The sequence below is a fragment of the Streptomyces sp. NPDC048566 genome (assembly GCF_043199735.1).
Classification (GTDB): domain Bacteria; phylum Actinomycetota; class Actinomycetes; order Streptomycetales; family Streptomycetaceae; genus Streptomyces.
The window spans coordinates 1-55,955 of sequence record NZ_JBICWL010000034.1 but is presented as its reverse complement, the minus strand read 5'-3'; the positions used below and the strand labels follow the sequence as shown (position 1 = coordinate 55,955).

Genomic DNA, 55,955 nt, shown 5'->3' with positions numbered 1-55,955 from the left:
GGCACCACCCACATTCCCTCCGCAACCATCGGCACTCTCCTGCTCGGCCCCGGCACCCGCATCACACACCAGGCCATGACCGTGCTCGGCCAGACCGGTGCAGCAGTCTGCTGGGTCGGCGAGCGCGGCATCCGCTACTACGCCTCCGGCCGCGCACTCAGCCGCTCCTCCGCCCTCATGGAAGCCCAAGCCCGGCAATGGGCCAACCCACGCCACCGCCTCACCGTCGCCCGCGACATGTACCGCCTGCGCTTTCCCGACGAAGACCCCTCCAGCCTCACCCGGCACCAACTCCTGGGCTGCGAGGGACGCCGCCTCAAAGACTGCTACCGCGCCGAAGCTGCGCGAACCGGCGTGTCCTGGCGAGGCCGTCGCTACACGCCCGGAAAGTACGCCGACGGCGACCCCGTCAACCAGGCCATCACCGCCGCAGCCCAGTGCATGTACGGAATCGCCCACGCCGTGATCACCTCACTGGGCTGCAGCCCGGCACTCGGCTTCGTGCATTCCGGTCACGAACTCTCCTTCGTCCTCGACATCGCCGACCTCTACAAGACCGAGATCGGCATCCCGGTAGCGTTCGACACAGCAGCAGAAGGAGCAGAGGACATCGGCTCCCGCACCCGCCGCGCCCTCCGCAACCGCGTTAACGAGACGTCCCTGCTCAATCGCTGCGTCGATGACATCAAGAGCCTTCTGCTCGCGGAAGCGCCCAACCCCGCAGCCGCCATCGACCCCGACCGGGACATCGTCACCCTGCACAGCGACGGCAGCAGGAAAGTCGCTTCAGGAGTCAACTACGACGGCCCAGACGACTACCAGGACGTCAGCTGGTGACCGTCATCGTTCTCACCAACTGCCCCGCCGGCCTCCGCGGCTTCCTCACCCGCTGGCTACTGGAAGTCTCCGCAGGCGTATTCGTCGGCAACCCCTCGGCCCGGATTCGCGACACGCTCTGGGACGAAGTCAAGCAGTACGCGGGCGAGGGCCGCGCCCTCCTGGCCCACACCGACCATTCTGAGCAAGGCTTCACCTTCCGCACCTACGACCACGCCTGGCACCCCATAGACCACGAGGGCGTCACGCTTATCCGCCGGCCCAACGCCATCGCCCAAGCAGCGGGTTCACCCAGCACAAGCGGATCACCGCCGACCGGTTGGAGCAATGCCTCAAAACGTCGCCGCTTTGGACGAAAGTGAGATCAAGATGAACAACTTGGGCTGTATGTCGGAATTCGCGAAACTGCTCAAAAATCGCACCTCACCCGAGTGAAGGTGCAGGTCACGCAGTCTGCTCCCCGCACGCGCGGGGATGGTCCCCGGGATCTCCGACGCGCTGCGCCAGTTCGTCTCTGCTCCCCGCACGCGCGGGGATGGTCCCCAGGAGATCGACACGCCGGACATGGCGGACACCTGCTCCCCGCACGCGCGGGGATGGTCCATCGCCGGCTACATCGGCGGCGACAACGTCCACCTGCTCCCCGCACGCGCGGGGATGGTCCCGACATCGGTGATCCCTCCAGCGGGCTCGGACACTGCTCCCCGCACGCGCGGGGATGGTCCCTCGCCGGGCGGCGCGGGTGTCCACCCCTCTCACTGCTCCCCGCACGCGCGGGGATGGTCCCCGGGCCGCCGCCCGGTTCGACGGCGACACCCACTGCTCCCCGCACGCGCGGGGATGGTCCCGGTTTGGCCGAGGAGTTGGGCTCGGGGGCGATCTGCTCCCCGCACGCGCGGGGATGGTCCCTCCAGGACTTCGTCGCCGGCACAACCGCGGGCCTGCTCCCCGCACGCGCGGGGATGGTCCTGAACGCGGCTGCGCTGGCGAGCCAGAGCAGCCCTGCTCCCCGCACGCGCGGGGATGGTCCCGAGGAGTAGGCAGATGATCAAGGGCATAGACGCTGCTCCCCGCACGCGCGGGGATGGTCCCACGAGGGTCCTACTCCTGACTCAAATCGTTCTCTGCTCCCCGCACGCGCGGGGATGGTCCTCGGGACGAGAAAGCGATGTGCATTGTGAGTGCCTGCTCCCCGCACGCGCGGGGATGGTCCCGCGCCGAGCAGGCCGAGACCGCGATCGCCCGGCTGCTCCCCGCACGCGCGGGGATGGTCCCAGTCGACAGGTGCACCCCGCCCCGCCACCCGACTGCTCCCCGCACGCGCGGGGATGGTCCCTCCACGCCATGATCGAAGGAATGCGGGCCGCCCTGCTCCCCGTACGCGCGGGGATGGTTGCAAGGGTGGTGGTGGGGGGCGAGGCGTTGCGGTGCCTGCTGGTCCGCCGCGGGATCACCTTCCAGGGCGCCAAGGGCGTGGAAGGTTTTCCCGGCCTGGAGTGTGGCGCGAAGGTCGACCGGATCGAGCGGGTGCTGGAGTATTTCGTGGACCGTGTTGTCGCGTTCGACGGGTTCGGTCCGTTCGGCATCAGGCCTACTGCCGGGTCGTGGTGGGTCGGACAGGGTCGGCCCGAGGGGCATCCCGTGGCCTGTCACTGTATTCACGGGGTGCGTTATTTTCACGGTTGCTACCTGGTCGGCGACACGCTGTGGGGCGTCAAGCGGTCGTGAGGAGGGGGCTGCGGACACGCTGAGGGCGCTGGGGTCGATCCGGGGGCACGCCTGGATGGCGCTCCGATCTATGTCTTCCTGGACAATCTGTCCGCCCACAAGGGCGATGCCGTCCGGCGCTGGGCAAGGAAGAACCGGGTTCAGCTGTGTTCACCCCGACCGACGCGTGGGTCAACCCCGATCGGGGCCCACTTCGGACCGCTGCGGCAGGTCGCCGTCGCCAACTCCCACCACCGTATCCACACCGCGCGGACCTGAGCCGTCCACGCCTTCCTCCGCTGGCGCGACGCGAAGGCCCGCCATCCTGACGTGCCGGGCGCCCAACGTCGCGAACGCGCCCGTATCCGCGGGGGAGAAGGCATCAGTCGGGGCGGTCGACGTCGGGCAGTCGCTGCCTGAATCTGCCCGTACTTTCCGGTGGCCACGTACTACGGTGGGATACATGTCCGGGACCTCCGTGCGGGATTTCTACGACGATTTGGCCCACGATTACCACTTGATGTTCCGGGACTGGGACGCAAGCATGGCCTGCCAGGCCGAGGTGTTGGGTGGGCTCGTCCGCCGGTCTCTCGGCGCGGGCCCGCATACCGTCCTGGACTGCTCGTGTGGGATCGGCACCCAGGCCATCGGGCTGGCCCTGGCCGGGCACCGGGTCGTCGGCAGCGACCTGAGCCCGGTCGCCGCCGCGCGCGCCGCCGCCGAGGCGGCGGCCCGAGGCAGCCGGCTTCCGGCCGCTGCGGCTGACATGCGCCAACTGCCGTTCAAGGAGAGGTCATTCGACGCTGTCCTCTGCGCGGACAATTCACTCCCGCACCTGCTCTCCGGGCAAGATCTCCGGGCGGCACTTCGCGGCATGAGACGGGTGCTCCGAGACGACGGACTGTTGATGGTCACTGTCCGGGCCTATGCCGAGACGCGTCAGACCAGACCCACTGCGACACCTCCCCAGGTCTCACAGACACGCGACGGTCAAGTGATCACCTTCCAGCTGTGGCACTGGCATGAAGACGGCGAGCGCTACGACCTGGAGCATTTCCAGTTGATCCCCGCGGACAACACCTGGCATGTCCGAGTCCGCCGGAGCACCTATTGGGCGCTGACGCCCCGGCAGTTGACAGAGTTTGTGACTGAAGCCGGCTTCACCAACATCGCCTGGCACAGTCCGACCTCCAGCGGGTACTACCAGCCCGTGCTCACCGCACAGCGCGCTCTCTCAGCGCCGTAGTCCGGACATGGGTGTGCCCGGGTTGGGGTTGGTGAGGAGTTCGTTGATGAGCTGGGTAGTCTCCATCTCCGGTGAGCAGTCGAGTGTCTGGTTGACCTTTTGGAGGCGGGAGATGGCTGTGTGGAGTCCTTGTCGGTTCCCGGCCGCATACTCGATCCTGAGCCAGTCTCGGTAGAGGAGTTCGGCGGTGTTGTCTACGTCGAGTCCGGTGGTGATGGCTTGGCGGGCCGCGCTGAGGTCGTGGTGCGGGCCCGCAGACGTGCGGTATGTGGCCACCGTGTGGGCCACGTCGGTGATGCGCGTGACTATTTCCTGCTGGTAGGGCTCGGCCCAGGGCAGGGGTTTGCCGCCGAAGGGCCGGCCGCGCACCAACGTGAGCGCCTTCTCCAGATCGGTCAGGCCGGAGGGGCCCATGGGGAGGGCGTGTTCGACGAGTTGGAGGAAGCGGCTCCAGTCGCAGCGTACGGCGGGGGCGAGCTGGTATGGGTCCTGGCGGGAACTGCGGCGTGGTACGTAGGGGTTGCCGGCGGGGTCGTTGCCCAGGGAGCGGCGCAGGCCCTGCAAGCGGGCGTTGAGGGTGCTCGAGGACCAGGGATTGGCGGGGTCCATGTCGGTGCACAGCGCGTCTGCACTTCGGCCGGGCCGGAAGAAGAGCAGTGCGGCGAGCTGTGCCATGCGCGGACCGTGGCCGGTGCTGTCCACGCCGGTCACCTCAACGGGGCCCAGCACCCTTATCTCGGGCGTGTGCAGGTCATGCGCCTCGCGCTCCTCCGCCGCCGGCGCTTCGCGCTCCTCGAGCGAGGTCTCGGCGGTGTCGGTCTCCGGGGCCTCGTCGCCGGCTGTGGTCTCGGCGGCGGCTCGGGGTGCGGGCGCTGGGGGTGAAGGCATTGCCTCGGGGCCCGGGCCGGGATTGTTGCCTGCCGCGGTCGCGGGCGCGGTCGCGGGTGTGGGGGTGGGTGGGAGTCGCAGTGCGGTCGGATCGGCGGTGGCGGCCAGCAGTGCCGGGAACACGCTGCTGCCCGGGTCGGATGCGGCGGCCGGTGACATGCTCGGGACGGCGGCGTCCGGGGCCGTGGCCGGCGCGGTGTGGTCGGGCTGCTGCAGGTGGTCGGGTTCGTCCGGGATGTCCTTCCAGGGCCCTTCGGCGGGGTGGGGCGTTTGCCCGGACACCTTCAGTGCCGTGGTGATCTGCAGGTAGGCGGGGTGTTCCAGGCGCTGCAGTGTGATGGCGACGCCGGCGTGGTCGAGGTTTTGGGGTGTGTGGAGGGAGGCGTTGAGGATTTCTGCCTCGGGGAAGTGCGCGGCTGCCGTATTCGTGGGGGCGATCAGGGTGACGGGGACCGTGCCCGCCTTGTCGATGGCATCGGCGAACTGCCAGGCGGTGTCCGCGTCCAGAGACGACGCGCACAGCAGCAGATACGGCTGATGGTCGGTTTCGGGCATCTGGTGCGCTTCCAGGAGTCGTTCGCTCAGGTCGCGCAGGGCGTGCGCGGCTTGGCGCATGTGGGCGATCCGCGCGGTGGGCAGCAGTTGCGGCAGGTCCTCGCCGAACCCGACGGTGACGACTTCGACTTCGCTGGCCCACGGGCTCATGCCGAGTTCCAGCGCGAGTGAGGTGCACACCTCGGTGATGTGGACGCAGTTGCCGTCCAGCAGCAGCGCGGGCAGCTGCGCGAGGTTGAGGAGCAGGAGATCGCCCGTCTGGGTGTGGCCGATGGTGACCAGCCCCGGATACGGTGCCGGCACCTCGCGGGCGGCGTCCTCGTCCAGGAGGACGGCGTCGGAGGGCAGGGCCCACCATCCGCCCTGCCCGGAGGCGAAGGGCGCGGCGGGGTCCGCGGTGAGGTCCTCGGGCAGTACCTCCAGCGTGCGGGTACCGATCCGGGCCGCCCGCAGGCGCGGCAGGACCGCGTCGTGCTCGCGGGCCGCCTGGTGGGCCAGCGTCCGCAAGCCCAGGTCCAGGCGGGTAGCCCTGCCCGGCTCGGCGGCCGCCGCCAACCGGGCCTCTGCCGCGGACGTCTCCGAGGCGATGGCGATCGTCTCGCCGGGCTTGCGGCGGCGGCGCTGCAGCGTACGCCGCAGGGCGAGAGCACCGGTGATGGCGGCCGCCAGCAGCGCGCCGGCACCGAGAACGGTGCGCAGGTCCAGCGGGCTGCCGGCCGGCGCCGTCGCCGGGGTCTGGGACGCCGGGGCGGCGGGGGAGGAGCCGGCAGCGGTGGACGCTTCAGCCGACGCCGAAGGGGAGGCGGCAGAGGGCGACGCGCTGACGCTGGGCTGCGGGCTCGCAGCGGCCGTTGCCGACGGCGATGCCTGATCCTGTCCGGGCTGCTCGGCAGGGCGGCTGGCCGGTGCGCTGGGGGCCGGCGACAGGGGCGCGGGCGGGGTGGTCTGGCTCGGCGCGGGCGGCTGGCCGGTGCCCGCGCCCGGCTTCTGGCCGGCCGGGTCGGTGGTCTCCTGGCTGCCCGCCTCATCACCCTGGTCACGGTCCCGGGACGGCCGGCCGGGCTGGGCGCCGGGCACGGTGACCTGCTGCCCCGCATAGATGACGTTCGGATCGGTGATCGCGGGCAGACCATGCGGCTGCTCCCGGCCCCGGCTGGCCTTGAACAGCTCGGGCCATTCGTCGCCGTCACCGAGCTCCCGTTCCGCGATCTTCGACAGGTAGTCGCCCGAGTGGACCGTGACGACATGCTCGCCCTTCTCGCCGACAGCCGGCGCGCCCTGACCCGACCGCGCACGAAGGCCTCCCCCTCCCGACGTGTCGGGCATCTTCAACTGCCAGCCGGGCTGCAGAAAGCTGTCCGTACGGAAGGTCGTACCGCCGGCCATGGTGTGGCCTGCGTTGAGAGCAGCGATCTCCCGCCACCGTTCCCCGTCTCCCAACTCCCGCTCGGCGATGCTCCACAGGCTCTCCGCGGGCCGCACCTCGCGCACCGTGTACACCCGGCCTTCATCCAGGGAAGTGGCCTGCGCCCTGTTCTGTGGTGCTGCGTCCCGGGTAGCTGTGGCGGGGTGGCCCGTGCTGTGGCCCGGGCTGCGGGTGGCGGTGGTGGTTGTCGCGGCGTGGGCGTCGGAGGCGAGAGCGGAGTTGGCGGGCAGCAGGACCAGGATGCTGCCGACCAGGAGGGCTGCGGCGCGCTGGGAGGCGCCCAGGCCGCGCGGGGCGTGCCAGTGGCGGCCGCGCAGCTGCGCGGCGAGCTCGCGCAGGCAGCAGAACGTGAATTGTGCCCAGCCGATCCAGCCGACGGTGACCAGGATGAGCAGGAAAGCGGATCCGGTGTCCTGCCGGTCCAGCAGGTGCGCCAGGTCGTCGTGGGTCGTCGCCCAGATCACGGGGGTGGCCCAGGCGAGGAGCAGCGGCAGGCCTGCGATCGCGGCTGCCAGGACGAGCAGGCTCACGCAGGCCTTGAACAGGCGGGCCGGGGTGCTGGTTGGCATCGTTACGTCAGGGTCCTTCGGGTGCGGTGACGCCGTGCAGGAGGGTGGCGGTGGCGTGGCCGGTCACCGGCAGCGAGCCGATGCCGACGGCCGACAGGAACGTGGTGTTGCTGGAGCCGTGCACGGTGACGGTGACGGTTTTGCCGTCGCCGGAGACGCTGACCGTTCCGCTGGCGCCGGCGGAGCGCAGGTAGGCCTGGGCGGCCGCCGCCGCGTCCTGCGGGTCGGTGACGATAGCCTTGCCGGTGACGGCTTTCGCGGGGTCGATGGCCTGTCCGCCGGCCCGCGCCGCCTCACCGGCGACGTAGTCGGCGCGTTCGGTGGCGGCCATCTTCGCTCCGCCGTCGACGGCCACACCGATGATGCCGATCAGCCCCAGGACACAGATGGCGACGAACACCGTTACCCCGCCCCGGTCGGTCCCCTCTGGTCCTGCCTTCGGCCAGGTCATCACGCCCCCCGCTGCCGGTAGAGGTCGACGACGGACGTGGCCGTGGAGGTCAAGGTGCGGGCTCCGGGGGCACCGGGCAGCAGCAGGTCGGACAGCTGGACGGTGCAGTCCACCGTGACGGTGATGGTGCCGAGGTGGCCGACGGGAACGCTGACGCCGCCGGCGTCGACGTGCACGTTCGTCGACGAGCAGGCGATGCCCTGGTCGGTGAGGGACTCGGCTGCCGCGGCGTGGGCGGCCAACTGCGCGGCGGCCGCGGTGCGGTGGATGGACGCCTCCCGTGCCGCGTCCTCGGCGGCCGCGTCGATCTTCGCTTCGGAGGTGACGATGCGCCCGCCGGCCAGCGCCAGGCACAGGAACATGATCAGCGATGGGAGGACGATGGCAGCCTCGATCGCGACACTGCCCTCATCGGGTCCGCGCCGTGCGGACCATCGGCCTCTGTGCATCCTGTTCACTCTCCCGAGGTCGTGAAGCGCTCCACCGCACCGGACGCGCTCTGGTGGACCTGCAGCCCCGCGACGCCGGGGATCATCGACATGGCCGTGCCGCTGACCTGCACCCGCACCCGCTGTCCGTCGCTGCCCGCGGTCACGGTGTATCCGGCGAGGCTGTCGCCCGCGGTGCGGGCCAAAACGTCGCGGGCGCGGGCCGCCCCGTCCCTCGGGCCGGCCTGGTAGGCGCGAGCGGCGGCGGCTCCTTCGCGGGCAGCGGTCAGCGCGATCTGCCGGGCGAAGTACCACATGGACGCCTGGATGACCGCGATGGTGGCGAGCAGTATGAACGGAAAGACGATCGCCATCTGGATGGACGCGTCCCCCCGGTCGTCTCCCCACCGCCTCCCCTGCCACCACTCCTGCAACCGTTCGGCGCGCATTACAGGCCGGACAGCTTGCCGTTGTACTTGGAGATCACCACGGCGATCGTTCCGGCGATGAGGACGGCGCCGGTGACGGCGGCCACCCAGATGATGACGGTCGTGGTGCTGATGTCGCCGCGGTCCGGCCGGCGCCTGGCCTCGGTGAGGCCGTCCTGCACCCGCGTGGTCAGCCAGTACAGAGCCCGGTAGGTGTGGGCGGCGGTGTTCCTCATGATCTGTTCCTCATTCCTCTCTGCGACGTGGGTGGGAGTGGTGCGGGTTCAGACGGTGAGCATGCGGATCACGGCGGGGAAGGCCATCAGCAGCATCACCAGCACGGCGAGCAGGGCACCGGGGGCGGTCATCTTCTCGCTGGCCGCGTTCGCCTCCGCCGCCTGATCGGCGAGGAGTTCGGCGTTCAGCGCCGCGGTGCGGGCCCGCAAGGCTTTGTAGACGGCGGCGCCGTCGGTGGCGGAGCCGCGCATGATGTCGGCGACATCGCTCAAGCCCGGTAGGTCGTATTCGGCGGCGAGCTCTGCGAGCGCCTGGTACGGGGGGATCTTCTCCAGCCGGGCCCGGCGCAGCGCGCCCTGCAGGAACAGAAACGGCCAGCCCCGCCCGACCTCGGCGGCCTTCTCCAGCGCCTCCGCAGGGCCGGCGTCGGCGGCCCGCTTCAGTGCCACCAGGTCCAGGTAAGCGGACAGGGCGTGCGCGAACTCCTCACGTGCCCGCTTGGCCTGGTCGCGTACGGCGAGGTCGGGGGTGACGAACAGCAGTCCCGCGATGAGCAGGCCGGCCACGGCCGGGACGTAGAACGGCACGCCGATGCCCGCGATGATCCACGGAGCAGTGGCGATGACCGGGCACAGCAGCCCCGCTGCGGCCAGCGCCGTCTTCTTCAGCATGAACTGGCCCCGCCCCTGACCGAGCAGCGCCAGATCGACGGCAGGCACGCGGACGCCCGGCAGCCGTTCGAGGCGGGCGAGCAGCCACCGCCCCCACACTTCGTCCCGGCTCACATCCGGTTCGGGCATGGTCAGCGTGGCCGGTGCACTGCGCGCGAGGGCGGCCGCCAGGGCGGGCTGGGGGCGCAGCAGTTCACGGATCATCAAGGCGAGTCCGGCGCCGACCGTGCCGCCGGATGCCACCACGGGAAGCAGGTTCACGAAACAGCTCCTTCGGGCAGCCGGCCGGGCGCCGCCGGGTCGGAATCGGGGCAGGGAGCGGGGGCGGGCAGGTGGACGGTGCTGGACGGGTCGGTGACCAGGAAGCGCGGGATGCGGCGGAAGTTGCCCAGCTGCCGCATCAGCGCCAGCACACCGACGAAACCGGCGGTCAGGAACGCGAGCACGAGCTGCCCGAGCAGCGTGGAGTAGGGGCGGGTGTAGGAGGGGACGAAGAACCCGGCGACCACGACACCGACGGTGATGATCGTCATCCAGCGCACCGTGGTCCGCGGCTTCGCCCGGTCGGCCTCAATCGCCCGCTTCTTGGCGACCTCCTCACGCACCGCCCCCGCCAGGTCCTCCAGCGCCTGCGCGAGCCCCGGGCCCCGGTCGTTGACAGAGAGGATCAGCGCTGCGACCACCTTGTCCGCGGTGACGTCGCCCAGTTCGTCGGCGAACGCGCGCAGCGCTTCCTTCGGGCGCCAGCCCAGCCGCAGCCGGTCGGAGAGGTTGACGATCTGCCCGGTGAGCTCCTCGGGGGCTCCCTGCCGGCTGGTGATCATCGCCTGCTCCAGGCCCATCCCCAGCCGCAGCAGACCTGCGAGGCGCTGCGTCCACTCGGACAAGCCCTCCAACTGGCCGATGCGGTCCTGCGCGAGCTGCGCCGGGCTGATCAGCCACGGAACACCGACCACGCCCGCACCGAGCAGCAGCCCGCCCACGAAGTTTCCCGAGACCAGCCACACCACGACGAACACGACGACGGCCGAGGCCCACAGGGTGCGGCGGCGCAGCCGGACATCCTCGCCGGGCGCGGCACCGGCCCGCCGGGCCTGCAGGCGTTGGCGCAGCGGCGCGCGCAGTGGGGCGGTCGTACCCACGACACCGGCGACGACACCGATCAGACCGGCGACCAGGGTCATCCCGCACAGCAGTGCCAACAGCAGCGTCATCGCCCTGCCACCACCTTGAGCGGCAGCGGCGCCGCCCACGCCCCGTACGGCTGTTGCAGCAGGGCGGAGTCGAAGCCGACCCGGCGCAGGTCGTCGACGCAGCCCGGATCCATCCGCGGCACGGCGCGCAGCTCTGCGAACTCGCGGCCGGGGGAGAAGACCTCGTTGGTGGCCAGGCGCCCGTTCTCCCCGATCCCGGTCAGCTCCAGGACGTGGGAGACGTAGCGGTGACGGCGGCCGCCGATCTGCGTCTCATCGGTCATGTCGACGTAGACGATGAAGTCCAGACCGTTCGCGGTCTGCCGGTAGGCGAGCTGCTCGGACAGGTTGTCCTGGGCGAGCGCGTACAGTTCCGCGATGCGGTCGAAGACGATGTCCGGCCGTCGGGCGTGGATCGTGCACAGGTTGCCGCCCGACCCGTTGGTGAGCGCCTGCATCATGGCGACGACCTCGGGGCCGCGGACCTCGCCGACCACGATCCGCTCCAGCGACATCCGCAGCGCCGGATGCATCAGATCCAGGAGTGTCACCTCGCCGGCGCTGCGCCCCGTCACGTCGCGTTCCCCGTTGGACTCGCGCCCGACCAGGGAGACGACCTGGCGGTGGTAGCCGTTGGCGTGGGCGAACAGCTCGTCCTCGGTCTGGATCGTCGCGAACCGGGTCTCGGCGTCGAACTCCTTCAGCATCGCCCGCAGGAGCGTAGTTTTGCCCGCCTTCTGCTTGCCCGCGATCATGATGTTCTTTTCAGCGCGCACGCACGCGCCGAGGAACTCACGCAGCACGGGATCGATCGTCCCGAGATGCACCAGGTCGTCCAGTCCGGCGTGGGAGACCCGGTGCCGGCGGATGACGGCATACGTCATCGGCCCCAGGCCGGTGATCGCCTGCAGACGGGAACCGTCCTGCAGCGACAGCGCCAACGTCGGGTTCGCCGTGGAGATCGTCCGCTCGTTGTGACCGGACCCACGGGCCAACTCCCGCAGCAGTTCCAGGAGCTCGTCCTCAGAGTCGGCGATCGGGCCGACCATGCGGCGCTCGCCGTCGCCGTAGTCGAGCCACACCTCGCCCGGGCCCTGGATGATGATGTCCTCGACCCGGTCGTCGTCCAGGTATGGCTGGAGCCGGCCCGCCCGGAACAGCAGGTCGTAGACGGCACGCCGCAGCGCCTCGTCCTGATGCGGCGACATCGCCTGCGCGTCCGACCACAAGGCCACGGCCTCGTTGATCCAGTCCAGGCAGCGCTGCTCCTCACCGGCCCGGTCCATGTCCGGCGTGGTCTTCAGCAATTCCTCGCGCTGCTTGGCGACCTGGGCGGCGATATGCCGGGCCACCCGGTAGTCGACCGTCACCTGCGGCACGTCCGGCCCGAGGGCGCGCGTGCCAGATGCGGCGCCCCGCCGCGGATTGGCGGGCCGGGGCCCGGGCGGCGGGGCCACCGTGGGGTCATTGTGCAGGGGTCTACCGCGCACTGGGCACCCCCGATGCGAGGGCGGCGCGCGGATCGAGCCGGGAGCGACGGACCGCCGCCCGCTGCACCACCAACGCCCCGGCCGTGCGGAAGGCCTTCATTAGCTTCGTGCGGGTGTAGTGGCGGGGCTGCGCATCGCCGTCGGACAGCACCCGGGCGTCATCCGGCGCATAAGGGAGGGTCGCCACGACAGGCGCCCGGAGCACGCGCTGCACCTCGCCCGCCGGGTAGGGGCCCTGGTCGATGACGAGCAGACCGACGTCCCCGACGCGTTCCTCGAGCTGACGCACCCGGCTTTGGGCGGACTGCAGGCAGCGCAGCGTGTTGCGGACGACGACGATGACGGTGTCGGCCTGGTCGGCGAGGACAGCGGAGGGGCCGAACGCGCCGCGTCGTCCGAGGTCGATCAGGACGTCGTGTCCGTGGTCGGCCTCGATGCCGCGGAACATCTGCGCCATGCCCTTCCACACCGATCCGAGGCTGGCGGCCTGGCCGGTGTCGGTGATGCCGGGCAGCAGCAGCCGGTCGGCCGGCGAGTCGGCGCCCTTGTCCTCGCCGCTCAGGTCGATCAGCTGACGCCAGAACGCCTCGCCGAACTCGCCCTTGCGTGCGGCGACCGAGAGGTTGGGCAGCCCATACCGGTCACCGAGCGCACCCTGCAGCAGGCCGTGGAGCACGGCCCCGCCGTCGGGGTCGCACTCGGCGAGGATCATCTTGCGGCCCGGCTCCAGCGGCCAGGTCAGCAACAGGGCAAGCGCGCTGGTGGTCACGCCGGGCGCGCCACTGCAGCCGGCCAGGGCTATGACAGCCATCAGCGGCCGTCCGGGGCCGCGAGGACCAGGCGCAGGGTGCCGGACGACACCCACGCCGCGGCGATCGGCCCGTCGGTGGCCGACGTGGCGACGTCGACGACCACCACTCCGGTGCCCGGCGCTGCGGCGGAAGCCTTCACCACCCGCCCGGCAAGCGTCCTCGGCCCGTCGCCGGACGGCTTGTCGGTCTCCGTCTCACCCTGCGCCGGAACGTGGACCAGCTCGACCTTCTGCCCGGGCACCAGCGCGGTCGCCGGGATCTGCTCCGGCTTCAGGCCGATCGGCACCAGCTGCTCGCCTGCCTTTACCAGGCTGTCCTTTGTCACCTGCGAGGGGGCCAGCAGGGAGCCGGGCCGCAGCTCCACGGCCGCGCGCTTGCCGACGACCTGGTCCAAGTGCGCGGCGGTGACCACCCTGACCGCAGGATCGAGGGAGATGGAGGCCTTGCCCAGGTCCTGCTCGGTGAGGACCTGGCCGACCTGGACATCGCGGACCACGGTGACAACGTCGGTGCGGTGCCCGACCTGCAACAGCAGAACGGCGACACCGGCCCCGCCCGCTGCGATCAGTCCCAGCGACAGGGCGATCACGCCCGGACGGCGACGGCGCGCGGACACCCGGGGCGGGCTCACGGGGCCGGCCACCCCCGTCTGCTGCGGCAGCCCGCGCTCGGCGACCGCTATTGCTTCCTTCGTCTTGCTCAATGTCTTGATCCCTCCAGCGGCGCTATCGGACGACCTGCAGCTCGCCGATCCCCACCTGGATTTGTGACTGTCTGGTCTCGGTGAACCGGCCGTTCGTGCCCCCTCCTTCGACCTGCCAGTTGATCGACCAGGTAGCGGTCGCCGCGACGGCGTACTTTCCGCCGTTCTGCGCGGCAGATGTGCGGTGGTAGGTGTGGCCACAGGTCGGGGACTCCTGCTTGCCGTACGCGGCTGTGTAGGTCGTGCCGGGCCCCTTGCAGGTCACCGTCGCGCCATCACCCATCCGCCACACGATTTTCGTGACCTCGGCGATCGCGGTCACGGTCACGCCCCGGGCGGTGACAGAGGTGCTGTTCGGCCCGTACGTGGTAGGACCCTTGTGCACCCACATCCACATCGGCACGCCCACGATGTAGGAGCCGGCCGCGCGTGGGCTGGCGATCGCGGGACCGGCGAGCTTCATCTTGGCGACGGCCTGAGCCGCGACCACAGCGGGATCGACGGGCGCGGCGCCGGGCGGCGTGTCGGCGACGAAAGTGTCGCTGATGGGGGCGCCGTCCGGACCGTTCTGGCAGGTCCGCTGATACACCGCGCCGTCCTTGGACGACTTGCCCTCCCAGAACATGCTGTCCGGCGGGGGCGGGGGCTCCATCTTCTTCACGGTGCACACCGGTTTGTTGGTGTGGCCGCTTCCGGAGCTGGTGTGGTGAGAGCCTGACCCTGGGGCGGCTGTGTCGTCCTCGGCCTTGCACACCACCCACTTGCCTGCGCTCCCGCAACTGCCGCCATCCCATGGGCTGGCGGAGGCCTGCGTCGGAGCTGTCAGCGAGAAGGCGACCGCGGCGGCCAGCGGGAGGCCGGTCTGGGTTAGCAGGCGTGCTGCTGCGGAGTGACGTCCACGATCTTCCACTGCTTCCCCCATTTCTCGGCTTCGACCTTGGTCACGTACCGGACGAGGCGGTCTTTCGGCATCTCCACGCGCTTCCCGGACTTGCGGTAGACGAACTTCCAGCCGGTGCTGTCCAGACAGTCGGTGAGCTTCGCGTGCGGGACCTTCTTGTCCATATCCAGCAGGGTCACCGTCGCCTTGTGCGTGGGCGCCCCGGTGGTCACGATGTCCTTCGAGCGCAGGTCCTTCAGATCGTCCTCGGTGCCGGACAGGGCTAGCGCCGCGGCGTACGTGCTGAGCTTGGTGCCCTTAACGTCGCCCTTCGCATACGCCTTGGTCTGCTCGGCCCACATACGGCTGTACGTCTCAAGGACGGCGGCTTGGTCTACGGATGCCGAGGAAGTCGGCGACGGCGAGGCCGAGGCGGACGGCGCGGCAGAAGGTGGCGGCGCTGAGGGCCTAGGGTTGTCGCTGGGGCCTTCGTCGCTGCTGCACGCGGACAGCGTGAGCAGTGCGCCGGTGGCCAGCAGTGCTGCTGTCGACTTCCAGTTGCGAACAGTGGTGCGCCCTTGCGGGCTGGATGCTCGTGTCACGTTGTCTCCCCGTGTGACGCGGTGCGAGATGGCCGCCGCTCGAAGCCCGGGGCAGGGCGGCGGTGCACCCTCCGCGGCTTGGTCGAGCTGCGGTGATGCTTTTCCGTGATCGCAAGATTACGCATATGCCAGTCAACTTCTCAGCCGGATATGCGAGTTCACTTGCGCATCTCAGTACGTTTCTGGTCACATCCGGTCCGGTAAGTCGATATGTGGTTCTAAGGCTTTACGGTTTTTGTTTGCGTACACGTTGCCCGTCGATGACCAGAGCGTGTTGGTAACAGTGGCGGACAGGGCCGTTGCTCCGGTTGCGCAAAGTCGTCTCGCTCGTGACGGTCAGAGCCAGCAGGATGCGCGGGGAGACCGGATAGCGGTGCGGCCTGGTAGCTCGCCGCGCCCCATGCTCAGGCCGTCGACTTCGACGAACACCCCAAGTGCAATGGAGTTGACGATGCTCGCCGTTGGCGGCGGTGTGGTCGTCGCGGTGGGCGGCCTTCTCGACAGACTCCGAGTCTGCCGGAACGCGGTGAGGGTGTGCAGGGCCTTCAGCGACGCTGCGGCGCCCGAGACGATCGGGTGGGACGGCTGGTCATGCAGCGCTGACCAGCCCCGGGTTGGCTGGGCTGTCGTCGGAGTGACGCACCTTACGCGGGAGCGGTGGGGCGAGGGCGGAACGGCGAGGTTCTCTCGGCGCAGAGTGTCGAGCTGCCGTGACATCGACTGCCGGCTGCGGTGGGTGCGCAGCACTTCATACAGCTGGGCGGTCGGCGCCATGCCGCGCCGAGCAACGTATTCGACAGGACTCGGCGCGGACCGGTCGTCGTGTGGTGTCTGGGCGATGGTCACTGGTACCCCTTCTCCTTGGAGAGCGGGAATTGGGCAGGGGCGTACTCCGTGATGAAGGCGCCGACCCGTCCAAACTGTGCAGCCGCGTGTTCGGTCAGTTTCGTGAGTGAGCAGACAGCGGCTGTGGCGAGGGCAGCCTTCTCCAGATCGGGCACCTGCCGGGGACGGGCGTAGGCCGCGAAGACAGTGTCGAGGTGGGGCCCACGCAGCCGTACCGGTCCTACACGGTGACCGTGCACGCTCAGAGAGACGTAGTGGTGGAAGCGCTCCATGGTGGCAACCCGCTCCGCGCTGGGAGTGCCGCCCCACTCCGCGGTGATCGGTGCGATCGCGGAGGTTGATCCCGCGGTGGTGGCCAATGTGGATGCGTTCTGCATGAGCGATAGGCGGACTGCCGAGGGCAGGCGGGTGAGGAGCTGTGTCATGCCGTGGACCTGGCAGCGGTACTTGCGGAAGTCCTCGAACATGGCGGCGATGGTCTCGGGTGCGGCTCCCGTCAGCGTGATCAGCTCGTCGAAGTACGTTCGGAATGGCACCCGTTGGACGTCCGGGGTGTCCCGGCGTGAACGCACCGCGCGTAACAGATCCCGTGCGAGCAGGGCAGTGATCAGCCGGTCGGTGGGACCGCTGCCGCCTGGGCACACCCACACGATCATGCGTGAGTCCATCGCGGCACGAATGTTGTACGCGCCGACCGGCTGGCCGAGGAACGCCCTGGTGACGGGGTTCGACGACAGGCGGGCGATGGGGTTGAGGACCACGGCGAAGGCATCCGGAGGCAGGGTTGGGAAGACTACGTCCCACCAAGAGCGCGTCTCCTCATCCAGCTGGCCGGCCACAGCCAGAAGCGCCGCTCGGCGGAACGTGGCATCGGTCAGCAAGGCCCGCACCTGGAAAATCGTCGCTTGGTCCTGGACGCGGCCAGCCTGGCAGGCGGTCTCGTTGACGGCGACCAGGACGGCCAGCGCGCAGGTCAGGATGGTGATGGCGCGGGGAGCGCTCTCGTCGTCCCAGCCCAGCGCGGACGCATACGCGTCGGTGATCGCCTCGACGACCTCGTGCGCCGCCTGTCCGTTGTGCATGCCGAGCGGATTCCACGAACTTACCCGGGGAGTCGGCCCCAGTCCGTTGAGATCGATCAGCGCGATGCGCTCCATCAGCGCCTCGTGCGCGAGGAAGGGCACGGCCCGCGGCCAGGAGTCCCGGTGCGGGTCGAGGAACAGGAGGCCGCCACCGGCGTGGGCCCAGCCGATAGCCTGCGCGAGAGCACGCTCAGTCTTGCCGCCGCCCGCCTTGCCCACTCCGACCTCGAACAGCGTCTCCTCAGCGTAGGTGGCCACCACCCGGTGTCGCCCGTCGGGGCCTTGGTAGATGCCCTGCAGGAGCAGGTCCGGGTTGCCGAACTCGAACGTCGGCAGATCACTGGCCAGCACGGGGAGACGGCAGTGCACGGTTGGCGGCTTGAGCAGGCCGGTCAGTTCCTCCAGCCGCACCCAGTTCGCCCGCGGCGGCTGGCAGTGCCCGAGGTCCCAGCGGCGCTCGAAGCCCTTGCGGGTGGGCCAGTGGTCGGCCCCCACACGCCACGGCCCGAGCCGCCATCCGCGCATCGCCCACCGGGAGCGGCCGCCGAACACGTCGAACGCGGCCTGAAGCTGGGAGAGACGCGCCTGGGCCCGCCCTTCGATGTTCGAGGCGCACATCACGAGGAGCTGCACGCGGACGAGGTGGTCGTCGTCGGCGAGTTTCCCCAGCGCCTGGGCCGGCTCGACGCGGCGGGGGACCGGCGGCATGACCAGGCGGCGACCGGAGCCGCTCCCGCGGGGCTTGCTGCTGAGGAGTTCTTGCAGGTGCCAACTGAGCGAGTCGTCGATACCGGCAGCGTCCTGCCGCAGCCAGCGAGCCGCCCGCCGTGCTTCCCTGTGCTCGGAGCGGCGGGCGGCGCTCATCAGATGCAGCCGCCGGGCCTTCAAAGCCCACTTGGGGGCGCGCTGGATGTCCAGCCTGATCTCGGCGAGATCGCCGAGATCGCCCCGTAGGTCCGCCACGGCGTCGATGAGGGGCTGGAGCGGGTCGGGGATCAGGGGCACCTCGCGCAGGGGCGCGGTGGGCTTCCCGCGGAGGATGAACTCGGCCCGCACCGTGTGTTGGCGCGGCTTGTCGGTGGTCGGCAGGCCTCTGGTAACGGTGACGTCCGGCCCGAACGGGTCGATCGACAGCAGACGTTGACCGCCCGCGGGTCCCTCGATGCGATAGCGCAGCGGGCTGGAGCCGTCCGCTCGCATCCGGATCTGCACCGTCTTGGAACGGCGGGGGGCCCACCAGGGCATGGCCGTGGACGCACGGGACAGTTGCACGCCGCGGCGGAAGATCTCCTCCAGACTCGGCTCGAAGTGCCGATTGGGCACCAGTTCCAGCGCCATCCGTTCCTCCGATGCCTTGGCGGCCAGGCGCCGCACCACGTGCTGGCTGGCCGCCCACCCGGCACCGATGACGACGGCCAGCAGGTACCAGTGGTCATAGAGCCATGCCACGGCGTCGACTAGATCGGTGACCATGCCGAGCACCTGCGCGGCCGCCGTGGTGTCGGCTGCGGTCAGGTACGGGGTCGTGGGATCCACGTGGGACCTCCTTCTCTCGTCGTGCGGGTGAAGTACCAGTCGCTGATGCGGCCGTCGGTGTAGGTGCCGCCGCGGTCGAGGCCCGCCCACACCAGGTGCAGCACCGCCTGGTCGGCCGGCCCGTCTCGGCGTGCGATGACGGCCTGGACACGGAACCGGGCCGTCGCGAACGCCGGGGCGATCGCCTGCTCTGCGCTGTCGAAGAGACGGGGCCATCTCGCCCGGCCGACACCGGTGGCATCCGCGCGCAGCAAGGAGATGCCCAGCACACGTAGCTGCTGCTCGTCGACGGGGGAGAGGTCGGCGGGCCATGCCGTCTCCAGTGCTTGCTGAACGGCCTGGTCACCGGTGGGGCCCTCGCCGTGGGGAGGCACCGCCGCCGTGGTGGCCGGCTCCCGCGGTTGTGTGGCGGATGAGGAGCTCGCGCGGGAAGAATGCCGGCTCACACTGGCCGAACTAGGCTGTCGGGACAGGGATGGGGTCGCGACGGCCATGGTCCGGGTCGGCGAGGCCGCGAGCGGCGTCGGGCCGCTCCCGGAGGGCATCGACAGGACGACTACGCCGACTAGCGCCAGGAGCAGAGCGGTGATGAGCAGCAGACGCGGTGAGCGCGGCGGGGAAGATGTCATCGCGGCTGCCCACCTGGCTGGATGAGTGTTCCGGGTGAAACGGGCATCTGGCCGCTTGCGCACGCGGCGCACCGAGGGTGTGCGGCCCTGTACTCGCTGGGACTTGGAGTGTCGGTAGCCGGTGATATGACAGGACGATGACCAACACGGCCTCGGCCACAACCCTCCTGAACGCGGCCTTTCCTGCCGAGGTTCGGCGTCAGCCTCTGGGCTGGAGGGCGCTTCAGTCCTGGGAAGACCGGCATGGCGTCGTGCTCCCCGAGCCGTACCGCACCTTCGTCGCGGAGATCGCGAACGGCGTCGATGTCGGTCCCTCCGAAGAGCACGGTCTGCTCACGCTGGGGGAGACACCGGCCAGCTGGGTCGGATAGAAGCCGCAGGACTGGCTCAGCCCCGAACCGTTCGACGGCACCGCCGCCCGCAGCCCCGCTCTCCCGTTTCCCCTCAAGGACGACACGCAGTGGGAGTACGACTACGACGCTCGCCAGTCCCCGCTGCAGCACCAGACCTACCAGTGGGGTTCGGTGCTGCTGGGCCGTGACGAGCCTGGACCCAACTGCACCGCAGCGTTCTGGACGCTTGTGGTGGCTGGCCCCCAGCGCGGTCAGATCTGGACTCTGAGCGACGCCGGGGCGGCCCCCTACGTCACGAATCGCCACTACGTCTGGGTTCCGGGCGGCGAACCCGTCCTTTCGCCGCCCGGCGGCTTCTTGGAGTGGGTGCAGGACTGGCACACGGGCCAGGGCTGGTGGCGCGCCGACTGACTGTTGCGCGACGAACCCGACCGCGCTGCCGGTCGGCTGCTCGCTAGGTGAGGTCACGTAGTCGCTGTCCGCGAGGGTCTTCATAGGAGACGGGTCCCTCCTGCGTAGCCGGACATGGCGTCGACGGCGTCCAGGCGCACCACCGCACCAGGGCGGGGAGCGTTGATCATCTGGCCGCTGCCGACGTACATGCCGACGTGGTAGATCGTCGCATCGCGGCCGGGAGAGTAGGCGTAGAAAACGAGGTCACCGGCCTTGAGTGCGCCGGTGCCCAGACTGGCGGGGATCCGCCGTCCGACGCCCGCCTGGGCGGCTGCTGTGCGGGGGAGGCGGATGCCGACGTGGGCGTAGGCGTAGATGGTCAGTCCGGAGCAGTCAAAGCCCTTGATGGAGGCGCCGCTCTTGCCACTCGGTGAGCAGCAGATCCCGTACGACGCGCCGCTGGCGTTGCCGCCGCCCCACGAGTAGGGGACACCGCGCTGGGAGAGCGCCGCGGCCAGGACGTCCTTGGCCTTCCCCGTCACGTGGCCGAGGTCCGGCCCCGTGGCGGCCGCGGTGTACTGGTCGATCCAGCTCAGCACGTTGTCCACGTAGGTGCCTGAGTGGTTGTACTGCAGGATCGCTGCCCTCAGCTGGGAGCGCTGTGTGAGATCGCGGCCGTTTCCGCACAGGTAGATGGCCGCTCCGAGGGCGGCGTCGTCGGCGTTGTGCGGGTCGGCCCTGCCGTCGCCGTTCGCGTCCTTGCCGACGTGCTCCCACGTTGAGGGCAGGAACTGGAAGGGACCGACGGCCCGTTCGCCGTTCGCGGTGCCGTCCCACTTCCCGCCGTCGGTGTCCGGCACGGTCGTGGTGTTGCCGCCGGCGCCGGAGCCGTTGAGGAGAACGCCGTAGATCCGGGGGCGGATGTCACCGCCTGCGGAGATGCTGTGTCCGACGGCGTGGTTGGACTCCGCCTTGGCGATCCCGGCGAGGACCGGCCAGGCCATGCCCCGGCACTTCGGCACATGCTTCCCCACCAGCGAGGCCGCGTCCTTGTAGGCGGTGAGCATGCGCGGCGGGATGTCGGACGCGCTGCCGCCCTCGGCGATTCCGCCGTCGTCGGCGGCGATCTGCAGGGCGGTGACGGCGCCGATGGCGCCCGATATCGGTGCTGCACAGCACACGGCCGCGAACATCAGCAGGCCGACCACACATCCCCACCTGCGAAGCCGCCGCCCTCGCCGCCTCATTCGTCGTCATCCCTGCGCTGCCGGCGGGCCCGCTCCATCTCCCGCCGTTGGCGAATCCGCTCGGCCTCGGGCGCGGTGCGCCGCATCAACTCCTGCATCCGTACCTTCGCCTCCTCCCGCGTGGCACTGCGGGCGCTACCCATCCCGGGAAGCACCGGTCCCTGGCGCCGGCTGCTCACCGGCGGCCGCACCGCGCTCCCGACTCCCAACGACTGCGGAGCCGCAGCTGCCGCACCCGAACCGCTCGCCGTCGAGGAGCTGCCGCTGCCAGAGGAGGCGGCCGCAGCGGTACGCCTCACCGACCGGATGGCGCCGGCGCCGGCTGTCGCGGTCGGCAGGCGGCGGCTGGCGAAGGGGCCGGGGCCGCCGCTGTCGTCGGTGCGTGTGCGCAGGACCTGGGAGACGTGCCGCCCGGTGTCGCCCCAGGCGCGGACGTCCTCGCGGACGGTGTTGCCCCACACCTCCCGCTGCTGGCGAGCGTCTTGCTTCAGCTGAGAACCCTCCGACCCGGCCCGGCGCACACTGGCCGGCAGACCGACCGTCGACCCGTAGACGGCGCGCCCGCTCCGGTTGAGGATGCGGTAGCCGCGGAAGCGCACCAGCCGGTTGTGGGCGCGAGTGGAGAGCAGGGTGCGGTCCGTGTTCTGGTCGTGCAGCACCCTGCCGGACGTGCCGTCGATGACCTGCCCCTCCTCGTTGCGGTACCGGTCGGGCGGCCCGCCGGGCCTGCGCGGACCGATGCCGCCTCCAGCGAGAGGACCTCCGTCGGTGGGGCCGCCGTTCTCCGGACCCTCGTCCCCGCCGGCTGTCGGCTTGCGCCACCTGGCGAGCTGCTCGGCGTTCGGGCGTTTGCCGATCAGAAGCCAGCCGGTGCCCTTCGCTCCGAGCCGGGCGCCCAGGCCACCCACGGCGGCCGCCGCGGTGAGCGGAGCAAGACCCCGTCCGGCCTCCGCCGTCGCATCGGCGAGGACCTGGCCTGTGTCGACGGGCATGCCGGCCCCGTCGGTGAACGAGGTGAGCGCGCCCATCAGACGATCGCGGGTCCCCAGCAGCCCGAACCGGCCGCCCCCGCCGGCAGCGAAGGCCCGGAGGCCTCCGCCGTAACCGCTCATGCCCGTCGGCACGTTCATAGCGAGGGCGGCGCCGAGTTCGCCTGTGTCGCCGGGCATGTGGGTGCCGCCGACCTTGGCGTACCGCATCCGCATCGCCATGCGCTGTCCGAACGAGGTGATCCCGGTCAGCAGGCGGCGGTGCCCCGCCGCGCCGGCGATGGCCAGCACGTCGATCAGCAGGATCCGCTCCACCATGAGGTCGGGCCCGTTGGTGATGGTGGCGTCGACGGCGATGCCGAAGAACGGGATGAACGCGCAGATCCCGACCAGGGTCAGGACAGAGATCCCCCACACCGACAGCCACTTCCACACGCTCTGGCGCGGCGGGCCGGGCAGCATCGCGGCGACGAAAGTGATCCCGCCGACCGCCGCGGCCGCAGCGCAGATCCCTTGCGTGGCGAGCAGGACGATCGCGGCCGACAGGAGCATGCCGCAGATGAACAGTGCGGCGACCATGAGCAGTCCGGCGCCGCCGACGCGCCACCAGGTGGGCTTCTCCGCGTACGCGGCGCACGACTTCCCGACGGGCCCGGCCTTCTGCAGGTCCGAGAGGACTGCGGCGAACTCCTGGTCCTCTTCGCTGACCACCGGGTTCGCAGTGCCCAGGAGCTGCCCTCCGGGGGTGAAGTCGGGCAGCGAGTCCCTCGCGGACCCTCCGGCCTCCTCCCGCTCGCACCACTTCTTCGCCGACCCGTGAACGAGGCCGCACGGGTCGTCCTTGTCGTCCTTGACCGCGCCCGCCTTGTAGCCGCCGGTGACCCACTTCAGGTGGATCGCGTAGGCCTTGGTGTCAGAAGCCTTCGCCGGGTCGAGGATGCGTCCGTACTGCAGCAGCATGTACGGCTTGACGACCAGCGCGTTCGTGATGGAGTCCTGGATCGGACGGGCTACCTCAGCCGCCGACACCGGTCCCTCGCCCTCACGCTGCAGGCACTTGAGCTCAGCGTTGCCGGCCAACCCATCGCACGGCCCGCGACTGGCGAGCTTGCCGCCCCAGTCGTAGGAGTTCACCGACTGCTGCGCGACCTCGGCGGCCACCTGCTGTCCCTGCCCGAGCGGCCCGTCCGCGGAGAGGAGATAGTCCGGGCGCACGAACGCGGAAGCCGCGAACGCCGCGATCAGCAGCGTCAGGAAGATCTCGCCCAGGCCGCGGCCGACCTTGCCACGCACGAGCATGAAGGCGCCGAACACGAACGCCCACGCCAGCAGCACACCCTTGAGCCCGAGCGTGTCGACGACCACGCTGTTGTAGACGTCGGAGACCTTCTGCGCGGGCCGGGTCAGGATCTTCAGCAGCGGGAACCGGAAGGCGAGCTCGATCGCCCACCCGGCCAGTCCCACCAGCAGCCGGATCAGCGTGAACAGTCCGGACAGGGCGAAGGCGAGGGCCTGCGTCTTGAACGCGACGATGGAGCCGCCCGAGGCGTTCAGCTCGTACCCGTTGATCGGCACCCCCTCCGAGGAGGTGATGTTCAACGGGGCCAGCAGGTCTCCGGTCTCGCTGCTGCTGGTGTCGGCCGCGTAGACGACCTGGCTGTTCACCACGACGAAAACGGTGGTGAGCAGGAGGACGAATCCGGCCGAGCGCAGGGTACTGCGGTCTGGGCGCACCATGACTCAGCCGGCCTCCTTCGGGCCGGCCTGGGCGCTCGCGCCGGTGAGCTGCTCTGCGCGACGACCGGGAGTCGTCGTGATTGCCGAGGTGATGCGGGCGATACGGGGGATGACGGCTTTGACGCGGCCGGTGTTCTGCCGCGGGCAGGTCAACAGGAACTCGCCCTCGCGGCCGCGTTGCCCGACCGGGGACAGTCCGGTGGTGACCAGCCGTACGAGCTCGGGATCGTCGGCGTCGAGCCCGACGAACTCCAGGCCGCGGCGGGCGCGTTCCCGGTCTGCGGTGCGGGCCAGTGCCCGGTAGGCCATCAGGCCGCGGTCGGGCCCGAGCTCGGCCGCGTCGTGGGACGCGGCGAGCAGACCGGCGCCGTGCTTGCGGCCGTCGTGGAGGATTTCGTGGACCAGGGCGGTGCCTTCGGCCGACGAGGTGAGCCAGTACAGCTCGTCCAGGACCACGGCGGTGAACCGTTCGGGGTCCTCGAACGCGGTCTGCCGTGCGATCGCGGCGATCAGATACAGGACCGCCCGGCCGATCAGGGCCTCCAGTGGCTGCTGGTGGAGGACTTCGGGCTTGTCGAACGCGGCCTTCGGCGGCAGCTTCAGCCCGGTCGTGGTGATGACGATCATGTCGGAGCTGCTGGACGCGTCCAGCCGGACCGGCGGCAGTTCGGGGTCGAAGACCATCGCCGCCAGCGAGTTGGTGGCGACCACGCGGATGAGGCCGGCGAGGGTGGCGGCCGCGTCCTGACGCTTGCCCGTCTCGCGACCGGCCATTTCCTCCAGGACCTCCAGCACACGGTGCATGGATGGCGCCTCGCTCGCTGCTGCCTGTTCCACGGCGTGGTGCAGGACCTCCCCGTTGGTGCTCATCGGCCCGATCCCGAGCTGCAGGGTGAGGTAGGACAGGGCGTAGTGGCGCCCCTCGGGGCCGGTGAACATGCGCAGCGGGTCGATCGATACTTCGGCCTGCGCGGCGTCGATGATCTGTACGCGGCCCTTGGCGGCGCTGCGCGCGAAAGTCGCCCACTCGCGGACCGGGGTGCGGTCGATACAGATCGCGCACCCGCCCCGCGCCCACACCGACTCCGCGATCAGCTTCTCCAGGACGCTCTTGCCCGCCCCGAGGTCCCCGACGATCCCCATCGACGCCGAGGCATCCTGCTTCGGCGCATCCGCCACGTTGATCATCACCGGGCGGGTAGTGCCGCAGTCCAGGTCGATGCCGAGGAACATGCCGCTGGGGTCACCGACATCCGCCGTGGTGAACGCCCCCGACAGGGCCCAGTCCTCGGAGACCTGGTGCTGGGTGAACTCCCGCACCACACCCGGCCGGGCGGTCGCCGGAAGACCCATCGTGAACAGGGCCTCCTGGAGGCCGGCCGGACGCACGGCCCGGTAGTCGGCGCCCCCGAGCAGCGCGGTCAGCGCCCGGGCCCGCGCGTCGCAGACTCCCGCGGTGGGCCCCCACACGGTCAGCACGGTGACGGACTGCACCTCGACCTCGACCGACGTCCGCGACAGCCGAGCATCCAGCTCGCCCAGGTCGCGTGCCGCGTCGTTGAGGGAGGCGGGCATGCCAGTGGGGCGGGCGTCGTACTGGTCGGCCTGATCGATGAGTTCGTTCTTCTTGCGCCGCACCTGATCCCGGGCCTTCTCCGCCGGCACGAGCGCGAGGTCCACGGTGTAGTCGACGGGGAAGTCCAGCAACTCCAGCTGGGCGAACAGGTCCGCGGCCGCCTGGCCCACGGTCGGCGGGCACTCGGCGAGCGCCAATTGAGCCTGATAGCCGGTGCCGGCGTCGGACTCGACCTGGAGCCAGCGCCGCCGCAGCGGGGAACCGGAGTCGAGCCGCCACCAAGCGTTCCGGCCCGAGCGAGTGACCTGCCCTGTCCCCTTCGCGTCGTCGACGGTCGAGTCGATGCCGCCTTCCTGGAGGCGCACCTGTCCGAGGTCGGCGTAGCTGGGGGAGTGCAGCACCCCGTCCCGCAGATGGCCGCCGTACAGGGTGCTGCGTTCAGCATCGGTGAGCAGCGGTTCCGGCATCCCCCGGTGCAGGGCGTGCTGGAGCATCCACACGACCTCGGCCGGGCGGGCGGGACGGAACGCGATGCCGCCGGCGAGCGCCGCCTCGACCTGGGATGCCTGCTCGCGGTATGCGGTGACCTCACGGCGGGCGACCGGCGCGGGCCGGATGCCCAGCAGCGGGGCAAGCTCGGCCCACATCGCGCCCAAGGACGCGGACACCTGAAGGCCGGCCGTCTCGGTCTTCAGCGGGACGGCCAGCCACAGGGTGCGGCGGTGCATCTCCTGCCCGTCCAGCAGGTCCAGGGTCGCCTCGACGTTCTCCACCCAGGGATGCGGCCCGCTCTCCTGGCCGTCGCCGGGCTCGACACCGTCGAGCATGCGCAGCGCGACCTCACCGGTATCGACCTGCGCGCACAGCCCGTACAGACGTGGCGCTCCGGACAGCGACCGCACCAGGTGAGTGATCTTCGACAGTTGTTCGTCGCGGACCGCGGCCGGTATGTGGGTGCCCTGGACGGTCTCCTCGCGCCGCCCGTCGGCGTCCGGGCCGGGGTGCAGCCGGTACAGGGCCCACACACTGCCGTGCGTCGACCAGACCAGATGACCGGCGATGTGGCGGACCGGGATCCTCACAGTGTGCCTCCGTTCCGCTCGGCGAGGGCGAGTAACTGCTGCACGCCCGACGCCGGCCCCCGAGGGACGGTCGGACGGGCCGCGGCGGCCCGTCCGCGCGGTGCACGTCGGCGCCGTGCGGGGCGGCTGAGCTCGCGGGCTGCCGGTGCAGGCCGGCTTGCCGGGGTGCGGGGGAGTGCGTCCTCGATGGTGAAGCCGCCGAGGACGGGGCGGGCGGAACGGTCGCGTGCTGCGCGGCCGCCGATCCGGCCGCCGCGGGGCTGCCAGCCCAACAGCAGCCATCCCAGAGCCGCCTGCATCGGCGCGCGGCCTCCGATCTTCGACCGCCGGACCATCCAGATGGCCAGCAGCCAAGCCGCGATCGGCACGGGCCCCATCCACGACCACCAGCTGACGGTCTTGACGAGGAGGAAGCAGCCGCCGACCGCGACCGCGATCTGCGCCGGGGTGTAGGGCCCGAGCGGGATCTTCCAGTCGGCGACCTTCCCGAGCACCCACGGGTGACGGCGCGCGGAGGTGTAGAACCGGCCCACCCGCGCCTCGGCCGCGCTCACAAAGTCCCTCGCGATGCCACGGCAACAGGCGCGACGGAGCCGACCTGCTCGACGACGCCCGGAAACGTAGGGGCGCTTTTCGAGGGGTTCTTCACCTCGTCCTCGAACATGTTCGCCAGGTCCTCGCGCGAGTTGTACAAACCGAGCGCGATGATCATCAGCATCAGGGCGCCGATCCCGGCCTTGAGGCTGAACTTCTGAATCATGATCACGACGACGAGACAGACCAGACCCGCCTGCAGACCCTTGGTCGCCCAGCCCTGGAACATACTGATCCACGACTTGCCGAGATCGTCCAACTGGCCGGCGAGCAGCACGCTGTGCACCGTGTTCACAGCTCACCCCCGGCCTGCGCGGCCCCCGACTCCAGGGCGGCGACTTCCCACCGGCCCGAGCGGGCCCGCATCACGAGCTCGTACGTCAGCGGCCACCGCCCCGCCGCGTCTTGCGCCTGAACCCGCGCGGCGATCCGGATCCGGGTGCCGTCGCCCGGCATCTGCTCGGCGGCCGCCGCCTTCTCCACCGCCAGAACCCGCTCCACGCTCACCGCCGTATAGGGGGCAGGAGCGACCGCGCTGAGGGCGACGCCGGGCGCCAGGTAGCGGCTCACCTCGCCGCCGCCCGTCAGATACGCGTTGAGGAACTCCCCGACAGCGGACGACAGATCACCGTCCGGGACCGTCACGCCGTACGGCGACGCCGCGACCTTGGCCCGGCCGGGCCCGGCCACCACCGACGGCGCGCCAGTGACGGTGAGCGCCGCACCCGCACGGCCTGTTGCCACCGGCACCGCGTAGTAGCGCACCGAGCCGTCCGCCGACTGCGCAGCGACCGTCACCGACCACGTGCCGCCCCCACGCTGCGCACTGCGCACCGCCGTTACGGATGCAGGCTTCGACTGCACACCGGGCGCCAGGTCGGGAAGGTCGACGTCCGGCGCCAGCGACTGCGCAAGCCGTGCCTGCGCAGTCGTGTCGTCGTCCGCGGTACTGCGCAGCCAGGTGTTGAGGAACAGTTGCGCATAACCTGCCGGGTCGGCAGTGACCGCCGCAGTAGTGCGCACGCCGGTGGGGGTGGCGGGCGCCGCCGCGACCGTGGTCGGGGTGGAGGCGAGGGCGACGGCCAGGGCGGCCGGGCCGGCGGCGATGACCGTCCAGACCGCGAGGCGTGAGAGCCGCACGCGCCGCCGCATCGCCTCCAGGCTCGCGCCCGCAGCCATCGGAGCAGCGCCGCCGCCCGAAGCCCGCTTGCCAATAGACATGGTCGAACTCCCAGGTCAGAAAGGGTGATTGCTGACCCTGAGCCAACCGGTCGGCCCCGACCAGACCATCGACCACCAGACCCCGACCACGGTCACGAAGGGGACACGAATCCCGTGGTCGGGTCTGTGGTCGGGTCTGGCCGGGGCGACCACAGACCCGACCACGCCCCTGAACCTCCGGACGGCAACATCCCGGCCAGCGACTCGATCGAGATCCCGCCCCAGCACGGACAAGCACCAGGGGACGCCGGACTGCGCAATACGGGACCGTGCGTTTGGCGAGGTGCGCAACGTGAGGTCTCCCCTGCGCGCAATCCAGCGCCCAGTTGCGCAGCGTCTACACCGTGCCCCTTGACGCTGCGCAGTGCACAAGTGGCCGTTTGCGCAGGGCCGCTGCGCAACTCCTGAAGCAGTGACCCGACCACAGTCGACAGCAGAAGGCAGCGGTCGGAGTTGCCGGATCGTGACCGATGGTCGGGTCTCATGGACGCCGACCTGGTCGGGTCTGCCGAGTGTGCTGACGGTATGAATCGCACCTACGACACCGCACGGGAGACCGCTCGCCGACCGACCCAGGTCGGCACTGGGGTGCGTTCCTGCCGCGCTCGGCGGCGAGGATTGGGGGCCGTTCGGTGAGCGGCGTCGGTGCTGGCATCTGCCGGGGCGTGATGGCGGCCGACCAGTTCACGCAGATCGCCAACGGCCTGTTCCGCGACCCGCGCTTGTCCTTCCGCGCGAAGGGCCTCTTCGGCTACATCAGCACGCACCGGATCGGCTGGGTGGTGACCGTCGCCGCTCTGGTCGCTGTGGGCCCCGACGGGCGTGACGCGGTCCGGGCCGGACTGAAGGAACTGGAGAGCCACAACTACCTGATCCGCGACCGCGTTCGGCGCCCCAACGGCACGCTCGGCCCGATCATCTACAGCATCACTGACCGCCCCGCGGTCCAGGATTTCCCGCTCACCAGGTCCCCGACACCGACCCCCGATGCGGGTGCAGACGACATGACCGGGCTCGGCGACGCCGGCATCCGCCGGGGCGTGATGGCGGCCGACCAGTACACCCAGGTCGCCAACGGCCTCTTCCGTGACCCCCGCCTCTCTTTCAAGGCGAAGGGCCTGTTCGGGAACATCAGCACCCACCGGGACGGCTGGCAGCTCACCGTCGCCCAGCTCGCCCGCCGCGGCCGCGAACGCGTCGACGCCGTGACCACCGGTCTGACAGAGCTCCAAGAGCACGGCTTCCTGCTGCGCGAACGCACTCGCAACACCGACGGCACCCTCGGCCACGCCGTGTACTGCATCACCGACCTACCGGCCCTGGAAAGCCCCAGCTCACGCCCAGAGTCGGGTTATCCAGGATTGGCTCAGCCAGGGTTGGCTGACCCCGGCACTAAGAACACCATCCTCAAGAAGACCAACAAGCAGAACACCAACCCCCTCCGTCCGTGCCGCGACGAGCCTGCCGCTCGCCCCGCGCCGGCCCTTGTGCCGGACGAGATGCACCCGGGGATCCGGCTGCTGCTGGAGCTCGGCGCGAGCCGTCCCGAGCTCCTCCTGACCGGCAAGGCGCTCACCGACCAGGGCCGAGTAGCCACCGTGATGCTCGAAGCGGGCTGGAGCGCCGAGCAGGTACGCCACCTCATCACCGACCGGCCGCTGCCACATCCGGTCCGCACCTCCATCGGTGCGATCGTGGCCGCCCGGCTGCGCGCGGCCCAGGCCTACCCACCCCCGGCCACGGTCGCCGACCACGACTACACGCCCGCCTGGCCCCCGCCTGACGCGCACGAAGCCCGTGGCGCGACAACCGCGGCCCGCACGGTGACCGAGGCGCTGACCTACAGGGCCCTTACCGAGTGCGCCGGCTGCGGCGTCCCCGCCACCGTGCCCGGCGAAGACCTCTGCCCGGCCTGCCTCGGCTGGCCGCTCTGCCGCACCTGCCCTGGTCCCACACCGCGGCGCGCCCACCCCGACGGCGACGGCCAATGCACCACGTGCGCCTCCGCCCTGACAGCCCACTACCTGGAAGGAATCAGCCCGTGACAGCCACGCTCCACACACCATCGCCGACCGCGCCCGCGCACCACGAGCGCCCCTTCACCCGCGACCCGCGGCGGTGGGACAGAGAACGCTCCCGTGCCCTGCGGGCCGGCCACGTCCGCGACCACACCTGCTCGGCCGCCTGCGAACTGGTGCTCGTCCACGAGTGCACCCCATGGGGCTGGCTCGCCTGGACCGTCCCCGGCGACGGCAGCCTGCCCGAGATCCCCCATCGGATCGCGGTGCTCACTCCCGGCGCGACGCGTACGCAGCGCCTTGCCCTGCGCTGGCTGACCAGGCGCCCCGCCCAGCGCATCGCCCCGGACAGGATCCCCGGGTCCCTGCGGTTCTCCACCGTGGCCGCCGCATTCGTCAGTCTGGTCGCCGGCCTGTTCGCCATGAGCCACGCAGTCCCCGTCGACGTCGCCCTGCCGGCGATGCTCCTCGCCCCGCTGCTCGCCGAACACCTGCCCGACCGGCTGGACAGCCGGGCCCGCGAACACGTCTACATCGTCGAAGGCGACGATGCCTGCCGATACCTGCAGCGCCTCGCCGCCCTGCACACCTTGCTCGTCCAGGCCGCCGCCGGCAGCGACCGCTACGAACTGCGCCGCTCTGCCGAGATCGGTCACAACCTGCTGAGGGACGCCGCCAGTCTGCTCCAGGCCCCGGTCACCCGCGCCGTTTCAGACGGCCTCATCGCGCGCGAGCGGCTGATGCTGCAACTCGCCCACCAGGTCGCCCAGATCATCGAGCGCACCGCCCACGAGGCCGCCACCGTCGACGAGGACCAGACCCGCAACCTTGGGCGGACCCCCGGCCTGCACTCACCGAGCGTCCCGCCGTCGACACCTCGCCCCATGACCGCTCCACCTCTGAAGGGAACCGTTCTCATGCCCAAGCCCGAATCCGGACAGGCCGACCACACTCCGGATGTCTATCTCCTCTTCGCGCACGAACCGTACTACCCGGGCCCCGGAACCCAGGAGATCAACACCACCGTCGTCGCGGCCGACACCCTGCTCCACCCGCGGCTGCTGCAGCCCGACGGCTCCCGGATCCACAACCTGCTCACCCAAGGAAGGCAGCCGGGCGAGATCGTCCCGCTGGCCACCCTCACCCACGAACTGAACGGCGGCGCTGACTGGCCCACTGTCGGCGACTGGGAGAGCGTCACCACCGACCTGCTGCAGCTCGTACGCTCCGGGGACTGCGATGCCCTCAGCCTCGGCCTGCCCGAGATCGCGCGCGCCCTCGTCTGCACGGGCCCGCACAGCCACGTCCGCGCCTATGACGCCGCGGCCGACGACTTCGTTGTCTACGGGTCTTCGGAGCGCGCCGCGGTCCTGGACGAAGTCGGCATGTTCCTCACCGGCATTGCGACCGAGCAGCCCTTCTGGCCGGGGGACAGCCTCCTGCTCCCGCTGGTGAGCCGGCGCGCCTGAGGGAGATGAGCCCGGCCGCAGTGAGGGGGAGCGGACATGTTCGGATACGAATCGCGCGCCGTCTGGGCAGAACTGCGGCGCATGCTGCATCGGCTCATCAGCTGCCGTGCGGGCGGCCCACCTGACCCGTGAACGGCGATGCCCCAGGCCACCTGCCTGGGGCGTCGTGCTGAGCACCGGCTATTCCTCGCGCAGCAGGCTCAGCGGGAGGGGCCGGCCCTCGCCGCCACGGCGGCGACGGAGGATGCTGACGTCGCCGAGCAGTTGACGCAGTTCCTCCTCCCGCTCCTGGGCGTACGCGTACCGCTCGGGCAGGACCTCCAGCAGGTGCTTCAACTGGCGCTGGCCCGCGCGAACGCACGTGCCTCCACAGTTGTTGTGGCTGAACGCGCCCACGGACCATCAACCAGCCGGGATCTCAGCCAGACGCTAAGGAGGCAGACTCGTAGGAGGTCTAGCCTCCAACAATATCCGGGAGATCGTCGGAACTGGTGTCCGCTATGAGTTCGGCGAGCGTGAACTGGGCACTCTCGTCGGAGGCCCACGGATACTGGACGCGGACGAAGTAGGTGCGCTCGGAGAGCCGGAAGACTTGCCGCGTCTGCCGCTTCCGCTTTCTCTCGGTTCTAGCCTCATCGAAGGTGTCGATGAGGCCCCGCATCACGGCAAGAGCTTCAGCTTCGGTTCCTTCGACTTCACGGTAGACGCCGTAGGTGAAGGCTTCCGACTGGCCCGCAGCTCGCAGGATGGCCCATCTGGGCAAGGCGTTCTCCAGTTCGTGAGGTGGCCCGGCACACGGGCCGTCTCACTCCATCGGCCAACCGGCATCGAGCCGGATGATCTCGGCATGGGGACGCTATAGGACAGAAGTGCGGCCAGTGCCTCACACTACTGAAGTTTTCTGGGTTGGTCATGATCTAGTAACCGACGGGCCCCTTTTCCAGAGATCTCAGACAGGCACTCAAGAAACTGATGGCGAAATCAGGGGCGCCGAAAGGCACCTACGCCGAGCCGATGAGTCTCTTCGCCGAGCTGGAGAAGGGGTTCTCCACGGCCGCCGGTCTGACCGGGCAAGCCCGCCTCGCCCCCATGATCGAGCCAGCGTCCAAGTTGAACAACTGGCTCAACGTTCACCCGTACACGTAACTGTTCGCCGCAACTGCTGCGGGGTCCGCGCACCCCGCACGATCCGTAACTGAGGCCGCCGGTGGCAGCTCACAGGTCCGTCCACGTACGCGTGGTGCCGCCCCCCAACGGTACCCACACGCCCTGAGCAGGCCCCTGCTCCTCGATGTCCTCCAGTACGCCGGCCCCCAGCGGTACTTCGCGGGAGAAGGCGGCGACGAGCGGATGCTGCGTGACCATCGCCTGCAGATCGCTCACCCGATCGTCCAGTCGCGATCGTGAGGCTCCAGTCAGCACGAACAGCACACGCGGGAAGACCGGGTACCAGCGCAACCACGACGGACCAGCAGAGACCGTCTGCCGGCGACGGCCGACCGGCTGCGCCTCGTACCGGAACAGCCGGGCGTACTCGATCAGCTTCACGGCCAGCCGCTCACTGCTCATCGTCGTACGGTCGACCTCGACGAAGGCGCGCAGCTTGCGGCGCTCGTCGCCGTCGACGGCTGTGTAGTACATGAGGGCGTCGGCCACGATCCGCTCGCCGTCGCCGATTGCGTGCGAGACCTCCGGTGTCCAGTCCCAGGGGCCGTGCTCGTGGCCCAGTCGGCGGGCATCGGCCGCGAAGGCCAGGTGCGCGCGCACGACAGCCAGCGTGTGGGAGGTCTTCAGCGAGGCTGCGGTGCCCGAGGTGATGGGGTAGGCCTGTCGGCCCCGGAGGACGGGCAGGTCCCGGGTCAGGCGGGCGCCGTGCGGGGTGAGGTACCAGGCCTTGGTGTGCGATCTTCCTGCCTCCGGCAGTGTCGTCCAGTCGATGAAGCCGTCGGCGCGCAGCTTGCTCAGGACCCGGGACATGACCTGTCGTGTGCTCAGGGGGCACAGCATCTGGTGCAGGTGGTGGGACGTGGCGATGCGGTGCTGTGCGATCGCGGCCAGCGCCTGGTGGCGCAGCGGCTCTGAATGCGGCGGCGGGGCGGACCTTTTTTGTTCGGGGCGGTTCACGCAGCATCCCTTCGACGCGGATCGAGGCCTGTTGAGGCATGGCCCGCCCGGCTGTGAGTCACAGGTGGGGACCAGGTGCTGACGAGGGAACCAGCGATCCCCGACCAGATCCCCGACCATGGGCCCCGACCACGGTCACGAATGCGAAACGGGCTTTGGTCTCGGGGAGGGGCGCCGACCACGGGCCCGACCACCGGGAGGTGGCGGGGCTTTGCGTTCTCAGAGCCAGATCGGCTGGAGCGGGGAACCTGGCAGAAAGGGGCGATGGCCGGTCCGCAGCAGCTACGGCTGCTGCGGGGGCGTGGTGGCGAGCCACGCCATGCCGGCCATCGTTGCGGTACCCGGTCCGCAAGGGACCAACGACCCGTAACCGGGTGCCGCGTTCAAGGGGGCGGTGGGGCAGGGCCGCACCGCCGGGTCCTACCTTCTGGGCTTGCGTCGTGCGGCCTGCTCAAGGATCCGCTTGCGCGTCCACCGCCGGCGGCCGCCCTTTTCAGTGAGGGCGTCCGGAGTCTGCAGCAGGGGGAGATTGCCCTGGGCAAGGCTGCTGGAGAACGAGCCGACGCTCTTGTAGCCGAGCAGCGCCGCGGCCTGGGACGCGCCCAGGAGCTCCTCGGGATCGCCGTCGACAGGAACATCAGGCAGCGCCGGCGCCCTGCGCGTGGAGCCGAAGTGCTGACCGCTGCCGGGCCGGCTCTCCTGCCAGTCGAGCAGAGTCTGCACCCGCCACAACTTGCGCCGGTACGGACGATCGGGGGAACCCATCTCCTCGACGACATCCGGGTCGGGGAAGTACCCGGGGTGGTCGCGGAGGAAGTTGTTGACCTGGCTGATGTTCTTGTAGCCGAGGAACCTCGAGGCGTCCGCGGCGTTGAGAAGGTCCTCGGGGTCCCGCGAGGGCGGCGTGTGATCGGTGATCCTTGCCAGCTTCCGCTGGGCGAACCACTGGGTGACCGCGGCGTGGTCCCACAGGCGGGCGCGGCGGCGCATGTCGGCAATCTCGGGGAAGCCGTTCTCAGAGCGTTTGTTGTAGAGATTGGTGATCTGCGCGGAGGTCAGGGACTGCCCGGCCGCGATCTCGGCAGCGTCAGCCAGGCGAGGCGTACGTCGCGAGGTCATGGCGGGACCGTCCGTCCAGTCGACGATGGGCCGGCCTGCCCGGCTCACAACTCAGATAATGGCAGAAGATTTAGAGGCTGGTCCAGCCCGCTGCCCGGATTTCCCCGGGCAGCGGGTCTCAGAGCTCGGGGACCAGGCACACACCGCGACGGGCGGCGTCTTCGGCCATCTCGGAGTAGGCGAGGGCAGAGGGAGTCATCTCCCACTCTGTGAGGGCGAGCAGCAAGACCAGCTCATCCCGGTCCTGCGACGCGTCACATGGCAGGCCGGCCGCCTGGACGGCCGTCACCAGGGCCTCGGGCGATGATCCGTCGACCCGCCTCGCCACGACAACGCGGAGGGCGTCGAATCCCTGCTGGTAGAGCGCGCTTGCTTCTTCCAAGAGCCTCAGCAGGTCCTCATCGTGACTAGTCGGCGCTAGGGAGGCGAGGTCGAGGAGTCGCTGGGTAGCTGTGGTCACCATGGCAGTGTGCCTTTCTCAATCGAGTAGAGGAAACGTCCCGCGCAGCAGGTCTGCGCGGGAAGGTGCGGTCCACGGGGGCCGGGGGGCGGAGCTAGACATCGGGCGCACCTGGCCCGCGGCAGGCGTGCCGGGCAGTTGAGTCAGACAGTTCGGACCTCGTCGAACAGATGGGGGCCGGCTGGCCGAACCACGAGACTGACGTGCCAGACCCAGCACGACCGACGAGGCTGGACGATCTTGCGAGGAGTTCAGATGCGCAGGACAAGGAGAGCGTTTTCCGCTGCTCTCATGGCTATCGCGATTCTCGCCGTTCTCGGGGCACCCGCCGCGGCGGCGCCGATGCCCTAGTAGGGCTTGGTCAGGTCGGTATCGGTGTAGGTATGTCGCGGTGGCAGGTGGGGCAGGCACCGGTCCAGAGGGCGAGGAGTGTCTGTAGCTCGCGGACGACCTGGTAGAGGCTCAGGCCGGCGCCGCGTCTTTTGGGGCCCGGGCCAGTCGTTGCAGGGTGCAGAAGGCGTGGGCGACGGAGATGAGGGTGACGTGGTGGTGCCAGCCGTTCCAGGTGCGGCCCTCGAAGTGGGCCAGCCCGAGGGCCTGCTTCATCTCCCGGTAGTCGTGCTCGATGCGCCAGCGGAGCTTGGCGAGCCGGACCAGTGTGGTCAGGGGCATGCCGGAGGGCAGATCGGACAGCCAGTACTGCACCGGCTCGCTCTCACCGGTGGGCCATTCGGCCAGCAGCCAGCACACGGGCAGTTCCGGGCCGCCGGTGTGCTGGCGGACCTCGCGGCCGGCGGGCCGGATGCGCAGGGCCACGAAGCGGGAGTACATCCGCTTGCGGCCTGAGCGGCCGGTGCCGGGCCGGGAGCCCTCCCGCCACTGCACCGGCCGGGCCGCCTTCCGGCCCGCCGCGATGACCAGCTCCTTCACCGAGCGCGGCTTGTCGGGATACTTCGCCACCGGCGGGCGTCCCGTCCCGGAGTACGGCTCGGCCACCACCGCCGCGTCGGCGGGCTGGGCCGACAGCGTGGTGGAGATCCCCACCACGTAGTTCAGGCCGCGGGCCTGCAGTCCGTGCCGGAAGGCGGCGGCGTCGCCGTATCCGGCGTCGGCGATGGCCAGCGGCACGTCGAGTCCCCAGGAGCGGGTCTCATCGAGCATGTCCAGGGCCAGCTGCCACTTCTCCACATGCCCGACATCGTCCGGGATGCCGCACGCGGTGCGGCGGGCGACCTTGTCCGCATCGGCTTTCGGCGAGGCGGGATCCCAGGTCTGGGGCAGGAACAGCCGCCAGTTGACCGCCGCCGAGGCGTGGTCGGACGCGAGGTGGAGGGAGACGCCGACCTGGCAGTTGGTGACCTTGCCCGCGGTGCCGGTGTACTGCCGCGACACACACGCCGAGGCAGTCCCGTCCTTCAAAAACCCGGTGTCGTCGAAGACCAGGGCCTCGGGCCCGATCGCCTCCTCCATCCACCAGGCGAGCTGGGCCCGGATGTGGGCCGGGTCCCAGGGGCTGGTGGTGATGAAGTTGGCCAGTGCCTGCCGGTTGCCGTCCTCCCCGAGCCGGGCGGCCATCGGCTCGACCGACTTACGCTGCCCGTCGGTCAGCAGACCCCGCAGATAGACCTGCCCCCAGCGGCGCTGATCCTTGCGCGCGAACGGCTCGAACACCTCCGCCGCGAACCTCTCCAACTCACCACGCACCACAGCAATCTCGTCCGGAGTCACACACCCTCAACGCCGCACCCGTCCCGAAGGACACGCGCCACCACAACCGACCTGACCAAGCCCTACTAGAACTCGCACAGGGTACCGGTTGCCCAAGGGGCGGCTGACGGCTTCGGCACCGTCTCCGTGCTGTGCGTGAGCGGCTGCTACCAGTAGTACGCGAGGCGCGGACCTGGATGGCCACCTTGACTGGTGTGCGGCGCAGTCCCTGCACAGGGCCCGGCCGCGCTTGCGGGCCGGGTCGGGTTTTTTTGCGGGGCTCCAGTTTCAGAGCCTCGCGCACCGCTCGCAGCGGTGCGGCTGTACGGCCTGCTGCCCACGCTGCCGTACAGCAGGCCCGGGCTGAGTCCAGCGTGGGCGACGCAGGCTAGCGCAGGGGGTCGCGCATCATCGACGCAAACACTGGAGAGTCGGCGAAGGGCTGCTGGCAACCCACCTGCTTGTACCCCCACAACTCGTACACGGCCTTGAGTCGACCGCCGGACCGGAGCGGGTTGACCAGCAGCGTGACCCGCTTCTCCTGGCGCTCACTGAGCAGCGCCTCATGCAGGGCCTGAGCTGCACCCTTGCCGCGGGAACCCCGCCACTGCTTCCGCACGAGGATCTCGTTCAGCGCGAGGGTGCGGACACCGTCCTCAGCGGTGTACTCGGCGGGAAGCGGCTCTTTCTCTGAAGACCACCACTTCGTGTCTGCGTCCAGGGGCACGGCGAACACGTACCCGATCGGCTCGTCCCCCGCGTAGGCAACGACCGCTTCCCAGCCGGGCCGGGCCGCGTAGCCCTCCAGCCGCTCACAGTAGCGGTCGGGGGCGTAGAAGGGGTCATCCATCAGCCCGAACTCGCCGCGCACTTCGACGTGAATGTCGACGATCAAGTCGGCAACTGGCTCGACGTCGCTGGTGCGGTGGTAGGTGGTGGTGCCGTTCATGCGGCTGCCCTCCGGTGCTCTTGCCACGCCGCGGTCTCCGAGCTGCGCGGTGCGACTGCGGTGAGTTGAGTGGTGAAGCTGTCGAGGAGCATGCCCACGCGACCGTGCCGGGCCATGCTCGGGGCGACGCTGCGGGCCGCGGCGACGGCCGGCTCGATATCGCCCTGTCCGAGCTGGGCGAGCGCCAGGTTCGCGCACGTCAGGCCGCGGTTGCGTTCGAGTTCCGGCCTGAGTCCGGCGAGGCACCGGTACGCGTTGCGCTCCGCGTCCTCCCATTTACGCAGGCGCAGGAGCGCGAAGGTGGCGAGGCTGTCGAGCTCGGCTTGGTCGTAGAAGCCCATCCACGACGGCCGGTGCTTGGCCTTGTCGGCTCGCTCGTAGCTGGCCTGCGCGAGTCCGATCGCCCGCAGGGAGCTCCGTACGTCTCCAGCGTCGGCGTGGAACGTCGCGAGGCGGGCCAGGGCGAGCGAGGAGTACAGGGGGTCGCTGCGGGTGATGGACTGCTGGCGTGCGATCTCGGCAGCTCGAATGGCGTCGGCAGGGCGGCCGAGATGCCGGTACATGATGCCGGCGTGGCCCCATACGCGGAACAAGATGAACTTGTTGTTGGCCAGACCCGCGAGGGTCAGCGCCCGGTCCAGGTACGGCTCTGCCTCGTCCAGGCGCCGGCCGTCGACCGCGGCCCACATGGCGCTCGCGGTGAAGGCGGCGGCGACGCCGTATAGCTCGGATCGAATGCGGGTCGATGCGGCGTGTCTGTTCTGGAGCTCTACGGTCTCCTGCGCGAGGGCCGCGGCGTGGAACTGCAACTCACGTGTTCCGCCGTACTTGTTGTCCATGGCGACGACCGCGGCCAACTTGGCGTTCATCCGGTCGACGTCGGCCGAGCCGAGGCGGCGCTGTGTAGCTGAGGGGGCGGTCAAGGCGGCGCCTGCGGCTGTGACGGCGTTGAGGAAAGTGCGTCGGTACACGTCATCGTCCTCGGGTGCTGGGGAACCTGTCGTCTGTTTCCCCCGGAGAACGAAGCCTAACTCTGGGGCAGTTAGACCCGTCACTACGTGCAGAGCCTCTTTCAGGAGCGCGTTCGGTGACGCATGGTCCCCCCTGAGTAGCTTATACACGTGCCGCTCGTTGACTGTGCCGTAGCGGCCAGTTAACCCCTCGATGGCCTCGTTGAGCAGGGAAGTCATCTCTCTCTTGGACATCCCGTGCGCCTTCAGCCACGCCGCGAAGGCATCGTTGTGTGTCCTTGACATGACTGAACGTTAGGACTGGCGAGGGTGAAGAGGAGCAAAGGGAAAGTCAAAACGGCGGGGGTGTCGCACTCAACTCGCCTGCCATACGGCATAGCCTCCGACGCCATTACGGCGGTTGTCTGGATGCACGGAGCACGACAGCCAGACAGGGAGTCCCCCCTCGTGAACTCGTCGGAGCAGCGCCCCACAACTGCCGCAGTACCAGCGGCTGAACCACCGCGAGCGAGCACGGTCACGCTGCTGCCGCACACGGAGGAACAGCCCCGCTTCCAACAGTCGTGGCCGCTCAACGCCGATGCCACCGCCGCGTCGAAGGCGCGCGTCCTCCTGCGCACGTGGCTCACCATGACGTGGGACGGCAACGTCGACCAAGGCGCACGTGTGGCCGGCCATCTCGCGGAGAACGCTGTGCGCCACGGTGAGCCGCTTCAGCCGGGCAACCTCGTCTTCCTGCGGGTGTTCGTCCTCCCGGACACCAATGAGCTGGCCATCGGGGTCGAGGATGCGCTCCCGGAGTTCCCCGGGTTCGAGGAGCACGCCACACAGAGCAGTGACGTCCACGGCCCGCCCGGCGGGCTCTGGTGGGTCGGGCACTATCACGGCGGCTTGTCCTGGGACGTGACGAAGGACGACTGCGGTCAAGTCGTCGGCAAGACCGTGCAGGCCCTCATCCCCGCTACCTGGGACGGTGCCCCGTGACGCATGCCCCTCTCCCTCACCGTCCGGCCACGTGGAATGGTCGCGCGCCGGCCGAGCGCGCCACGTTCGCCACGAGCTCGGCGAACTTCGCGGCCGAGGACGTCGCGTCGGACATGGGTGATCTCGCGGCTCGGGTGCGAAATCTGTTGGACCTGCACCGCGGGGCACCGCTGAAGCTGCCCTTAGGCGGCCGGTTCTTCGACATCGTCGTCACCGCGAACGGTCCCGAGGCGCACGCGTGCGTGAGCCTGATGGACGAGGTTCAGCACATTCCCGGCCAGCGCTCACACGTTCCTTCCTGCGGCCCGGTGATAGAGGACCACGAGCGCGGGTGGCTGATCTGGTTCGTCCCGCCGGGGACACACGCCGTGTGGGAGCCCAACCGATACGGCACGTGCCTGGGCGCCCCGTACGAACTGGCACTCCCCCCGCTGGCCCAGACGGAGCCCCCTGGTCCGTACTGGCTGCGCCCGTGCCGAGGAGACCGCCTCGTGCCGGCCCACCCGCTGCATGACTTCCTCGACCGCTTTCAGCCTGGCCCGATCCCTCATGAGGAGCTTTTAGGAATGTTCCTGGGCTCCATCTCCTGATCTCCGCGTGCGGCGGGGGTGCTGCTCTCACTCCTCGGAGCCTCCGTCGCACGCGGTTCCACTTCCTGCCGCCGAGAAGTCTGGCCTGGCCTCCCCTTGGCGGCGGGGTCTCAACCGTGAGGGACAACGACGTGACCCACCACAGTGGAACCTCTGGACGTCTCACCACTCCTCGGCCTGGTGATGAGCGTCTGGAAGCCCTCCGAAAGCAGTTCGAACGGGAAGCCGTCGAGAGGGCAGCGCTGTACGGACGCACGATCCGTGTGGCGCCGTACACGCTGACCTGCCCGGGGGCCGAACGGTGTGCGGACCTCGAACCCATCGCGACCCATGTACGCACACAGGGGTGGCTCCCGACCCGCAGCACTTTCGGGGACATCGGGCCGCCGCTGCCGATCGCTCGACGGTCCGGGTTCGGCGCCGCTTGCAAGTACGCCGCCCAAGGGTTCGCCGAGGGGATCATCGCCATCGGCCGGCCCGCGATCACGATAGACAACGACGCCTACCGGGACGTTCTCGACTTCCTGAACGAGCGCGCCCTGTTCTTGACCTACCTCCCCTCCCAAGTCTCCTGATGCCGGACGGCGTTCTCCTGTCCAGGCGGCCCGGCACCAGGTAGCAAGCCCCTGCTCGGCCTCCGTGGGCCCGGCAGGTTGTCAGGAACCAACCGATCCGAAGGAGCATGCGATGTCCACAGCAACGATCCCGTTCGCCGCCCGCGCGGCAGCCCCGCCGCACCTGGTCAAGACGTCGATCGCGGGCGTCCAGTGGGACGGGGTCCGCCAGATCAACGTGGCGGGGGACGGCGAGCCCTGGCACACCAAGGCCCAGGCCGCGTCGACCACCGACACCAACCAGGACGGTCAGGGCGACGACGTCAGCGACCCGTACTACGCGCCGGCGTCATGACCACGGCCGCCCGCCCTGTGCTCGTCGTCGCTGAACAGCTCGATGCTGCGGCCGACATGGTCGTTGATCAGTTGAACCAGCGTGGCGTACCCGTGGTGCGGTTCGACGTCGCCGAGTTCCCCCAGCGGGTCACGCTGACGGGCTCGCACCAGCCGAAGGATCCGGGCTGGACGGGACTCATAGACGACGGGCGCCGGGCGGCGCGGCTTGAGGAGGTGCGGGCCGTCTACTGGAGGCGGCCCGCACGTCCCCGCATCGCCGACGCCGTCCCCGAGCCGTACGCCACCTGGGCGCAGAACCAGGCCGACGCGGCGATGCTCAACTTGCTCGCTGCCCTGCCGGGCGTGCCATGGATCAACAATCCGCACCACGACCGGATTGCGGCCCATAAGCCGCAGCAGCTCGTCGCCGCGACGCGCTCCGGGTTGACGGTGCCCCGCAGCATCATCACGAACAACCCGGCCGCGGCCCGCGCATTCGCCAAAGAGGTCGACGGTCCGCTGATCTGCAAGCCGATCCTCGGCGGACGACTCGACGTCGGCGGTGAGCAGCGTCTGATGGTGGCCACGCACCGCGTCGACCCGGGCGACTTCGACGACAGCATCACCACCACCGCCCACTACTTCCAGGAGGACATCCCCAAGGAGTACGAGGTGCGGCTGATCTCCGTGGGCGGTCAGCTCTTCGGAGGCAAGCTCACAACGACGAGCGAGGCCGCCGGAATCGACTGGCGAACCGACTACGACCACATCGAGTACGACACCGTGGACGTGCCCGAGCCAGTCGCGCACGCCGTGCGCAGGTTCCTCGCCTCCTACGGGATCGTCTTCGGAGCGTTCGACTTTGCCGTCACTCCGACGGGGCAGTGGGTGTTCTTCGAGAACAACCCGTGCGGAACCTGGGGGTGGGTCGAGAATCGAACCGGCCTTCCGATCGCCGCGGCACACGCCGACTACCTGATGGGAAACAGCGCATGACCCTGCCTGACGACGGCGCCACTGCCGCAGCCCGCCAGCGCATGGCCGCAGAACTCACCGCAGGCCACCCGAGCGAGTGGGCGGACGCGTTCGCCTCCGTTCCGCGCCATCCTTTCGTGCCCTGCTTCTACGAACAGGACCGCACCGGAGCCTGGCAAGGGATTGCGTCCGGAGACCCGGGCTTTCTTGACGTGGTCTACAGCGATGCCGCGCTGACCATCCAGCTCGACGACCAGGGCGTTCCCAACAGCTCTTCGAGTCAGCCGTCGGTCATGCTGGCGATGCTCGACGCGCTCGAGGTCGGTGACGGCCATCGGGTACTCGAACTCGGTACCGGGACCGGCTACAACACGGCACTGCTCTGCCACCGACTAGGCCAAGACAGGGTCACCACCGTCGACATCGACTCAGGACTCGTCGAAGCGGCGGCCGCGCGTCTTCTGCGCGCAGGATTCGCACCGACGATGGTGGTTGGGGACGGTGCGCGGGGCTACCCCGGTAACGCGCCGTACGACCGCATCATCGCGACCGTCGGCCTCCACGCCATCCCGAAACCGCTGCTGGAGCAGGCAGCGCCTGGCGCCGTGATTGTCGCCCCGCTCGGGTACGGCATCATCCGCGTCACCATGACGGGCCGCGGGCATGCTACCGGCCGCTTTCTGCCCACGACCGCCTACTTCATGGCCCGGCGCACGGGCAGCGCGGAGCCGCAGTTCGAGGCCGCGGCGCAGCAGGGCCCGTCCACGACGAGCGTCCCGCCGGCGGACGTGCTCGGCCGGCTCAAGTTCGCGGCCTCCGTGGCGCTCCCTGGCTATACGTCGTGCAGCTGGCGAAACGATCAGGGGGAGCTCGACGCGGTTGGTCTGTGGACTCCTGACGGCTCGACTGCGGTGGCGGACGTCTCAGGCTCTGTGCGGCAGGTCGGCCCTCAACGGCTCTGGGATGCCGTCGAGAACCTGGCGAAGGTGTTCACGGACGAACCGGCCCGTGACGCGTTCCTGTTGACCATTACTCCTACCAGGCAGATCGTGCACTACGAGGACACCGACGGCCCGAGCTGGGCCCTTCCGGCAGTGCTCTGACCTGCCCGCAGAGCTGCCCACGAGGACCTGGTGGAGTCGTCGTAGATCTGGCCGCCCTTGCGTCCGCGGCCGTTGCCAGTGTGCGCGGGGCGGTCGTAGGGGCGTGACCAGCCGCTCGGCTGGCCGGTGCGGGTGATGTGCTGGGCTTCGGGCACGCACAGCAGGCGAAGGCCGGCGTCCGCCACGGTGGCCACCTGGAACTGGTTCCACTGTGAGCCCTCCAGTTGTCCGGCTAGGACGCGGCCGGTGGTGCTGCGCAGCTCGATGCGGCCGGCGGGCCAGACGCGTGCGGTGGCGCCGGGGATGCTCCAGCCGGCCGATCCGTCGCTGAGGCGGGGGATGCCGAGGCGGTGGTCGGGCCTCATCTTCGCGAGGAGTCGCACCGATCTGGTGGGTACGGACGGGTGGCGGTGGTCGGCCGCCGGCGCGGCCTGGGCGATCGCGGTCAGCCACGCCGGGGCCAGCGCGTATGCGTCCGGGTGGAAATGGAGCAGGGCGGCACGGTTCTGGCCGTCGCCGGACCCTACGGCGGCCCGGATGAAGTTGCCATGCGGGGCGTAGCGGCTGACGAAGACCGGCCCGCGGCCGGTGGCGAACCAGACGCCTTCGCGGTCGGCGAGAGGGGACAGGTCCGCGGTGGCGAGCAGGGGTATGAGGTCGGACACGGCGCAGTCCTTCGGTCTCGTCTCAGGGGGCGGTGTGCTTGCTCAGTTCGGCCACTGCAACGGTGTGCGCCGTCTCGGTCCGTGCGCGGATCTGGTCGGCGAGGAGCTGCGCGGGCGTCTGCACGCCGGGGTCGCCCTGACGGGAACGGGTCGGCAGGTAGACCGTGATCGGCGGTACTCCGATGCCGTGCCTGCGCGCGGTGTCGGGGAGAACCGGGGTGATGGTCACGTGTGTGGAGGGCGGGCGGTTGAAGACGAGTTCGAGGATGCGGCCGTCGGCGTAGGTGATCCGCTGACGGTCCGGGCCGTCGCCGGGCTCGGCCCGCTCGGCCTGGAGGAGCTTGGCGACGCCGCGGGCGAGGGAGGCCAGGCCGGCGGGGGTGGTCAGATCCATGGGTGGTGCGCTCCTTCGGTGAGGCGCTGACGGGACCGCGTCCCGGTGGACGGTGCAAGGACTCAGCCGGGCGGGCCACCGGGGGTGCGCTGCTCGCGGCGTTCGGCGTCGCGCTGTGCGTCTCGGGCGGTGTATCCGGTGTCGCAGTGCGCTCGGCAGTACTGCCCGGCGGGCGCGTGGCAGGACTCGCACGGCTCCTGGAAGTCCACGGAGGGCAGCCACGGGCGGGGCTGGCTGTTTGGGGCTTCGCTCATGGCTGACTCTCCTGCGAGGCGGGGTTTCAGCGGCCCGGGCCCGGGGGTACATGCCGCAGGCCCGGTGCTGCGGAGGGTCAGAAGGTGCATGTACCAGCGAGGTTGGGGCGGCTCACGGGCACGATGGATGCGCAGCTCCGGACGCGTAGGTCGCTGGTGCGCTCGTAGTCCCGCCACCAGCGGGCATCGGGGTTCCATCCGCTCTCGCCGACGATGAAACCGAGCAGGGTGCCTTCGCCGTGCGTTCGGTACAGGCGCAGTCCCCACGCGTCGGGGTGGTCCGCGGCGGGTGAGGACAGCACGGCTTCGAAGACAGCGCGCACGGTAGCGGCGACCCAGGAGTCGGCGGGGTGCGGGGCGGACTCGACGAAGATACCGGGCGCTGCGGGATCGATACCCTTGAGCGCGGCGAGGGCGAGCAGGCGGGCGACCTCGTCGGGAACGACGACGTACAGGCGGCCCATGTGGTCCATCGTGACCGTCACGTCGCCGGTCGTGAGCGTGGGCAAGGTCGTCTCGATCGACGGGGTGCCTCCGGGTGGGTAGCGGGGCGAGTAATCGGCCTCGTGTGCGCTGTTGGGTGGTCCTGGGCCCGGCAGCAGGAAGCGAGTCGGTACGCCGTGGCGCGGTCGCATGTCCTGCCGCCGGGCGGCCTGTGGGGGCGGCGCCGGGCGGGGTTGCCTGGTCGGGTCCGGTCGGTGCTGTGGGTCAGATGCCGCTGATCGTGGGGTCGGCCTCCAGAACGGCGAGGGCGGCGCGGATGGCGGCGCGGGTCTCCTCGCTGGGGCGTGAGTAGGGGAACTTCAGCGTGCGTACAGCAGCGTCGAGTTCGTCGTCGCTCAGGTCATCGAGCTCCTGGCCGCTGCGGTAGAGGGCAACGGCGGTGGCCGTGGCCACGCGGCCCCGGTTGTAGGTGACGGCCTGAACCGCTGTGAGGTCGGGGCCGAAGATGTCGCGGGCGATCGGCGGCAGCGGCGGCCTGCCCGGTTCGAGCGCGCGGGCTGTCACGCGGATCAGAGGCGGGAGCAGGGTACGGAGCAGCGAGGCGAACAAGGCAACTCCTGGGGCTGGAAGGGTGCGAGGGTCTGAGGCACTGCCCTCATCGGACGGGTCCGGATAGCTCCCCGGACCTGTTACATAAATAATAGTGCTTATTGCTCACGTGTGAACCCACCTCTGACCTGCCGAAACGCGGCTGCCTCCCGTACTCCAGCCGTAGATGTGGAGCTTCATGCACACGCTCTTGCCTGTAAGGATCTACCCCGGGGCTCCGGTGCCGGCCACGAAGCAACGGCCGAGTAAGCGTGCCTCACGTCGTCAGCGGTTCCCGGCCGTCCGTCAGGTGGCGTTGGCGGAGGCGGGTGAAGGCGGTGGGGATGGGGCGGTGCGGGAGGAACGCCTTGATCCGCTGCGCGCATTCGTGTGGGCTTGCCGTGCTGGTGTCGCACTCCAGGTCGTAGTCGCCGTGTGCGTGGACCAGGCCGTACTGGTGCGCAGCAAGGCCCGATGGGCGGTCACCCCGGGCGAGCTCGCGGCGGGTCAGCTCGTCCAACGGGCAGTGGACGCCGACGAACAGCACGTCCTCGGGCCGCAGCACCGTCAGGCAGTCGAGCAGCCGCCACGGCTCGCTCAGCACATGGTCGACCACGAGGTTGTTGCCTGCCTCTGCCATGGCCGCGATCGAGCGGTGGAAGCCCATCCTGGTCCGCCGCAGCGCGGCGGCGAGTTCCTCCGCTCTGAGCTCCCGCTTACTGCGCATCGCGTTGAAGGCGTCGACTGCCAGGTGGAAGAAGACGCCGCCCCCCAGGATGTTCAGAAGCTCCCGGGCGATGCTCGACTTTCCTGAGCTGGAGGTGCCGTTGAGGAAGATGATCCGACCGGATGCCATATCGGCATGATCACACGTTGCCGACGCGGTTCACGAGATCTCCAGCGGAACTAGGGCACCAGCGGCTTTCGCAAGAGACCCCGATCTGCACATGGAATGTGATCGAGTCGGTGGGATCTGGCGCGGAGACGGCTGCCGCCACTGGGGATCATCGTGAGGTGTGTGGACTGACGGGGATGGCGTGCCGGGGCGGGCGCGGGTGATGGCTCGCTACTGCTCGGCGAAGCCGGCCAGCATGGCGACGATCCATGCTGGGCTGCCAGATATCTCGACGTCTACATCTCCTCCGCCGGGCCCGATGCCGACGCACACGGTGTCGTACTGAACCGGGCCGTGGCCGTCCGGCGGGGAGGGGCGTTGCCAGGTCACTTTGGTGGCGCGGTAGTTCTCCTCGATGTGTGCTCCGGGCAGGGCGCCGGCCACGGCCTCGGTCACGGTGCGCCGCTTGTGGGCCTCGGCGTCGTCCTGGGCGGTGAGCTCGGCGGCACGCTGTGAGGCTTGGGCGTGCAGCGGGTAGAGGCGCCGGGTGATCTCCTGGGCGACGTGCCGGGCGCTGATCGCCGTGACCCCGATCCGGACCCGGGAGCCATCCGGCAGGGCGGCGGAGACCTTGAGGCGGGTGGGCTGGGCGCCGTCGTACTGGCGCAGGCTCAGGCCGCGCCCCTCGTCATCGATGATGAGGCGGGACAGCATGTGGTCGTAGTCGGGGGCGGTGCGGCAGTGCGTGCCCAACTCCCGGGCCACCTCGTCGGCGAAAGCCGCGAACTGACTCTGCGTGTTCAACTCCGTTGGCATGGGGTGGTGTTCACCTCTCCGGTCTCGTTGTGGCGGGGTCTTCGCTCCCCCGTGAGTTACGAAGGGCGGGTCTCCCGGCGCGGTACGCGCGTACGGCGGCGAGGGACAGGCCGAAGAACACGGCGTCGGGGAGTGCATCGACGACCAGAGCCGCGTTCACGAATCCGCTCCCTGCTCGTGGTCGCGGATGAGCGCGGCGATTGCGCGTGCCGACAGGACACCGCTGGTGTGAAACGCCTCTACGTGTGTGGTCTGCCACAGGCTGGCCGGGCGTGAAGGGGTGATCTGGTTGCTGGTGGCGGGTTCGATGGTCCAACGGCGGCCGTGCGGGTCGGTGACGGTGTAGGTGAGCAGTTCGGGGCGGTCCTGGTTGCCGTTGTCCTGCCAGGTGAGGCCGGCGGCGGTGAGGGCGTTGCCCAGTTGAGTGCAGCGGGCGGGTGTGATGTGGGCGAACGTGGCCACGGCGGGGGTTCTCCTTCGTCCGGCGCTCGCGCCCGGCTGGCGGCTGCGGTGCGCGCTACGTGTAGCGGGCAACTTTCCGGCGGCGGGAGGCGGCGGCGCGCCGTTCCCGTTGCCGCTTCCGGTCCCGGCCGATGCGCTCGTCGGTCTCGACGGCTGCGCGGCGTGCGGCGGCCGCGGCCTCTTCGGCGCTGGCGGCCTTCTGGTCGCACGCGGCGGAGGGGGACGCCCCACGGGGCGGCCACCCCCTCCCACGGCGTAAATAATAGTGTAAATGGATGAAGTGTAATTCCCTCTCTGTCCTGCGCCTTACTCCGGCGGGGTCAAGGGGAGGTCGGCGACCAGGACGGTGGCGTTGTCGGCGTGGCTGCTGGCGTGGTCGATGGCCGCGGTGACGAAGGTGTCGGCGGCCCGCCGGGGGTTCCTCCAGCCGAGGTAGCGGGTGAGGTCGCGGCAGGAGTCCTCCAGGGGCTCGTACGCGCCGTCGCTGGCGAGCAGCAGACGACAGGCGTCCGCGGGGGCGGTTGCGGACTCGATCGCCGGATGGTTGTACCGGCCCTTGCACTCGTCGTCGGACTCGACCGCTCCCAGGTAGGACGTCACCCTGTTGCGGCTGCCGCCGAACACGCGCCGCGCGTTGTGGTCGGCGGTGAGACGCCGGAGGGTGCCGCCGGGGGTGAGGGCGTAGGCGCGGACGTCGCCGCACCACGCGACGGTGGGCGGCTTGCCCGGCACGGCCACGGCAACGGCCGCGCACGCGTTGGGCAGGTCCGCCAACGGGCTTTTGCGCTCGGGCTCGGCGGCGTACCGGTCGTACTCGGCACGCAGGCCGGCCTCGGCGTCACCGCTGCGGGCGGCGGCCCGGGCGATGCGGCGTGCGGCGGTGCGGGTCCAGGCCTGTACCTCGTCGCTGGAGCCGATCCCGTCGCACAGCACGTACGCGCGGGTCCCGTTGTGGGTGTGGGTGGCGGTGGCGTCGCACTGGTGGGAACGGTCGCCGATCAACTGTGCGGATGCGTGGGCCATGTGAGCTCTCCTTGGGTCGGGATGGATGAGCCGACTGGGGGTGCGGCCTGCTCGGCTGGACGGCGAGTTGCGGGGGTGTGGGTCTCGGTGTCGGATGCCTGGCCGGTGGGCGCCGATTGCTGGAGGAGGCGGGGCCCCCTCCAGCAACCGCAATAATAGTGCAGCCTCAGGGGTAGGTGAACCCACCCCTGAGCTGCGCAGTTATGGACGTGCTCCCAACGCAGTTTCCAGGGCGCGACGTTGGGCCTGCTGCTGGAGCGCGTTGTTGGCGGGCTCGTCATGGTCCCGGTAGTCGGCTACCACCACGTATCCGCCCGGCACGGTGTCGAGTCGTAGGGCGTCCGGGCCCCAGTCCTCGGACACGTGGCGCGGGAGGTGCTCGATGTCGTCGACCTCGACCTGGGCGGCCCATGCGGTCACGTCACCGCCGAACTGCCGTCGCCAGTTCAGGAGGATGGGGAAGAGCTGCCCGCAGTCGTCGACCAACGCTGCGGCGCGGGCCTGGCCGGGGGGCGGGCACTCGGCGTAGGTGGGGGTGTCGGGGTCGGTGCGCTCTCCGAGGGTCATGAGCCAGCGCATCATGCGTTCTCCATCCGTGCAGTGGTGGGCGTGCTGGTCTGCGGGCGATGGGCGGTGCGCCGTGGCCGCTGCTGGGTGCGCAGGGAAGCGGCTTCGGCCTCGGCGTTGCGGGCGCGGTCGTGCTCGCCGGCGGCCTCGGTGAGGCAGTAGGGGCCTAGCCAGGCCTGGACGTCGACGTCTCGGGCCAGAGAGCCGTCCCGGTTGGCGAGCATGAGAAACAGGGCAGGGTGCGGGTGGGCGGTGAACCAGCGGGCGACGGTCCACCACGCGGTCACGGCCGCGCGCAGCGCGGGCCGGGCGGCGCGGGCCTGGTCTTCGAGGCGGGCGGCCGCGCTGCGGTGGTAGTCGGCCGACCAGGTGAGGAACCGCAGCAGGGCGGGGGTGTCGCGCCTCCGGGCGGCGGTGCAGATCTGAGGGAAGTCCGCGCGCTGCTCGACGTGTTCGGCGCACGCGCGCAGAACGGCGGTGAGCGTCTCCGCCGTCCTGGGCGACGGCTGGTGTCCGGCGACGGACTCCATCGGGTACACGGACATCTGGGGGCGGTCGGCGGGCGCGTCACGGTAGAGGGTGAGACTGCCCCGGTAGCCGGTGCGGCTGCGGGCGAGCCGCGGGAGTGTCTCGTCGGGCGCGGGCTTGGCCTCCTGGAAGGCGTTGACGGCGCCGAGACAGGCTCGCACGGCGGTGAACTGGTCCCAGTGCCGCACGTGATGCGTGCCGGTGACGTGGACGCATCCGCGCATGACTCCGCCCAGGTCGAACACGACGGAGTCGTGATCCCGGGGCCGGGCGGTGGCGTGCACGGTGCCGGCGGGCGTCTCGACGCTCAGACTCGGGCTCATGGGCTGCTGCTCCTGGTGATAGTGACGCGCGGAGGATGCCACCCCGTGCGGCCCGGGTTGATGCCTGGGTCGCACGGGGACGGGGCGGTTAGTACAGGTCGGCGATGTGGTCGCAGACGGCGTCTGTGATGCCGTCGGGGTTGCAGTTGGCGTCGACGTGGGGGAGGTGGCGGACGTCGCCGTTGGTGTCGTTGCGCAGGTAGATGTCTCCGGCCTCGCACACTCCGATGGTGAACACCGTGTGGCCGATGCGGAGGTGGCCGGTGCGGCCTCCGGGGCCCGCTGCGGCGCCCCACTGGTCGCCGAGACGCAGAACGGCCTTGCGGGCGACAGTGAACAGCCGGTCACCGAGGATGGGCGCGCTGCCTTCCTCGTCGTAGGGCGGGTGGGTCCACTCGTAGGTGTAGGCGTCGGCGTGGCCGCGCATGGCTGCTCCTCGATGCGGTGGCGGTGGCGGTGGTGTGGTGGGCGGTTCGGGGTCTCCCCACGCCCGACGAAGGGGAGGGGCGGGCGCGGGGAGACTCGGCGGCGGCCAGTGGCGTGCCGGCCTCGGGGCCGTGTGCCTTCCCCTCAGGGGAGGTCGGGGAAGGCGCACGGGGCTGGTGGGCGGCTACGGCTGCGGGACGTGGTTCCAGCAGGTGTGGCCGGTGCCGTCGGCCCGCGAGCGGGGCCACAGGCGGGAGAGATCGTGTTCGGCTGCGGGGTAGGCGCATTCACCGCACGGCGGGCCCCAGGTGTCGGGCTCGTCGGCCACTTCGGCGGTGTAGATGTCCGGGGTGCTCCAGGGGAAGCCTCCGGGGTCGAACCGGACGGAGGTGTCCGGCATGAGGTGGGCCCACCCTGCGGGCCACCCGACTACGGGTTTGCGGCGGCATCGGGCGATGGCGTCGCGCACGGCGCGGCCGCGCCATAGCTGGCTGGCGCCGGTCGGCCCGGTGACGCGGTAGGCGGGCGCGGTGATTTGCTCGTCGGGCCGGTTGATCAGGACGCCGGATGCCCGGTCGGGGGTGAACGTGGCGGTGCAGTGGTTGCGGGTCTGGCGGTAGCGGACGACTCCGTCAGGGGTCATCGTGGCTTCGCTGGAGAACCAGAAGTTGAGGTTGCCGCGTAGGAAGCGGTCCAGTCCCTCGCCGTTGGTCCAGTGGCCGAACTCGGCGGTGCGGGCCGGGTAGTCGCCTGCCCGGCCCGCGTGTTGGGCGTAGCGGGCGTGGATGTCGGCGGCGTCCATGTGGAGGTACGGGCCTTCGGTCCCCCGGTCGGGGATGCGGTAGGCGATGAGCCGGGTGCCGGGGAGCGGCTGCCGGGCGGGGATGTCAGCGGGGTCCGCGGTGGGCGTGGGCGTCTCAGCCACGGGGGCTCTCCTCGTTGATACCGGACGGCTTGATCAGGGTCGGGGCGGGGAGGACTTCGCGGTCTACGGCGGAGCTGCCGGGGGCCGGAGTGACGGCCTCTTGGGCGGCGGCGGTGTCCATGGGGTGCAGCCACCCGTGCTCGATGGTCCAGCCGTACGCGCGGGGGCGGGGCTCGGCGGCCGTGGTGACTATCAGCCCTGCCGTCGTGACGGTGCTGCCCTCCAGCGCGAACAGGAGCAGCATCGAAAGCGTGCTGTAGTCGTCCGGGTCCAGAACGGCCATGCGCATCGGGTTCGCCGACAGAGAGAGATCAGCGGACTGGAAGAGTGCGGCGCCGTCCGTGCGTACAGCCGCGAGGCTCAGCGTGTGCTGTCCGGGGCCGATCGCCTGGAACAGGGAGGCGAGTACGTCCAAGGTGCGATTCTCGGCGGCCCTGATGGAAGCGTCGTCGGGGCGGATGAGTTCCGGGCGTGCGGACATGGCGGGTTGCTCCTTGGCGGGAGGTGAGCAGCAAAAGGCCGGCGGGGCCGCCCGGGGGCGGCGGTGGGCGATACGGCGCGTGCGTGCCCGTCACGGCAAGAGACTTCGTGGGCGCGCGCTCTGCTCCGCAGGCGCGCTTCTCTGCCGCTACGCGGCGGTGGCGGGGAGGTCGCGCTCCGCGCTTCCTGGGCGGTGGGAGCGCTCCGCGCTTAGGGCGGGTGGGGCCGTGCGGGCCGGGTCGGGGAATTTCCCGACCCGCACGGAGTCTCCGGGCCGTGTACGGCGCTTCGGGGAGCGCTCCGCGCTCCCGGGGCCCGTGTGGGCCGGGCGGGGGTCCCGACCCACACGGGGGCTCGTCGGTCGCCGGGAAGGGCGACTACTTCGAACGCTGGGGGTGTTGGGCCCGTGCGGGCCGGGTGTCGGGGTCACCCGGCCCGCACGGGGGTCTGTCAGCCGTGTGCGGCGGCTGCGGTGAGCGCGGGCAGTGCGAGTGCTTCCAGGGCGGCGGCCTGGTCGGCGTCGCCGAGGGTCTGCGCGGTCGACGTGACGGCCTGCATGACGCCTCCGGCCGTCATCTGCCCACCCCGCACAAAGTGGGAAAGGATCGTCTCCTTCGTCTCCTTGCTGATCTTCAGCGCGGTCGTGACGTGCTCGATGGTCTTGGTCGGCTCGGCGACCGGCTTACCGGCTGCGGCCTGGATCTCGCGGAGCTTCGCCTCGACGTAGTCCCGGGAAAGAAACGTCTTCACCGCGTCGGCGGTCTTGGACGTGATGACCTCCAGCTCCTTGCGCTGGGTCTCCACCGACCAGGACACGACACCCTCGTCGTGCTTGGCACCGACGTGCACGGCGCGCATGACGTCCATGGGCATGGTCAGGCCGTTGGTGCACACCTGCATGACCACGCGCGGGGTGACCGACCATGCCCCGGCCCCGACTTCGCTGTTGGTGATGACGAACCCGGCCGACACCATCGGGAGCTGGTCACCGGTGCGCCCGTCGAACGGGGAGCGGTAGCCGCTGAGAAGCTCGGGCGCCCTGACAGCGACCGCTTCGGACTGGACGCGCACGTACATGCGGCGGTCGGTGAGGTCGCACCCCGTGACGTTGGTCGGGTGCCCGGCCTTCTGCACGCCCTCCAGTGCGGCGAAGAGGATGTCCAGGTTGTCCATGACCTTGTAGCTGTCGGACATCAGCGCGCGGGCCACGCCTTCGGCCGGTGCGGCGCCGGGGGCGCTGTCGCCCTTGAGCGCGCGGAGCATGAACCGGCGGTGCGGGTCCTGGCGGAGCCACGCGTTGACGTTCTCGTCCAGGAGCGGCACGTTCTCCTCGCGCATGCGGCGCAGGTAGCCCACCGGGATCTTCAGCTTCTCCGCGATGCCCTCGTCCGCAACGGCGGTGGGCCGGTACGTGCCGTCAACGGTGGTGACCCCGTCGGCCGTGATCTGCTGCTCGATGCCCTCGACCTGGACGTTCCCGTCCCGGAACGACAGGGCGGATGCGGCCGTGACGACGTCCAACTTCCGGTCCCGGTGGTCCTCCAGGATGGTGACCAGATCCCGGAGATCGGCGTTCCGGGCACCTCGCGGGGCTGCTGCGGTGGCGCGCTCTGCGTACTGCTGAGTCATGCGATGTTCCCCTTCGCTGTTGGCTTCTGCGGTTCGGGGGGCGGGGCCACCGCCCCCCGAACAACGTCAATAATAGTGTAAATTAGGAGTGAGTAAACCCGCCCCTGACCTGCGGCTTTTCCTAGTCTCCGTCCATCCCCAGGAAGGACACGATGGCCTCACCCCAGTGGAAGTGCTCAAAGAACGCGAGCGGAACGAGCGCGAACACCCCGGCCAACAGGTAGTCATCGGCCTTCGCCCACGCGCGGACGGCCGTGCGGCGCACGGCCCGGCGCCAGGTGATCTCTACCGTGACCTCGCACCCGAACACGCTCGGGTGAAACTCGCGGTGAACCCGCCCCAACTTCCCGCCGGGACGCGACACGTGCACGTGGTGCGTGCCCGAACGGTGCTGAGTGATCCGTTCGAACTTCCATGCCAGCCCGGCCGCGTCGCCCGACTGCCCGTACAGCTTCCGGCCCGCCTCAACCTCTCGGCCGGTCGCACACGAAATGAGCTTCATGATCGTTTTCCCCTTTACCGATCACGGGTTCTGATTCTGTGTGGACTTGCCGGGGGAGTGACGGGCCTGTCCGTCACTCCCCCGGAGTGACGGGCTAGCTCAGGAAACCGCGCGATTCGAGGAACTGGCCCATGATGTGGGCGATTCCCTGCGGCTTGTAGATCTGCGGGAAGTGGCACATTTCCACTTCGGTCTGTCCGTCTTCGTTCGGCTCGGGAAGCTGGTGAACGAGCCGGTAAGCACTGTCGCCCGTCGGCATTTCCAGGACGACCGGTCCACGATTGGTGTTGACGCGAATCCCCGTGTACTTGTCGTCGACGTTGTGGAGGATATCGGCCCCCGCGCGCCGAACGGAAAGCGGAAGAAAGTTCGCGACCTTGCGGGCCTGAATGGCAAGGCCGGTCATCGGCGCGTCCGCTCCGCGTACGCGGCTGACAATGCCGTCCGAAATCTTGATTTCCACGGTTTCCCCTTCGTTGATCCTTGCGGTTTCCGGGGGTCGCCTCCCCCAGGACTCAAATAATAGTGCATGTTGAGTTGGGATGGAACCCCTCTGTTGTGCCCGATGTTGCGTACCGGGTTGCTTTCTGACGTTGCGTTAGATGTTGCGTTGAAGGTTGCGCGACCAATCAGCCGGCTTCGACAAAACCGCAGGTCAGAGGCCATTTTAGGTTTGGTCGGATTGCTGACATCCCCTCAGCAGCCACAATCCCGCACAGAAAGAGGAAAGAGAAGGAAAAGAAAGGGGGTGTGGTCGGGCGGCGGCGTCGGGGATGGGGCTCGTCTGGTGAGTGGTTGCGCGGCGGGCGGCGCCGCCGCGCTCCTACGGGTGGGGGTGTGTCAGGCGCTCGTGTGGGGGCGCCTGACGCTGTGGTGGGTGTTTGTGGGTGCCCGGAGGGCATCCCCGCCTGTCTCACGGCCTCCTGACCGTTCCTTAGTCAAAGCCGTGTTGCCGGTGGTTGGGCCCGGAGGGCTCAACTCTTCCCGGATTTCCGTGATGTAATGATTCCACGGAATTCCGTGAATTCTCTTTCTCTTCAACGGTCGAAATTCGGAGAATTCCGACCGCTCCACCGGGAGGTGCCCGGAGGGCTCCTCCCGCCCCCGGCACCTATAAACCGGCCTGACACCCCCTCAAAACCCACCCCAAAACCTCAACCCCCCACCCCCACACTGCTTTTCGTGCCGGAGGCACGCACCCTTTTCGGGAATGGCCGGAGGCCATCCCCGAAAAGGGCTCCGCCGGAGGCAGGTATTTCGCGCGCAGACGTTCGAGGAGGTGCCGCGGAGAGCAGCCCGACGAGCTGGAGGCCGCGCCCGCCTTCGT

General features: G+C 70.0%; 61 protein-coding genes and 1 CRISPR repeat array (1 of these 62 running past the window's edge). Of the genes, 15 read left to right on the top strand and 46 right to left on the bottom strand.

Features of this window, described 5'->3' with window-relative positions; genetic code table 11:
* The 4 genes from cas1e to ACGFS9_RS30440 all read left to right on the top strand — a co-directional run.
* Positions 1–837 carry the 3' portion of a type I-E CRISPR-associated endonuclease Cas1e gene (cas1e, locus tag ACGFS9_RS30455; protein WP_393257659.1) on the top strand. It extends 135 nt beyond the left edge of the window, so 837 of the gene's 972 nt are visible here — the last part of the coding sequence; its start codon lies beyond the left edge, outside the window; it ends in the stop codon at positions 835–837.
* Positions 834–1,199: a type I-E CRISPR-associated endoribonuclease Cas2e gene (cas2e, locus tag ACGFS9_RS30450; protein ID WP_393257656.1), complete on the top strand. Its 366-nt coding sequence runs from the start codon at positions 834–836 to the stop codon at positions 1,197–1,199. Before cas1e ends, cas2e begins: the two co-directional genes overlap by 4 nt.
* 91 nt (positions 1,200–1,290) lie before the next feature.
* Positions 1,291–2,234: direct repeats of the CRISPR family, unit length 28 nt; unit sequence CTGCTCCCCGCACGCGCGGGGATGGTCC.
* A 4-nt stretch (positions 2,235–2,238) separates the two neighbouring features.
* Positions 2,239–2,565, top strand: coding sequence for a hypothetical protein (locus ACGFS9_RS30445; protein WP_393257654.1), 327 nt, complete (start codon positions 2,239–2,241; stop codon positions 2,563–2,565).
* A gap of 442 nt (positions 2,566–3,007) precedes the next feature.
* Complete coding sequence (locus ACGFS9_RS30440; RefSeq protein WP_393257651.1) at positions 3,008–3,790, top strand: class I SAM-dependent methyltransferase; 783 nt, start codon at positions 3,008–3,010, stop codon at positions 3,788–3,790.
* Here the strand turns inward: ACGFS9_RS30440 and ACGFS9_RS30435 are convergent.
* From ACGFS9_RS30435 to ACGFS9_RS30365, 15 genes are all read right to left on the bottom strand, one after another.
* Entirely contained in the window at positions 3,779–7,228 is a 3,450-nt protein-coding gene (locus tag ACGFS9_RS30435) for a hypothetical protein (protein WP_393257649.1), read from the bottom strand. The genes ACGFS9_RS30440 and ACGFS9_RS30435 overlap by 12 nt on opposite strands.
* Before the next feature lie 7 nt (positions 7,229–7,235).
* Complete coding sequence (locus ACGFS9_RS30430; protein ID WP_393257646.1) at positions 7,236–7,679, bottom strand: Tad domain-containing protein; 444 nt, start codon at positions 7,677–7,679, stop codon at positions 7,236–7,238.
* Positions 7,679–8,128 carry a TadE family protein gene (locus ACGFS9_RS30425; RefSeq protein WP_393257644.1) on the bottom strand — a complete coding sequence of 150 codons (450 nt, stop codon included), beginning with the start codon at positions 8,126–8,128 and terminating at the stop codon, positions 7,679–7,681. Before ACGFS9_RS30425 ends, ACGFS9_RS30430 begins: the two co-directional genes overlap by 1 nt.
* Before the next feature lie 5 nt (positions 8,129–8,133).
* Positions 8,134–8,556 carry a TadE/TadG family type IV pilus assembly protein gene (locus tag ACGFS9_RS30420; RefSeq protein WP_393257642.1) on the bottom strand — a complete coding sequence of 141 codons (423 nt, stop codon included), beginning with the start codon at positions 8,554–8,556 and terminating at the stop codon, positions 8,134–8,136.
* Positions 8,556–8,771: a hypothetical protein gene (locus ACGFS9_RS30415; RefSeq protein ID WP_393257639.1), complete on the bottom strand. Its 216-nt coding sequence runs from the start codon at positions 8,769–8,771 to the stop codon at positions 8,556–8,558. The genes ACGFS9_RS30420 and ACGFS9_RS30415 overlap by 1 nt, the downstream gene beginning before the upstream one ends.
* A 48-nt stretch (positions 8,772–8,819) precedes the next feature.
* Positions 8,820–9,704, bottom strand: a complete 885-nt coding sequence (locus tag ACGFS9_RS30410; protein ID WP_393257637.1) for a type II secretion system F family protein — start codon at positions 9,702–9,704, stop codon at positions 8,820–8,822.
* The gene (locus ACGFS9_RS30405) at positions 9,701–10,657 is read right to left on the bottom strand and encodes a type II secretion system F family protein (protein WP_393257634.1); all 957 of its coding nucleotides are present in this window, start codon (positions 10,655–10,657) and stop codon (positions 9,701–9,703) included. Before ACGFS9_RS30405 ends, ACGFS9_RS30410 begins: the two co-directional genes overlap by 4 nt.
* Positions 10,654–12,126, bottom strand: a complete 1,473-nt coding sequence (locus ACGFS9_RS30400; protein WP_393257632.1) for a CpaF family protein — start codon at positions 12,124–12,126, stop codon at positions 10,654–10,656. The genes ACGFS9_RS30405 and ACGFS9_RS30400 overlap by 4 nt, the downstream gene beginning before the upstream one ends.
* Complete coding sequence (locus ACGFS9_RS30395) at positions 12,116–12,937, bottom strand: hypothetical protein (RefSeq protein ID WP_393257630.1); 822 nt, start codon at positions 12,935–12,937, stop codon at positions 12,116–12,118. The genes ACGFS9_RS30400 and ACGFS9_RS30395 overlap by 11 nt, the downstream gene beginning before the upstream one ends.
* Complete coding sequence (locus ACGFS9_RS30390) at positions 12,937–13,641, bottom strand: SAF domain-containing protein (protein WP_393257627.1); 705 nt, start codon at positions 13,639–13,641, stop codon at positions 12,937–12,939. The genes ACGFS9_RS30395 and ACGFS9_RS30390 overlap by 1 nt, the downstream gene beginning before the upstream one ends.
* 22 nt (positions 13,642–13,663) lie before the next feature.
* Positions 13,664–14,293, bottom strand: coding sequence for an ATP/GTP-binding protein (locus ACGFS9_RS30385; protein ID WP_393257624.1), 630 nt, complete (start codon positions 14,291–14,293; stop codon positions 13,664–13,666).
* Between the two features lie 215 nt (positions 14,294–14,508).
* Positions 14,509–14,883: a hypothetical protein gene (locus tag ACGFS9_RS30380; RefSeq protein WP_393257622.1), complete on the bottom strand. Its 375-nt coding sequence runs from the start codon at positions 14,881–14,883 to the stop codon at positions 14,509–14,511.
* A gap of 576 nt (positions 14,884–15,459) precedes the next feature.
* Positions 15,460–15,969, bottom strand: a complete 510-nt coding sequence (locus ACGFS9_RS30375) for a hypothetical protein (RefSeq protein ID WP_393257620.1) — start codon at positions 15,967–15,969, stop codon at positions 15,460–15,462.
* Complete coding sequence (locus ACGFS9_RS30370) at positions 15,966–18,587, bottom strand: ATP/GTP-binding protein (protein ID WP_393257618.1); 2,622 nt, start codon at positions 18,585–18,587, stop codon at positions 15,966–15,968. Before ACGFS9_RS30370 ends, ACGFS9_RS30375 begins: the two co-directional genes overlap by 4 nt.
* Positions 18,563–18,961: a hypothetical protein gene (locus ACGFS9_RS30365; RefSeq protein ID WP_393257616.1), complete on the bottom strand. Its 399-nt coding sequence runs from the start codon at positions 18,959–18,961 to the stop codon at positions 18,563–18,565. Before ACGFS9_RS30365 ends, ACGFS9_RS30370 begins: the two co-directional genes overlap by 25 nt.
* A 392-nt stretch (positions 18,962–19,353) precedes the next feature.
* On the opposite strand from ACGFS9_RS30365, the gene ACGFS9_RS30360 reads away from it, so the two are divergent.
* Both ACGFS9_RS30360 and ACGFS9_RS30355 read left to right on the top strand, forming a co-directional pair.
* Complete coding sequence (locus ACGFS9_RS30360; RefSeq protein WP_393257613.1) at positions 19,354–19,587, top strand: hypothetical protein; 234 nt, start codon at positions 19,354–19,356, stop codon at positions 19,585–19,587.
* A gap of 213 nt (positions 19,588–19,800) precedes the next feature.
* Positions 19,801–19,980, top strand: a complete 180-nt coding sequence (locus ACGFS9_RS30355) for a hypothetical protein (protein WP_393257611.1) — start codon at positions 19,801–19,803, stop codon at positions 19,978–19,980.
* 80 nt (positions 19,981–20,060) lie between these two features.
* Here ACGFS9_RS30355 and ACGFS9_RS30350 read toward each other — a convergent pair whose 3' ends face one another.
* The 6 genes from ACGFS9_RS30350 to ACGFS9_RS30325 are packed head-to-tail and all read right to left on the bottom strand — an operon-like array spanning position 20,061 to position 28,408.
* A complete protein-coding gene (locus ACGFS9_RS30350) occupies positions 20,061–21,170 on the bottom strand; it encodes a C40 family peptidase (protein WP_393257608.1) in 1,110 nt (369 codons plus the stop codon).
* A gap of 35 nt (positions 21,171–21,205) precedes the next feature.
* Positions 21,206–23,935 carry a hypothetical protein gene (locus ACGFS9_RS30345; RefSeq protein ID WP_393257606.1) on the bottom strand — a complete coding sequence of 910 codons (2,730 nt, stop codon included), beginning with the start codon at positions 23,933–23,935 and terminating at the stop codon, positions 21,206–21,208.
* A gap of 3 nt (positions 23,936–23,938) precedes the next feature.
* Positions 23,939–26,593 (bottom strand): ATP-binding protein, encoded by a 2,655-nt coding sequence (locus tag ACGFS9_RS30340; RefSeq protein ID WP_393257603.1) that lies wholly within the window; start codon positions 26,591–26,593, stop codon positions 23,939–23,941.
* A complete protein-coding gene (locus ACGFS9_RS30335; RefSeq protein ID WP_393257601.1) occupies positions 26,590–27,147 on the bottom strand; it encodes a hypothetical protein in 558 nt (185 codons plus the stop codon). The genes ACGFS9_RS30340 and ACGFS9_RS30335 overlap by 4 nt, the downstream gene beginning before the upstream one ends.
* Entirely contained in the window at positions 27,144–27,482 is a 339-nt protein-coding gene (locus ACGFS9_RS30330) for a hypothetical protein (RefSeq protein ID WP_393257599.1), read from the bottom strand. Before ACGFS9_RS30330 ends, ACGFS9_RS30335 begins: the two co-directional genes overlap by 4 nt.
* Positions 27,479–28,408, bottom strand: a complete 930-nt coding sequence (locus tag ACGFS9_RS30325; RefSeq protein ID WP_393257596.1) for a conjugal transfer protein — start codon at positions 28,406–28,408, stop codon at positions 27,479–27,481. Before ACGFS9_RS30325 ends, ACGFS9_RS30330 begins: the two co-directional genes overlap by 4 nt.
* Positions 28,409–29,040: 632 nt before the next feature.
* Between ACGFS9_RS30325 and ACGFS9_RS30320 the strand changes: the two genes are divergently transcribed.
* Positions 29,041–30,453 carry a hypothetical protein gene (locus ACGFS9_RS30320; protein WP_393257594.1) on the top strand — a complete coding sequence of 471 codons (1,413 nt, stop codon included), beginning with the start codon at positions 29,041–29,043 and terminating at the stop codon, positions 30,451–30,453.
* On the top strand, positions 30,450–31,895 hold the full coding sequence (locus ACGFS9_RS30315) for a hypothetical protein (protein WP_393257592.1): 1,446 nt from the start codon (positions 30,450–30,452) through the stop codon (positions 31,893–31,895). Before ACGFS9_RS30320 ends, ACGFS9_RS30315 begins: the two co-directional genes overlap by 4 nt.
* Positions 31,896–32,075: 180 nt before the next feature.
* Here ACGFS9_RS30315 and ACGFS9_RS30310 read toward each other — a convergent pair whose 3' ends face one another.
* On the bottom strand, positions 32,076–32,291 hold the full coding sequence (locus ACGFS9_RS30310) for a hypothetical protein (RefSeq protein WP_393257590.1): 216 nt from the start codon (positions 32,289–32,291) through the stop codon (positions 32,076–32,078).
* Positions 32,292–32,349: 58 nt separating this feature from the next.
* The gene (locus tag ACGFS9_RS30305) at positions 32,350–32,658 is read right to left on the bottom strand and encodes a hypothetical protein (RefSeq protein WP_393257587.1); all 309 of its coding nucleotides are present in this window, start codon (positions 32,656–32,658) and stop codon (positions 32,350–32,352) included.
* A gap of 251 nt (positions 32,659–32,909) precedes the next feature.
* Between ACGFS9_RS30305 and ACGFS9_RS30300 the strand changes: the two genes are divergently transcribed.
* Positions 32,910–33,041, top strand: a complete 132-nt coding sequence (locus ACGFS9_RS30300; protein WP_393257585.1) for a hypothetical protein — start codon at positions 32,910–32,912, stop codon at positions 33,039–33,041.
* A gap of 69 nt (positions 33,042–33,110) precedes the next feature.
* On the opposite strand, the gene ACGFS9_RS30295 is transcribed toward ACGFS9_RS30300, so the two are convergent.
* From ACGFS9_RS30295 to ACGFS9_RS30270, 6 genes are all read right to left on the bottom strand, one after another.
* A complete protein-coding gene (locus ACGFS9_RS30295; protein WP_393257583.1) occupies positions 33,111–34,019 on the bottom strand; it encodes a replication-relaxation family protein in 909 nt (302 codons plus the stop codon).
* A 420-nt stretch (positions 34,020–34,439) separates the two neighbouring features.
* Positions 34,440–35,138, bottom strand: coding sequence for a hypothetical protein (locus tag ACGFS9_RS30290; RefSeq protein ID WP_393257581.1), 699 nt, complete (start codon positions 35,136–35,138; stop codon positions 34,440–34,442).
* Between the two features lie 118 nt (positions 35,139–35,256).
* The gene (locus ACGFS9_RS30285) at positions 35,257–35,520 is read right to left on the bottom strand and encodes a hypothetical protein (RefSeq protein ID WP_393257578.1); all 264 of its coding nucleotides are present in this window, start codon (positions 35,518–35,520) and stop codon (positions 35,257–35,259) included.
* A gap of 540 nt (positions 35,521–36,060) precedes the next feature.
* On the bottom strand, positions 36,061–37,326 hold the full coding sequence (locus tag ACGFS9_RS30280; RefSeq protein ID WP_393257576.1) for an IS701 family transposase: 1,266 nt from the start codon (positions 37,324–37,326) through the stop codon (positions 36,061–36,063).
* 367 nt (positions 37,327–37,693) lie between these two features.
* Positions 37,694–38,254: an N-acetyltransferase gene (locus ACGFS9_RS30275; protein ID WP_393257574.1), complete on the bottom strand. Its 561-nt coding sequence runs from the start codon at positions 38,252–38,254 to the stop codon at positions 37,694–37,696.
* Positions 38,251–39,225 carry a Tat pathway signal protein gene (locus ACGFS9_RS30270; RefSeq protein WP_393257571.1) on the bottom strand — a complete coding sequence of 325 codons (975 nt, stop codon included), beginning with the start codon at positions 39,223–39,225 and terminating at the stop codon, positions 38,251–38,253. Before ACGFS9_RS30270 ends, ACGFS9_RS30275 begins: the two co-directional genes overlap by 4 nt.
* 447 nt (positions 39,226–39,672) lie before the next feature.
* On the opposite strand from ACGFS9_RS30270, the gene ACGFS9_RS30265 reads away from it, so the two are divergent.
* From ACGFS9_RS30265 to ACGFS9_RS30240, 6 genes are all read left to right on the top strand, one after another.
* On the top strand, positions 39,673–40,209 hold the full coding sequence (locus tag ACGFS9_RS30265; protein ID WP_393257569.1) for a hypothetical protein: 537 nt from the start codon (positions 39,673–39,675) through the stop codon (positions 40,207–40,209).
* Between the two features lie 134 nt (positions 40,210–40,343).
* Positions 40,344–40,799, top strand: a complete 456-nt coding sequence (locus ACGFS9_RS30260) for a hypothetical protein (protein ID WP_393257567.1) — start codon at positions 40,344–40,346, stop codon at positions 40,797–40,799.
* Between the two features lie 116 nt (positions 40,800–40,915).
* Positions 40,916–41,374: a hypothetical protein gene (locus ACGFS9_RS30255; RefSeq protein WP_393257564.1), complete on the top strand. Its 459-nt coding sequence runs from the start codon at positions 40,916–40,918 to the stop codon at positions 41,372–41,374.
* Between the two features lie 112 nt (positions 41,375–41,486).
* On the top strand, positions 41,487–41,708 hold the full coding sequence (locus tag ACGFS9_RS30250) for a hypothetical protein (protein WP_393257562.1): 222 nt from the start codon (positions 41,487–41,489) through the stop codon (positions 41,706–41,708).
* Positions 41,705–42,685 carry an ATP-grasp ribosomal peptide maturase gene (tgmB, locus tag ACGFS9_RS30245; RefSeq protein WP_393257560.1) on the top strand — a complete coding sequence of 327 codons (981 nt, stop codon included), beginning with the start codon at positions 41,705–41,707 and terminating at the stop codon, positions 42,683–42,685. Before ACGFS9_RS30250 ends, tgmB begins: the two co-directional genes overlap by 4 nt.
* On the top strand, positions 42,682–43,767 hold the full coding sequence (locus tag ACGFS9_RS30240) for a methyltransferase domain-containing protein (RefSeq protein WP_393257557.1): 1,086 nt from the start codon (positions 42,682–42,684) through the stop codon (positions 43,765–43,767). Before tgmB ends, ACGFS9_RS30240 begins: the two co-directional genes overlap by 4 nt.
* Here the strand turns inward: ACGFS9_RS30240 and ACGFS9_RS30235 are convergent.
* The 17 genes from ACGFS9_RS30235 to ACGFS9_RS30155 all read right to left on the bottom strand — a co-directional run bounded on the left by ACGFS9_RS30235 (position 43,719) and on the right by ACGFS9_RS30155 (position 55,091).
* A complete protein-coding gene (locus ACGFS9_RS30235; RefSeq protein WP_393257555.1) occupies positions 43,719–44,432 on the bottom strand; it encodes a hypothetical protein in 714 nt (237 codons plus the stop codon). The two genes, ACGFS9_RS30240 and ACGFS9_RS30235, sit on opposite strands and share 49 nt — an antisense overlap.
* A gap of 22 nt (positions 44,433–44,454) precedes the next feature.
* Positions 44,455–44,826: a hypothetical protein gene (locus tag ACGFS9_RS30230; RefSeq protein ID WP_393257553.1), complete on the bottom strand. Its 372-nt coding sequence runs from the start codon at positions 44,824–44,826 to the stop codon at positions 44,455–44,457.
* A 62-nt stretch (positions 44,827–44,888) separates the two neighbouring features.
* Positions 44,889–45,080 carry a hypothetical protein gene (locus ACGFS9_RS30225; protein WP_393257551.1) on the bottom strand — a complete coding sequence of 64 codons (192 nt, stop codon included), beginning with the start codon at positions 45,078–45,080 and terminating at the stop codon, positions 44,889–44,891.
* Between the two features lie 77 nt (positions 45,081–45,157).
* A complete protein-coding gene (locus ACGFS9_RS30220) occupies positions 45,158–45,589 on the bottom strand; it encodes a hypothetical protein (RefSeq protein WP_393257549.1) in 432 nt (143 codons plus the stop codon).
* A 199-nt stretch (positions 45,590–45,788) separates the two neighbouring features.
* Entirely contained in the window at positions 45,789–46,133 is a 345-nt protein-coding gene (locus tag ACGFS9_RS30215; RefSeq protein ID WP_393257547.1) for a hypothetical protein, read from the bottom strand.
* A 256-nt stretch (positions 46,134–46,389) separates the two neighbouring features.
* Positions 46,390–46,968, bottom strand: coding sequence for a chloramphenicol phosphotransferase CPT family protein (locus ACGFS9_RS30210; RefSeq protein WP_393257545.1), 579 nt, complete (start codon positions 46,966–46,968; stop codon positions 46,390–46,392).
* A gap of 210 nt (positions 46,969–47,178) precedes the next feature.
* Positions 47,179–47,763 carry a hypothetical protein gene (locus ACGFS9_RS30205; RefSeq protein WP_393257543.1) on the bottom strand — a complete coding sequence of 195 codons (585 nt, stop codon included), beginning with the start codon at positions 47,761–47,763 and terminating at the stop codon, positions 47,179–47,181.
* 156 nt (positions 47,764–47,919) lie between these two features.
* Complete coding sequence (locus ACGFS9_RS30200) at positions 47,920–48,225, bottom strand: hypothetical protein (RefSeq protein ID WP_393257541.1); 306 nt, start codon at positions 48,223–48,225, stop codon at positions 47,920–47,922.
* 306 nt (positions 48,226–48,531) lie between these two features.
* The gene (locus ACGFS9_RS30195) at positions 48,532–49,248 is read right to left on the bottom strand and encodes a protein phosphatase 2C domain-containing protein (protein ID WP_393257539.1); all 717 of its coding nucleotides are present in this window, start codon (positions 49,246–49,248) and stop codon (positions 48,532–48,534) included.
* Positions 49,249–49,449: 201 nt separating this feature from the next.
* On the bottom strand, positions 49,450–49,830 hold the full coding sequence (locus ACGFS9_RS30190; RefSeq protein ID WP_393257538.1) for a hypothetical protein: 381 nt from the start codon (positions 49,828–49,830) through the stop codon (positions 49,450–49,452).
* Complete coding sequence (locus ACGFS9_RS30185) at positions 49,827–50,666, bottom strand: hypothetical protein (RefSeq protein ID WP_393257536.1); 840 nt, start codon at positions 50,664–50,666, stop codon at positions 49,827–49,829. Before ACGFS9_RS30185 ends, ACGFS9_RS30190 begins: the two co-directional genes overlap by 4 nt.
* Before the next feature lie 88 nt (positions 50,667–50,754).
* The gene (locus tag ACGFS9_RS30180; protein ID WP_393257534.1) at positions 50,755–51,093 is read right to left on the bottom strand and encodes a hypothetical protein; all 339 of its coding nucleotides are present in this window, start codon (positions 51,091–51,093) and stop codon (positions 50,755–50,757) included.
* Between the two features lie 183 nt (positions 51,094–51,276).
* Complete coding sequence (locus tag ACGFS9_RS30175; protein ID WP_393257532.1) at positions 51,277–52,017, bottom strand: hypothetical protein; 741 nt, start codon at positions 52,015–52,017, stop codon at positions 51,277–51,279.
* Positions 52,010–52,498: a hypothetical protein gene (locus ACGFS9_RS30170; RefSeq protein ID WP_393257530.1), complete on the bottom strand. Its 489-nt coding sequence runs from the start codon at positions 52,496–52,498 to the stop codon at positions 52,010–52,012. The genes ACGFS9_RS30175 and ACGFS9_RS30170 overlap by 8 nt, the downstream gene beginning before the upstream one ends.
* A 449-nt stretch (positions 52,499–52,947) precedes the next feature.
* Complete coding sequence (locus ACGFS9_RS30165) at positions 52,948–54,126, bottom strand: DUF932 domain-containing protein (protein ID WP_393257529.1); 1,179 nt, start codon at positions 54,124–54,126, stop codon at positions 52,948–52,950.
* A gap of 121 nt (positions 54,127–54,247) precedes the next feature.
* Positions 54,248–54,628 carry a hypothetical protein gene (locus tag ACGFS9_RS30160; RefSeq protein WP_393257527.1) on the bottom strand — a complete coding sequence of 127 codons (381 nt, stop codon included), beginning with the start codon at positions 54,626–54,628 and terminating at the stop codon, positions 54,248–54,250.
* 94 nt (positions 54,629–54,722) lie between these two features.
* Positions 54,723–55,091, bottom strand: a complete 369-nt coding sequence (locus tag ACGFS9_RS30155) for a hypothetical protein (RefSeq protein WP_393257525.1) — start codon at positions 55,089–55,091, stop codon at positions 54,723–54,725.
* Positions 55,092–55,955: the final 864 nt, after the last annotated feature.

Coding starts and splice junctions, on each gene's coding strand:
- ACGFS9_RS30300 (WP_393257585.1), top strand. CDS start 32,910: ATGAGTCTCTTCGCCGAGCTGGAGAAGGGGTTCTCCACGGCCGCCGGT.
- ACGFS9_RS30420 (WP_393257642.1), bottom strand. CDS start 8,556: ATGCGCGCCGAACGGTTGCAGGAGTGGTGGCAGGGGAGGCGGTGGGGA.
- ACGFS9_RS30230 (WP_393257553.1), bottom strand. CDS start 44,826: ATGGATCTGACCACCCCCGCCGGCCTGGCCTCCCTCGCCCGCGGCGTC.
- ACGFS9_RS30440 (WP_393257651.1), top strand. CDS start 3,008: ATGTCCGGGACCTCCGTGCGGGATTTCTACGACGATTTGGCCCACGAT.
- ACGFS9_RS30210 (WP_393257545.1), bottom strand. CDS start 46,968: ATGGCATCCGGTCGGATCATCTTCCTCAACGGCACCTCCAGCTCAGGA.
- ACGFS9_RS30425 (WP_393257644.1), bottom strand. CDS start 8,128: ATGCACAGAGGCCGATGGTCCGCACGGCGCGGACCCGATGAGGGCAGT.
- ACGFS9_RS30405 (WP_393257634.1), bottom strand. CDS start 10,657: ATGACGCTGCTGTTGGCACTGCTGTGCGGGATGACCCTGGTCGCCGGT.
- ACGFS9_RS30250 (WP_393257562.1), top strand. CDS start 41,487: ATGTCCACAGCAACGATCCCGTTCGCCGCCCGCGCGGCAGCCCCGCCG.
- ACGFS9_RS30360 (WP_393257613.1), top strand. CDS start 19,354: ATGACCAACACGGCCTCGGCCACAACCCTCCTGAACGCGGCCTTTCCT.
- ACGFS9_RS30275 (WP_393257574.1), bottom strand. CDS start 38,254: ATGAACGGCACCACCACCTACCACCGCACCAGCGACGTCGAGCCAGTT.
- ACGFS9_RS30185 (WP_393257536.1), bottom strand. CDS start 50,666: ATGAGCCCGAGTCTGAGCGTCGAGACGCCCGCCGGCACCGTGCACGCC.
- ACGFS9_RS30290 (WP_393257581.1), bottom strand. CDS start 35,138: ATGACCTCGCGACGTACGCCTCGCCTGGCTGACGCTGCCGAGATCGCG.
- ACGFS9_RS30435 (WP_393257649.1), bottom strand. CDS start 7,228: ATGCCAACCAGCACCCCGGCCCGCCTGTTCAAGGCCTGCGTGAGCCTG.
- ACGFS9_RS30190 (WP_393257538.1), bottom strand. CDS start 49,830: ATGATGCGCTGGCTCATGACCCTCGGAGAGCGCACCGACCCCGACACC.
- ACGFS9_RS30345 (WP_393257606.1), bottom strand. CDS start 23,935: ATGGTGCGCCCAGACCGCAGTACCCTGCGCTCGGCCGGATTCGTCCTC.
- ACGFS9_RS30195 (WP_393257539.1), bottom strand. CDS start 49,248: ATGGCCCACGCATCCGCACAGTTGATCGGCGACCGTTCCCACCAGTGC.
- ACGFS9_RS30170 (WP_393257530.1), bottom strand. CDS start 52,498: ATGTCCGCACGCCCGGAACTCATCCGCCCCGACGACGCTTCCATCAGG.
- ACGFS9_RS30325 (WP_393257596.1), bottom strand. CDS start 28,408: ATGTCTATTGGCAAGCGGGCTTCGGGCGGCGGCGCTGCTCCGATGGCT.
- ACGFS9_RS30160 (WP_393257527.1), bottom strand. CDS start 54,628: ATGAAGCTCATTTCGTGTGCGACCGGCCGAGAGGTTGAGGCGGGCCGG.
- ACGFS9_RS30415 (WP_393257639.1), bottom strand. CDS start 8,771: ATGAGGAACACCGCCGCCCACACCTACCGGGCTCTGTACTGGCTGACC.
- ACGFS9_RS30240 (WP_393257557.1), top strand. CDS start 42,682: ATGACCCTGCCTGACGACGGCGCCACTGCCGCAGCCCGCCAGCGCATG.
- ACGFS9_RS30165 (WP_393257529.1), bottom strand. CDS start 54,126: ATGACTCAGCAGTACGCAGAGCGCGCCACCGCAGCAGCCCCGCGAGGT.
- ACGFS9_RS30385 (WP_393257624.1), bottom strand. CDS start 14,293: ATGGAGCCCCCGCCCCCGCCGGACAGCATGTTCTGGGAGGGCAAGTCG.
- ACGFS9_RS30205 (WP_393257543.1), bottom strand. CDS start 47,763: ATGCCAACGGAGTTGAACACGCAGAGTCAGTTCGCGGCTTTCGCCGAC.
- ACGFS9_RS30225 (WP_393257551.1), bottom strand. CDS start 45,080: ATGAGCGAAGCCCCAAACAGCCAGCCCCGCCCGTGGCTGCCCTCCGTG.
- ACGFS9_RS30430 (WP_393257646.1), bottom strand. CDS start 7,679: ATGACCTGGCCGAAGGCAGGACCAGAGGGGACCGACCGGGGCGGGGTA.
- ACGFS9_RS30395 (WP_393257630.1), bottom strand. CDS start 12,937: ATGGCTGTCATAGCCCTGGCCGGCTGCAGTGGCGCGCCCGGCGTGACC.
- ACGFS9_RS30380 (WP_393257622.1), bottom strand. CDS start 14,883: ATGTGGGCCGAGCAGACCAAGGCGTATGCGAAGGGCGACGTTAAGGGC.
- tgmB (WP_393257560.1), top strand. CDS start 41,705: ATGACCACGGCCGCCCGCCCTGTGCTCGTCGTCGCTGAACAGCTCGAT.
- ACGFS9_RS30180 (WP_393257534.1), bottom strand. CDS start 51,093: ATGCGCGGCCACGCCGACGCCTACACCTACGAGTGGACCCACCCGCCC.